Source organism: Pseudomonas sp. 1, assembly GCF_056626735.1.
Window position 1 is genome coordinate 57,672 of the sequence record NZ_JBWXMQ010000011.1, and the last position, 57,671, is coordinate 115,342.

Sequence of the window (57,671 nt, forward strand, 5' to 3'; positions counted from 1 at the left end):
ACGTGGCCGTTGTGGAATTCCACGTCTTCTTCGCTGACCTTGTAGTGCCGCGCCGCAAATTCAACGAGGCGTTGCTTGATGATTTCCGCCGCGTTCTGTGCGGCTTTACCGTTCAGGTCAGCACCGCTGGAGGCCGCCGTAGGCGAGGTGTTCGGCACCTTGTCGGTGTTGGTCGCGGTGATCTGCACGCGATCCATTTCCACCTGGAACACTTCGGCCACGACCTGCGCGACTTTGGTGTTCAGGCCCTGGCCCATTTCCGTGCCGCCGTGGTTCAGGTGGATGCTGCCGTCGGTATAGACGTGCACCAGCGCACCCGCCTGGTTGAGGAAGCTGGCGGTGAAGGAAATGCCGAACTTCACCGGGGTCAGCGCCAGGCCTTTTTTCAGGATCGGGCTATTGGCGTTGTAGCGACGGATCGCTTCGCGGCGTTCGGCATACTGGCTGCTTTCTTCCAGCTCGGCGGTCATCTCTTCGAGCATGTTGTGCTCGACAGTCTGGTAGTAGTGGGTGACGTTGCGCTCGGTCTTGCCGTAGTAGTTGGCCTTGCGCACGGCCAGCGGATCGAGGTTGAGGTGACGGGCGATGGCGTCCATCACTTCTTCGATCGCGACCATCCCTTGCGGGCCGCCGAAACCCCGATACGCGGTGTTCGACGCGGTGTTGGTCTTGCAGCGGTGACCGTTGATGGTCGCATCGCCGAGGTAGTACGAGTTGTCCGAGTGGAACATCGCACGGTCAACGATCGAGGCCGACAGGTCAGGCGAGCAGCCGCAGTTGCCGGCCAGATCCATCGCGATCCCGTGCAGGCGCCCGTTGCTGTCGAAGCCCACGTCGTACTCGACATAGAACGGGTGACGCTTGCCGGTCATCAGCATGTCTTCGACCCGAGGCAGGCGCATCTTGGTCGGCTGGCCGGTGAGGTGCGCGATCACTGCGCACAGGCATGCCGGGCTTGCGGCCTGGGTTTCCTTGCCGCCGAAACCACCGCCCATGCGGCGCATGTCGACCACGATCTTGTTCATCGACACGTCGAGGACTTCGGCCACCAGTTTCTGCACTTCGGTGGGGTTCTGGGTCGAGCAGTAGACGATCATGCCGCCGTCTTCGGTCGGCATTACCGAGGAAATCTGCGTCTCCAGATAGAAGTGTTCCTGACCGCCGATGTGCAGCGTGCCTTGGATGCGGTGCTCGGCCGTGGCCAAGGCGTTGGCCGAATCGCCGCGCTGGTGGGTGTGGCTGTCGAGTACGAAGTGGCGTTTGCGCAGGGCTTCGACCACGTCCAGCACCGGCTCCAGATCTTCGTATTCGATGATCGCGGCCATCGCGGCCTTGCGAGCGGTTTCGAGGTCTTTGGCGGCCACCGCCAGTACCGGTTGACCGACGAACTGCACGTCATCGATGGCCAGCAGCGGATCGCCCGGCATCAACGGGCCGATGTCTTTCAGGCCCGGCACGTCTTCGTGAGTGATGGCGATGCGCACACCTTCGAAGGCGTAGCAGGGTTTGGTATCGATGCTGATGATTTTTGCGTGGGCGCGATCCGACAACCGTGCGTAAACGTGCAACTGGTTAGGGAATTCCAGGCGGTCATCGATGTACTGCGCTTCACCGGACACATGCTTGGCGGCGCTGTCGTGCTTGACGCTGCGGCCGACGCCGGTGGTCAGGTCCCTGGCGAACAGTTCAGCCAGTTCAGCTTGTGTTTTCTCTACGCCGTGATGGTTAGACATAAGCGGTCACCCGAGTCTCGATGTGCGGTGTTTGCAGTTCGATGAAGTATTTGCGCAGCAGGTTCTGCGCGCTGAGCAGGCGGTATTCCTTGCTGGCGCGGAAGTCCGAGAGCGGAGTGAAATCCTCGCCCAGCGCAGTGCAGGCACGTTCGACCACCGCGTTGTTGAACGGCTGGCCGAGCAGCACGGCTTCACAATGAGCGGCGCGTTTCGGGATCGCGGCCATGCCGCCGAAGGCGACGCGGGCGTCGGTGATCACGCCGTTTTCGACGCGCAGGTTGAACGCGGCGCAGACGGCGGAGATGTCATCGTCCAGACGCTTGGAGACTTTGTAGGCGCGGAAACGCTGCTCGGCCGTGGCGCGAGGCACGATGATTTTCTCGATGAATTCGCTTTCCTGGCGCGCGGTGACCCGGTAATCGATGAAGTAATCCTCGAGCGCCAGCGTGCGGCGCGTCTCGCCCTTGCACAACACGATCTGCGCGCCGAGGGCGATCAGCAGGGGCGGCGAGTCACCAATGGGCGAGGCGTTGCCGATGTTGCCGCCGAGGGTGCCCTGGTTGCGGATCTGCAGGGAGGCGAAGCGGTGCAGCAGCTCGCCGAAGTCCGGGTACTCGGCGTTCAACACTTCGTAGCAGTCGGAGAGGGCGGTGGCGGCGCCGATTTCGATGCGATCCTCGAAGTGCTCGATGCGCTTCATTTCGGCGACGTTGCCCACGTAGATCATCACCGGCAGGGTGCGGTGGAACTGCGTGACTTCCAGCGCCAGGTCGGTGCCGCCAGCCAACAGGCGGGCCTGTGGATAAGCATCGTAGAGGTCGGCCAGATCGGCCACGGTCAGCGGCACCAGGCAGCGTTTGTCGCCGCTGTTGAGTTCGCCGATCGATGTCGGGGCAATGGCTTTGAGGCGGGCAATGGTTTGCGCCTCACCGGCGTCGAACTGGTCAGGCTGCTTGCCGCAGCAGGATTGCTCGGCGGCGGCCAGGATCGGCCGGTAGCCGGTGCAGCGGCAGAGATTGCCGGCCAGCGCTTCGTGGGCCTTGGCATGATCCGGCGCATCGCTGTTCTTTTGCAGGGCGAACAGCGACATCACGAAACCGGGGGTGCAGAAACCGCACTGCGAACCATGACACTCGACCATGGCTTTCTGCACGCTGTGCAGTTCGCCCTTGTGCTTGAGGTCTTCGACGCTGATGAGTTGTTTGCCGTGCAGCGACGAAACGAACGTCAGGCACGAGTTGAGGCTGCGATAGCGAATGCGCTCGCGGCCATCGTCATCCGTCTGCAACTCGCCGACCACCACCGTACAGGCGCCGCAGTCACCGCTGGCGCAGCCTTCTTTGGTGCCGGGTTTACCCACGTGTTCGCGCAGGTAGTTGAGCACAGTCAGGTTCGGGTCCAGGGCGTGCTCGCTACGGAGTTCCTGGTTAAGTAAAAACTGGATCACGGAAGGCCTCGCAGACTCATTATTGTTGTTGAGCGACTTGAGCCGAATTTAGCAGGTCTGACTTTTCGGTCAATGGTTTTCTGACTTAAAGGTCAGGAAAAGCCGTTTTGTCGCTCAACCACGTGTCTCTTCAGTATTGACCCTTATGGGATCAAGCGCTTTTTTGCGGGATTCGTGCCAAAAACCGCTGTGCGGGCACTCCGCCATGACCGCGCATTGCGCTACACTGCGCCGCTTGTGCAGATCGAAGAGTTTGAAGGACAACCATGACGTTCAAGGCGCCGGACAGCCTCGCCGAGCAAATCGCTCACCACCTCGCCGAACGGATCATTCGCGGCGAAATGAAGCCGGGAGAGCGCATCCAGGAACAGAAGGTCACGCTGGCGCTGAACGTCAGCCGCGGCTCGGTCCGCGAAGCCTTGCTGATCCTCGAGCGCCGTCACCTGATCGCGATCCTGCCGCGCCGCGGCGCCCACGTCACTGAGCTTACGGCGCACAAGGTGCAGAGCCTGTGCACGTTGATGAGCGAGCTGTACATCCTGCTCGGCAACGCGGTGGCCAATGGCTGGCAAGTCCAGTCCGACATGGCGCCGTTCGTGCAGATCCAGCAGCGCCTGACCGCCAGCTACGAGCGTCAGGACATTCGCACCTTCGTCGACGAAAGCTTCAATGTGATGCGCGCCGCGTACCCGTTCGCCAACAACCCGTACCTGCAGGAAACCGTCGAGAACCTGCAACCGGCCATGAGCCGTGCGTATTTCCTTGCGCTGGAGCAGCGCAAGGCCGAGATGAGCGAATTCCTCGAACTGTTCGAACGCTTGCTCGCCGCCGTCCTCGCCCGTGACCTGCCGCAGATCCGCATCGTGCTGACGGCTTACGCCCAGCGCAGCTGCGATCTGGTGGTGGCCGCCCTGACGGTTGCCTGACCTTGCGGCTCAAGTGCATCAAACTGGCGGGGTTCAAATCCTTCGTCGATCCGACCACGGTGAACTTCCCCAGCAACATGGCGGCGGTCGTCGGGCCGAACGGTTGCGGCAAGTCGAACATCATCGACGCCGTGCGCTGGGTAATGGGCGAAAGCTCGGCCAAGAACCTGCGCGGCGAGTCGATGACCGACGTCATCTTCAACGGCTCGACCAGTCGCAAACCGGTAAGCCAGGCCAGCATCGAACTGGTATTCGACAACTCCGACGGCACCCTGCTGGGCGAGTGGGCGGCGTACGCGGAAATTTCGATCCGCCGCAAAGTGACCCGCGACAGCCAGACCACTTATTACCTGAACGGCGCCAAGTGCCGTCGCCGCGACATCACCGACATCTTCCTCGGCACCGGCCTCGGCCCGCGCAGCTACTCCATCATCGAGCAGGGGATGATCTCCAAGCTGATCGAGTCCAAGCCGGAAGACTTGCGTAACTTCATCGAAGAAGCCGCCGGCATCTCCAAGTACAAGGAGCGCCGGCGCGAGACCGAAAACCGCATCCGCCGTACCCACGAAAACCTTGCCCGTCTGACCGACCTGCGCGAAGAACTCGAGCGCCAGCTCGAACGCCTGCATCGTCAGGCCGAGGCGGCGAAGAAGTATCAGGAATTCAAGGCCGAAGAACGCCAGCTCAAGGCGCAACTGTCGGCCCTGCGCTGGCAGGATCTGAACGATCAGGTCGGCCAGCGCGAATCGATCATCGGCAACCAGGAGATCAGCTTCGAAGCGCTGGTCGCCGAGCAGCGCAACGCCGACGCGGCCATTGAACGCCTGCGCGACGGTCACCATGACCTGTCCGAGCGCTTCAATCTGGTGCAGGGGCGCTTCTATTCGGTCGGCGGCGACATCGCCCGGGTCGAGCAGAGCATCCAGCACGGCCAGCAGCGTTTACGCCAATTGCAGGACGATCTGAAAGAGGCAGAGCGCGCGCGCCTGGAAACCGAATCGCACCTGGGCCACGACCGTACCTTGCTGCTGACCCTCGGCGAAGAGCTCGATCAACTGACCCCCGAGCAGGAAATCACCAACGCCGCCGCCGAAGAGGCCGCCGCGGCGCTGGAAGATTCCGAAGCCGTCATGCACGGCTGGCAGGAGCAGTGGGACGCCTTCAACCTGACCGCCGCCGAACCCCGCCGTCAGGCCGAAGTGCAGCAGTCGCGCATCCAGCAGCTGGAAACCAGCATGGAGCGTCTGGCCGATCGGCAAAAGCGTCTGGGCGAAGAGCGGGCGTTGCTCTCGGCCGATCCGGAAGACGCGGCGATCATGGAGCTCAGCGAACAGCTCGCCGAGTCCGAAGCCACCCTTGAAGATTTGCAGACCAGCGAAGAAGCCCAAGTCGAAAAGCTTGAGCAACTGCGCCAGGAATTGCAGCAGGCGCTCACTGCACAGCAACAGGCGCAGGGCGATTTGCAGCGTTTGAACGGTCGCCTCGCATCCCTCGAAGCCTTACAGCAGGCCGCGCTCGATCCGGGTACTGGCACCGCCGAATGGCTGAAGGAGCACAACCTCGCCGAACGCCCGCGTCTGGCCGAAGGCCTGAAGGTCGAGGCCGGTTGGGAGCTGGCGGTGGAAACCGTGCTCGGCGCCGACCTGCAAGCGGTGCTGGTGGACGATTTCGACGGCTTCGATCTGTCCGGTTTCGCCCAGGGCGATCTGCGTTTGCTCAGCCCCGGCAATGACGGCGTGCGCGTGGCCGGCAGCCTGCTGGACAAGGTCGAGGCACTGGTTGATCTGTCGCCCTGGCTCGCTCAGGTCAAGCCGGTCGACAGTCTTGAGCAGGCGCTGGCCCTGCGCGGCCAGCTGGCTGCCGGGCAGAGCCTGATCAGCCGCGACGGTTACTGGGTCGGCCGGCATTTCCTGCGGGTGCGCCGCGCCAGCGAAGCCGAAAGCGGCATGCTTGCGCGTGGCCAGGAAATCGAAACGCTGCATGCGGAGCGCGAAGAGCGCGAAGCCACGGTCGAGGCCATGGAAACCCGTTTACAGACTCTGCGCGCGCAACAGCGTCAGCAGGAAAACGGTCGCGAGCATTTGCGTCGTTTGCTGCAAGACGAGGCCCGTCAGCAAGGCGAGCTGAAAGCTCAACTGTCCGCCGGCAAAGCCAAGGCCGAGCAGTTGAATCTGCGTCGCACCCGACTCGACGAAGAACTGGTCGAGCTCGCTGAACAGCGCGAACTGGAACACGAAAACATCGGCGAAGCGCGGATCCAGCTGCAGGACGCCCTCGACGCCATGGCCCTGGACACCGAACAGCGCGAATTGCTGCTGGCCCAGCGAGACAGCCTGCGCGAGCGGCTGGATCGGGTGCGTCAGGAAGCGCGCCAACACAAGGATCACGCCCATCAATTGGCCGTGCGCCTGGGCTCGCTGCGCGCGCAGCATGATTCGACCCGCCAGGCCCTTGAACGTCTGGAAATGCAGGCCGAGCGCCTCACCGAAAAACGCGAACAGCTCAGCCTGAATCTGGAGGAGGGCGAGGCGCCGCTGGAAGAGTTGCGCCTCAAACTCGAAGAGTTGCTCGACAAGCGCATGAGCGTCGACGATGAACTCAAGACCGCCCAGATCGCGCTGGAAGACGCCGACCGCGAACTGCGCGACGCGGAAAAACGCCGGACCCAGGCCGAGCAGCAATCGCAAATGATCCGTGGCCAGCTCGAACAGCAACGCATGGAATGGCAGGCCCTGACCGTGCGCCGCAAGGCTCTGCAGGATCAACTGCTGGAAGACGGCTACGATCTGCACGGCGTGCTCAACACCCTGACCGCCGAGGCCAGCGAGAAGGGCGCCGAAGAAGAACTCGAGCGCATCGCCGCGCGCATTCAGCGCCTGGGCGCGATCAACCTCGCGGCGATCGACGAATACCAGCAACAATCCGAGCGTAAACGTTATCTGGATGCTCAGGACGCCGATCTGGTCGAAGCCCTCGAGACGCTGGAAAACGTCATCCGCAAGATCGACAAGGAAACCCGTAACCGTTTCAAAGATACCTTTGATCAGATCAATGGCGGTTTACAGGCGCTTTTCCCGAAAGTTTTCGGTGGTGGACGCGCGTATTTGGAACTGACGGGCGAAGATCTACTCGATACAGGGGTGACGATCATGGCGCAACCGCCCGGCAAGAAGAACAGCACCATCCATTTGCTCTCCGGTGGCGAGAAAGCCCTGACGGCACTGGCACTGGTTTTTGCGATCTTCAAGTTGAATCCGGCGCCGTTCTGCATGCTCGATGAAGTTGACGCACCGCTGGATGACGCTAACGTTGGACGCTACGCACGATTGGTCAAGGAGATGTCGCAGACTGTGCAGTTCATCTATATCACCCACAACAAGATCGCCATGGAAATGGCTGACCAGTTGATGGGCGTGACGATGCACGAGCCGGGTTGTTCGCGACTGGTAGCCGTGGATGTCGAGGAGGCGATGGCGATGGTGGATGCCTGAGCCGGCGCTGTCGGAAAAGGTATTTGTAGTCTGTAGGACGTATTTACCGGTTTCGAATGGCTGGCCAATCGACATAATCGCGCAAGCCAATGAGACAGACGGTGTAAAGTTGTCTTTGGTCGTGCTAGTTTAATGTCAATTTTTCGTATACGTGGGCAAAACGCCTGTCAGAACATAGAGTTGGCGCCACGTTTTAAAGCGGTTTGCACAGTGTAAACCCCTTATTTTTCAGCATTTTTTATAGAGGCACGGGATTACATGGAAATCGGTCTGCGCGAGTGGCTGATCGTCATCGGCATCATTGTGATAGCCGGTATTCTTTTCGATGGCTGGCGCCGTATGCGCGGCGGCAAGGGAAAACTGAAATTCCGTCTTGACCGAAGTCTGTCCAACCTGCCGGACGAGGACACCAGCGCCGAGCTGTTGGGCCCGGCCCGTGTGCTGGACACCCATAAAGAGCCGCAACTGGACGAACACGATCTGCCATCGGTGAGCATGCCGGCCCGCGAAGCACGCGAGCCTCGCGAATCCGGTTCCAAGCGCGGCAAGCGTGGCAGCAACGGTCCGGCCCAGGGCGACCTGAACCTCGATCTGGATCTGGACGGCGGTCCGAGCTTCAGCAGCCGCGACGATGATTTCGTCGAGCCTGCCGCCAAGTCGTCGCCGGCAGTGGCCGATAAAGATCAGCCGCAAGCCGAAGAAGTGCTGGTGATCAGCGTGATCTGCCGCGACCCGGCCGGCTTCAAGGGCCCGGCACTGCTGCAGAACATTCTGGAAAGCGGTCTGCGTTTCGGCGAGATGGATATCTTCCACCGTCACGAAAGCATGGCCGGCAACGGTGAAGTGCTGTTCTCCATGGCTAACGCGGTCAAGCCGGGCATCTTCGATCTGGACGACATCGACCACTTCAGCACCCCGGCGGTGAGCTTCTTCCTCGGCCTGCCAGGCCCGCGTCATCCGAAGCAGGCCTTCGACGTGATGGTGGCGGCAGCCCGCAAGCTGTCCCAGGAACTGAACGGCGAGTTGAAAGATGACCAGCGCAGCGTCCTGACCGCGCAGACCATCGAGCACTACCGTCAGCGCATCGTCGAATTCGAACGCCGCGCCCTGACCCAGAAGCGTTGATTGAAAAGGTTGCCTCGCAATAAAGGGGCAATCGGCAAAATAGATTGAGCAGCCTCGGCTGCTCTTTTGCTTTATGAGAGAACACCCATGACTGCCGCCAAAGACCGCATTCTAGAGCTGCGCGCTGAGCTCGATCAGCACAACTACCGTTACCACGTCCTCGATGAGCCGAGCATTCCGGATGCCGAGTACGACCGGTTGTTCCACGAGCTCAAGGCGCTGGAAGCGGCCAATCCGGAACTGATCACCAGCGACTCGCCTACCCAGCGTGTCGGTAGCGTGGCCCTGACCGCGTTCACCCAGGTGCGTCACGAGGTGCCGATGCTCAGCCTCGGCAACGCCTTCGAAGAAACCGACATGCGCGAGTTCGACCGCCGGGTGACCGAAGGTCTGGATCTGCCGGCCGGTGACCTGTTCGGCGGTGGCGCGGCGGTGGAATACAGTTGCGAACCGAAACTCGATGGCCTGGCGGTCAGCCTGCTGTATCAGGACGGTGTGCTGGTGCGTGGCGCCACACGCGGCGACGGCACCACCGGTGAAGACATCAGCGTCAACGTGCGCACCGTGCGCAACATCCCGCTGAAGCTGCACGGCACGGGCTGGCCGGCGACGTTGGAAGTGCGCGGCGAAGTGTTCATGTCCAAGGCCGGTTTCGAGCGCCTCAACGCCTCGCAACTGGAAATCGGCGGCAAGACCTTCGCCAACCCGCGCAACGCCGCCGCCGGCAGCCTGCGTCAGCTGGATTCGAAGATCACCGCCAACCGTCCGCTGGAATTCTGCTGCTACGGCATCGGCCAGGTCTCTCACGATATTTCCGACACTCACATCGGCAACCTCAAGCAGCTGCAAGCCTGGGGGCTGCCGATCAGCCATGAATTGAAACTGGCCAAAGGCATCGGCGAATGCCTGGATTACTACCGCGATATCGGCGAGCGCCGTAATTCGCTGGCTTACGAAATCGACGGTGTGGTGTTCAAGGTCAACAGCATTGCCGACCAGCGCGAACTGGGCTTCCGCGCCCGCGAACCGCGCTGGGCCATCGCCCACAAATTCCCGGCCATGGAAGAGCTCACCGAACTGCTCGACGTGGAATTCCAGGTCGGCCGCACCGGCGCCGTCACGCCTGTGGCGCGCTTGAAACCGGTCAAGGTCGCCGGTGTGACCGTGGCCAATGCCACGCTGCACAACATGGACGAAGTCGCCCGGCTGGGCCTGATGATCGGCGACACGGTGATCATTCGCCGCGCCGGTGATGTGATTCCGCAAGTGGTGCAAGTCGTTGCCGAGCGTCGCCCGGAAGACGCGCGGCCGGTGCAGATTCCCGAGAATTGTCCGGTGTGCGGCTCGCACGTCGAGCGCACGCAACTGGTCAAGCGCAGCAAGGGCAAGGAAACCATCAGTGAGGGCGCGGTGTATCGTTGCGTCGGCCGACTGGCCTGCGGTGCGCAACTCAAGCAGGCGATCATTCACTTCGTATCGCGCCGGGCGATGGACATCGAAGGCCTTGGCGACAAGAGTGTCGAGCAACTGGTGGACGAAGGTCTGGTCAGTTCGCCGGCTGATCTTTACGCGCTGAAGTTCGAGGACATCGTCGACCTCGAAGGCTTCGCCGAAGTGTCGAGCAACAAGTTGCTGGCTGCTATCGAAGACAGCAAGAAGCCGGGTCTGGCGCGCTTCATCTATGCGCTGGGCATTCCGGATGTCGGCGAGGAGACGGCCAAAGTGCTGGCGCGTTCGCTGGGATCGCTGGAGCGTGTCCAGCAAGCCTTGCCGCAAGTGCTGACGTACCTGCCGGACATCGGCCTGGAAGTGGCGCACGAGATTCACAGCTTCTTCGAGGATGCGCACAACCGGCAGGTGATCAGCGAACTGCTGGGCCACGGTTTGCAGATTCAGGACCAGGGCGAGTTGGGCGCCGAGTTTGCCGCGAGTACCACGCTGGGCGGCTTCCTCGACAAGCTGCATATTCCTTCGGTGGGCCCGGGCGGGGCGCAGAAACTGGCGGACAAGTTCGAAACGCTGGAAGGGGTGATGAACGCTGACTGGCTGGACATGCGTCAGGCATTGCCGGAGAAACAGGCCAACTCGGTTCGCGGGTTCTTCGCCTTGCCCGAGCATCGTCAACTGGCCGAAGACGCCGAGAAGCAGCTGCGCGATTTCGGCATGCACTGGCAGAGCGAAAGGAAAGTCGTCGAAGGCCTGCCGCTGGCCGGCGAAACCTGGGTGCTGACCGGCAAGGTCGAGCTGATGAGTCGCGATGTCGCCAAGGAACACCTGGAAAGCCTCGGCGCCAAGGTTGCGGGTTCCGTGTCGGCCAAGACTCATTGCGTGGTGGCCGGACCGGGCGCCGGGTCGAAACTGACCAAGGCCAACGAGCTGGGCGTGAAAGTGATGGATGAAGAGGCGTTTATCGGGTTCCTGAAAGGGCACGGTATCACTGCCTGATTGATCGACAGATGCGCTCCGCGTGGGAATGCCGCCCGGACGCTCCGCGTCCGCTGTGACGCAGAGCGTCACGGTATGCATTCCCACGCAGAGCGCGGGAACGATCTGCGCGCGGGAATGATCTAGTCTTGGCAAGCCCCAGGGAGAGATCGCCATGTACCGCTTTTTCGAGCAGCTCAGTTCCCGCATCGTCGCGCCGTTCATGGGCGAATCCTCGCGCAACAGCAAGGTCTGGCCGTGCCGCTGCGGCCAGTCGCTGTTCTTTCGCAACAGCCAGTGCCTGGCCTGCAACGCGGCGCTGGGTTATCAACCGGAACACAGTCGGCTGACCTCGCTGCAACCGGGGCCGCAAGAGGGCACCTGGGCGCTGGACGTCGATCCCGAGGCCGGGCTGTTCCGGCGTTGCGCCAATCTCGACACTCCGGCCGGCTGCAACTGGCTGCTGCCCGCCAACGATCACGACACCCTGTGCGCGGCCTGCGCTCTGAATCGCACCATTCCCGACCTGTCCGCCCCGGAAAACCCCGAGCGCTGGCGCAAAGTGGAAATCGCCAAGCGGCGACTGGTGGCGCAACTGATTGGCCTCGGCCTGCCGGTCATCCCGAAAACCGTCGACGAAGAAACCGGCCTGGCCTTCGATTTCATCGGCGTCGATCTGCAAGGCAATGCGCCGATGACCGGCCACGCCAATGGCCTGATCACCCTCGACATCGCAGAAGCCGACGACGCCCACCGCGAGCAGGTCCGGGCGCAGATGCACGAACCCTATCGCACGCTGCTCGGGCATTTTCGCCATGAGGTCGGGCATTACTACTGGGATCGGTTGATCGCCAACAGCCCTTGGCTGGGTTCATTCCGCAACCTGTTCGGCGACGAACGCGCCAGTTATGCCGAGGCACTTGAGCGCCATTATCAGCAGGGCGCACCGGCCGACTGGTCGCAGCATTACGTCAGCGCCTACGCCACCATGCACCCATGGGAAGACTGGGCGGAAACCTGGGCGCATTACCTGCACATGATGGACGCGGTGGATACCGCGCTGGGCTTTGGCATGAGCGCCCGGGAGATGGACCTGGATTACCAGCCGTTCCCGTCCAGCACGTTGTACGACCCCGAGCATCCCGGCGGCGCGGCGTTCCTGTCGTTCGTCAATGCGTGGATCGAACTGGCCGGCATGCTCAACGAACTGTCGCGCAGCATGGGCCAGCCGGATTTCTATCCATTCGTCCTGCCGCCTGCGGCGATCGCCAAGCTGCACTTCATTCATCTGGTGATCCAGCAAGAGGGCGGCCGCGCGGACGAGGTGCTTCAGGCGCAATAGCAAGTGCTTGAAGCCCTTCATGTTTTTTATCTGCAACGAGCGGTTGTAACTTCGTCTCAGATAGGTACAATGGCGCGGCTCGCCGACAGGCGAGTGTCGTTATGGTGACCCTATCGGTCCCCCCGCAACGATTACCCGTGAACCTGGTCAGAGCCGGAAGGCAGCAGCCACAGCGGGAACATTGTGTGCCGGGGTGTGGCTGGTAGGGTTACCACCTTAACGAACATCGAACGAGTCAGACAGAACTGCATGGGTTTCGCCCACTGCGGTTTTTTTATGCCTGCGATTCGTCGTTCGAGTCAGCACACCTTGCTCGCGATGGCGTCGACACGGGGTAATCATTTCTCCTGCAATCGCGCATACTCGCCACAACCGAAATGAATGAAGAGTCTGACCGGGATCGACCTCAGGGGTTGTGCCCAGGTCGCGAGGTTTTATGCTCCCGGAACATTCCGATTTATCCAGCCCTGTGTTCTTGCCCGTCACGGATGAAACCTGCGCGAACCTGTTGCAGGCGGAGGGCGCAACAGCGCTCGAGAGCCTGACCGATCCGGAATTGGCGGCGGTGCTGGTTATTCAGAATCTCGTGCAGACGAAAGAGCAGGATCTCGGCGCAATTGCGGCAGAAAAGATTCTGGCCAAACTCTTGGCCTGGGCTGTCGAAAAACGTCAGTCAGCGACGGCTGGTCTGTTGTCAGAAGCCCGGCGGCTGTTCGACCCGCGCAAATTGTATTTCGGCCTGAAGGTTCTTAATCCTCTGAACCTGCGTTTTCTGTTGGCTGAAGAAATATCGGCGCGCGACTACTTGTTGCCCGATGGTCAGTGGGATTTCGAATACAAAGTCCGGCGTCATCGCCGCCATGACCCGTTCAGCCAGCCGATAGTGACGCCCCGTTACCGCGAGCGCTGGTTGAGCCCGGCCCAGGACAAACTGGTCAGAACCTTCCGCGCCAACCTGGACGAAGATCTGCACGTTCAAGGTTACGCAGGGATCGGCAAAAGCCATCTGCTGGTGGCCTTGCTGGAACATCTGCGCCCGGAAAAGACCCTGTTGCTGGCGCGCACCCCGGCCAAACTGGAGGTGCTTCGCCAGCGGATGGCGGGGCCGAGCGAGAAGAAGGCCGGCAAGACCTTCCTGGCGTTTGCGCAGTCGCTGATGCTCGGGCGCAGGCCGCAGGCGGAGGGAGGGCGAATCCCGACCCGGCAGGCGCTGGCGCAGGAACTGAATATCTTCGGTTTTCGCCACCACGACGGGCAGGCGACCCTTGAACTCTGCCTCAAAGTGATCGAACGCTACTGCCGCTTCCGCGATCACACCTTTTCGGCGAAGCATCTGCCGCATTTCAACCAGCCGCTCTCCAGCGTCGACGCTCAGGTGTTGCTGGAATATTCGAGCCGGGTGTGGGGCTACCTCGAACTCAATCCGGCGTGGGGCAGCCAGACCGGCTTCGAAGCGCTACTGATGATCAAGCGGGCCTGCATCGCTGGTTGCGTGGTGCCGGCGCGCTACACGCATGTGCTGATCGACGAGAGTCAGGACATTCCCGGGTCGCTGTTGCAGATCATCGAGCGCGGGCGTCAGGTGCTGATCACCCTCGGCGACGAGTATCAGCAGGCCAGCGGCGTGCCGGTCAAACGGCACCGTGAGGTTCGCCAGAGCGATATCAGCTATTCCGTGCGTTCGGGGCGCAATGTCGAACGGCTGGTCAATCCGCTGATCGCCCGACACTCGCAGAAGGGCAAGATTCCATTCGAGGGTGCCAGTGATGCTGACGTCGTCATCAAGGAATACCCGGAAGGCTTCGTGCCGTCCGAAGGTTGCGTGGTGCTGACGGCATCGCCATGGGACAGCATGATCTGGGCGATCCATCTGCACGATTCCAATCGCAAGTTCAGATTCCCGGACAAGCGAACCCAGGATGATCTGAAGCATTTCATGGCCACCGCCATCGAACTGTTCAAACCGGATTTCTACCGTTCCGAATTCAGCGAAAACGGCGTGCATCCGTATTTCAGCGACCTGCCTGACTGGCAAGCGGTGTGCGACGCAAACCGGTTCGACGAATCGTTTCTGCGGGTCAAGGACAAGCTGGAAAACGGCTTCATGATTGCCGACCTGACGCGCCTGAACCGAATGATCGACAACGCCGGCAACGGCTGCCTGTTGATGCTCGCGCAAGAGGCGGGGGGCATGGAGTTCGACAAGGTCCTGCTGACGCCGGGGTTGCTGACCAACGAGAAATTCAAGGATGCCTACGCGTTCGATCAGCGGATCTGCGCCGTGTACATCGCCATCTCCCGCGCCAGGCTGAAGCTTTATGTGCCGTACGATGTGGTGACGTGGGTCGAGTATCACGAGTACCAGCAATTTCGCGATACGGCGGGGCATTGAAGGCCCGGCTCACGGTTCACTGGCCGATCCTCCGGTATACAACCGGATAATGTCATCAATCTCCCCCGACATTTTCATCCGCAGCAATGTCCTCAATATCCGCTGCACCGGCACGTCCGGGTCGTTGCGCACATAGCAGCCGATCTTCTGTTCCTGCAACACCGCCACCGCTTGCAGTTGCTGCTGCGGCATCAGGCGCTGATTGAACCAGTCCAGGGTCCATTGATTGCTCACGGCGTAGCGGTAGCGGCCGGCCATTAGTTTGTCGAGTACCTGCGCCTGGTTGCGCGCGTCTTCGCGCCATAGCCGGTCGGTGTCGAATGTCGGTTGCAGCGTGGGGTAGCTGTAGCCGAGCACGGTGCCGATCGACTGGCGGGGCAGGAGGGCCGGATCGACGCTGGGCGGCTGGTCCTGGCGGCTGATCAGCAGATCACGCTGAAAGAACAGCGGAATGCTCCAGATGTAATCCCCGGACAGATTCGGCAGCCAGGATTGTGCGGCATAGCAGCGCACATCGACTTCGCCGTGTTCCATGGCGTTCTGCACGCGGTTGCGGGGCAGGACGTGAAATTGCGCCGGCACGCCAACCTGAGTCGCCAGGCTGAGCATGATGTCGTAAAGGATGCCCTGGGTCGGGCGGCCGCGTTCGATCTGCACCATCGGCATCGCCCAGCTGTCGGCAACGACGAAGCGCAGCGGCGGTTGCGACGCCATCGCGCTCAGGCTCAATCCCAGTAATGCCCCCACGGCCCACCGCATAAATGCTCCGGTAATTCCCGATCCCGAGCCGACAAAAGCCCTCGCTCATGCAGCTTAGCCAGAATAGACGAGCACATCGGATGCAATTTTGCCCTTGCTCCGCTAGCATTAGCCGCTTCTGCTTCCTTTGCCGCGACGGTTTTCGATGAGTTATCAGGTTCTTGCACGTAAATGGCGTCCGCGCTCGTTCCGCGAAATGGTCGGCCAGACCCATGTGCTCAAGGCTCTGATCAATGCCTTGGACAGCCAGCGCCTGCACCACGCCTACCTCTTCACCGGTACGCGGGGCGTTGGCAAGACCACGATTGCGCGGATCATCGCCAAATGCCTGAACTGTGAAACAGGTATCACTTCAAGCCCGTGCGGCGAGTGTTCGGTGTGCCGCGAGATCGATGAAGGTCGTTTCGTCGACCTGATCGAGATCGACGCCGCGAGCCGGACCAAGGTCGAGGACACCCGCGAGCTGCTCGACAACGTGCAATACGCCCCGAGCCGCGGGCGCTTCAAGGTCTACCTGATCGACGAAGTGCACATGCTCTCCAGCCATTCCTTCAATGCGCTGCTGAAAACCCTCGAAGAGCCACCGCCCTACGTCAAGTTCATCCTGGCGACCACCGACCCGCAGAAACTTCCGGCAACGATTTTGTCGCGATGCCTGCAGTTCTCCCTGAAGAACATGACACCTGAGCGTGTGGTCGAGCATTTGACTCACGTCCTGACCGCCGAAAACGTACCGTTCGAAGACGATGCCCTGTGGCTGCTCGGCCGCGCCGCCGACGGTTCGATGCGTGACGCCATGAGCCTGACCGACCAGGCCATCGCCTTCGGTGAAGGCAAGGTGCTGGCCGCCGATGTGCGGGCAATGCTCGGTACGCTGGATCATGGCCAGGTTTACGACGTGCTGCACGCGCTGATCGAAGGTGATGCCAAGGCGTTGCTCGAAGCCGTGCGTCACCTGGCCGAACAGGGTCCGGACTGGAACGGCGTGCTCTCGGAAATTCTCAACGTGCTGCACCGCGTCGCCATCGCCCAGGCCTTGCCGGAAGGTGTCGATAACGGCCACGGCGACCGTGACCGGGTGCTGGCGCTGGCCCAGGCCCTGCCGGCCGAAGACGTCCAGTTCTATTACCAGATGGGCCTGATCGGCCGCCGCGACTTGCCGCTGGCGCCGGACCCGCGAGGCGGTTTCGAAATGGTGCTGCTGCGGATGCTGGCCTTCCGGCCGGCAGACACGGCGGATGCCCCGAGGCAACCGCTAAAGCCAGTGGGGATCAGCCAGGCCACAGTTGATTCCGCAAACTCAGTGGCTGCCGCGCCGAAACCTGCGCCGGTAGTGGCTGCCGCTGTTGCGCCGGCTCCGGTGGTTGCACCGGCACCTGCGCCTGTTCCCGAGCCTGTACCGGTTGCCGCGGTGATTGCGCCTGAACCCGTTCCTGAGCCAGAACCCGAGCCGGTCGTGGCCGAAGAAGTCGTCGACCTGCCGTGGAATGACCCGGTAGAACCTGCGCCTGGGCAGCAGCCAGCGGTCGAGCCCGTGCTGGAAACCACCGCCGAACAGCCGGATCTGCCGCCTATGCCGCTGCCGACCCCGGACAGCGTCGTGCCGGACGCCCCGGAGTGGGCCGCCGCGCCGATCCCCGAGCCGTCAGTGGCCGAAGTCGATGCCGCCACACCGGGCATGGACATGGACGACGAGCCGCCGCTCGACGAGGACTACATCGAGCCGGACATGGATTCGGCCTACAGTTACCTCGACGATCTGGCCAGCGAACACGCCGCAGAACCGGCTCCCGAACCCGAGCCGGAACCTGCCGCCGCGCCGGCCACCGGTCTGGCCCTGCAGTGGCTGGAGCTGTTCCCGCAACTGCCGATCTCCGGCATGACCGGCAGCATCGCCGCCAACTGCACGCTGATCGCGGTCGATGGCGACCACTGGCTGATGCACCTGGACCCGGCCCACAGTGCCTTGTTCAACGCCACCCAGCAGCGTCGTCTGAACAATGCGCTGAACCAGTTCCACGGACGCACGCTGACCCTGACCATCGAGCTGATCAAGCCCGAGCAGGAAACCCCGGCCCAGGCCGCGTCCCGGCGCCGTGCCAACCGTCAGCGCGAGGCGGAGGAGTCGATCCACGGCGATCCGTTCATCCAGCAGATGGTCCAGCAGTTCGGTGCGGTCGTGCGACACGATACTATTGAACCTGTCGACGCCCTGGTCAGTCAGGGCTAATAACTGAGGGCGTCCGGCCTGTGTGGCCGGGCGCTGTTTTGATCCAAGTACTTTTGAGGTGATTCCCATGATGAAAGGTGGCATGGCCGGCCTGATGAAGCAGGCGCAGCAAATGCAGGAAAAAATGGCCAAGATGCAGGAAGAACTGGCCAACGCCGAAGTCACCGGCAAAGCCGGTGGCGATCTGGTCACCGTGGTGATGACCGGTCGTCATGACGTGAAGAAGGTCAGCATCGACCCGAGCGTACTGCCAGGCCTGGACGAAGACGACCGTGAAGTGGTCGAGGATCTGGTGGCTGCAGCCGTCAACGCCGCCGTGCGTCAGATCGAAGCCAACAGCCAGGCGAAAATGGGCAGCATGACCGCTGGCATGAACCTGCCGGCCGGTATGAAACTGCCGTTCTGATTCGCCTTGGCGGGTTGGATGAGCGACAAAAAATGCCAGGCATCGTGCCTGGCATTTTTTTTGGCCTGTTGATCGTTCCCACGCTCTGGACTGACCCCGACAAAGTGGACGATTCGATACCTCGACGATCGCTTATCAAACGGAACGCACCATCCCCACCAAGGTCTGCTCCCTATACCACCGAATTCATCATTCAAAGGAGACGCTGACATGTCCGACCCTCTGACCCTCAATCAACGCTTCGTGCTGGCCTCGCGACCGGTGGGCGCGCCAACGCCCGAGAACTTCCGTCTGGAGCGCGAGGCGCTGCCGGACCTTGAAGACGGCCAGGTGTTGCTCAAGACCCTGTACCTGTCACTTGATCCCTACATGCGCGGGCGCATGAGTGATGCGCCGTCCTATGCAGCGCCGGTACAGATCGGCGAGGTGATGACCGGCGGTGCTGTCAGCCGTGTAGAACAGTCACGTCATCCGAAATTCCACCCCGGCGATCTGGTGGTGGGTGCCACTGGCTGGCAAAGCCACAGCATCAGCGACGGCCGCAACATCATCCCGATCCCGTCCGGCCTGCCGAGCCCATCGATGGCCCTCGGCGTGCTGGGCATGCCCGGCATGACCGCCTACATGGGCCTGATGGACATCGGCCAGCCAAAAGAAGGGGAGACTCTGGTGGTCGCCGCCGCTTCCGGTGCAGTGGGCTCGGTGGTCGGCCAGGTGGCGAAGATCAAAGGCCTGCGCGCCGTCGGCGTGGCCGGTGGTGCCGAGAAGTGCAAATACGTGGTCGAGCAATTGGGCTTCGACGCCTGCATCGATCACAAGGCACCGGACTTTGCCGAGCAACTGGCCAAGGCCTGTCCCAATGGCATCGACATCTATTACGAAAACGTTGGCGGCCATGTTTTCGATGCGGTCGTCCCTCTGCTCAATCCCAAGGCGCGGATCCCGCTGTGCGGCCTGATCGCCGGCTACAACGCCTCGGAAGCGCCGAAAGGCCCGGATCGCTTGCCTGCCTTGCAACGCACCTTGCTGACCAAACGCGTACGGATTCAGGGCTTCATCGTGTTTGACGACTATGGCGACCGTCAGCCGGAATTCATCAGCGCCATGGTGCCGTGGGTGCGCGATGGCAAGGTGAAATTCCGCGAGGACGTGGTCGAGGGCCTGGAGCAGGCACCGCAGGCGTTTATCGGGCTGCTGGAGGGGCGTAACTTCGGCAAACTGGTGGTGAAGGTTGCACAGGACTGAGGATTTGACGCTGGCCGGAGGCGCGGGTATAAACCGCGTCTCGTTGTTTTGTCGGACTTTTTCCCCATGAGCTTCAGCCCTTTGATTCGCCAACTGATCGACGCCCTGCGAACTTTGCCGGGCGTGGGTCAGAAAACTGCCCAGCGTATGGCGTTGCAGTTGCTCGAGCGTGACCGCAGCGGCGGCACGCGCCTGGCCCAGGCCCTGAGCCAGGCCATGGAGGGGGTCGGACACTGCCGTCAGTGCCGCACGCTGACCGAAGACGATCTGTGCCCGCAATGCGCCGACACCCGCCGCGACGACACGCTGTTGTGCGTGGTGGAAGGGCCGATGGATGTCTACGCGGTCGAGCAGACCGGGTTCCGCGGTCGCTACTTCGTGCTCAAGGGGCACCTGTCGCCGCTGGACGGCCTGGGCCCGGAGGCCATCGGCATTCCACAATTGATGGCGCGGATCGAAGAGGCGGGCACCTTCACCGAAGTCATCCTCGCCACCAACCCGACCGTTGAAGGTGAAGCAACCGCCCACTACATTGCTCAGTTGCTGCAGAGCAAAGGCCTGATCGCCTCGCGCATCGCTCACGGCGTACCGTTGGGTGGCGAACTGGAACTGGTGGACGGCGGCACGCTGGCTCACTCGTTTGCAGGGCGCAAGCCGATTTCCCTCTGAGCCACACAATCCTGTTGAAAACCAAGCAAGCGCTCGGTTAAGTTCGGCGAACCCTTCCATGGAGTTCGCCGATGCCCGCCTTCCAGGAATACTTCGACCCCAGCCACCAATTGGTCCGCGACAGCGTCAGACGTTTCGTCGAGCGCGAGATCCTGCCGGACATCGATACGTGGGAAGAAGCCGAAAGCTTCCCCCGTGAGCTTTACCTCAAGGCCGGTGCGGCCGGCATCCTCGGCATCGGTTACCCCGAAGCGCTGGGTGGCAGTCACGAAGGAGATCTGTTCGCCAAGATCGCCGCCAGCGAAGAACTGATGCGTTGTGGTTCCGGCGGGCTTGTAGCCGGGCTCGGTTCGCTTGATATCGGTTTGCCGCCGATCGTCAAATGGGCCCGGCCCGAAGTCCGTGACCGCGTCGTCCCTCAAGTGCTCAGCGGCGAGAAGATCAGCGCCCTGGCAGTGACCGAGCCGGGCGGCGGCTCCGACGTCGCCAACCTGCAGACCCGCGCCGTGCGCGATGGCGATCATTACCGGGTCAGCGGCAGCAAAACCTTTATCACCAGTGGCGTGCGCGCCGATTACTACACCGTCGCGGTGCGTACCGGTGCGCCCGGTTTTGCCGGCATCAGCCTGCTACTGATCGAGAAGGGCACACCCGGTTTCACCGTTGGCCGGCAACTGAAGAAAATGGGCTGGTGGGCGTCGGACACCGCTGAATTGTTCTTCGACGATTGTCCGGTGCCGGTGGGCAATCTGATCGGCGCGCAGAACATGGGGTTTGCCTGCATCATGGGCAACTTTCAGAGCGAGCGTCTGGCGTTGGCCTTGATGGCCAACATGACCGCGCAACTGGCGCTGGAAGAGAGCCTGAAATGGGCGAAGGAGCGGCAGGCGTTCGGCAAGCCCATCGGCAAGTTCCAGGTGATCAAGCATCGCCTTGCGGAAATGGCCACGGCGCTGGAAGTCTCGCGGGAGTTCACCTACCGGCAGGCGGCGAAGATGGCGGCGGGGCAGAGCGTGATCAAGGAAATCTCCATGGCCAAGAACTTTGCCACGGACACTTCGGATCGCATTACCAACGAGGCGGTGCAGATTCTTGGCGGGCTGGGTTATATGCGCGAAAGCCTGGTGGAGCGGCTGTACCGGGATAACCGCATTCTGTCGATTGGCGGCGGGACGCGGGAAGTGATGAACGAGATCATCAGCAAGCAGATGGGACTGTAATCCTCGGTGTTGATCGTTCCCACGCTCTGCGTGGGAATGCAGCCCGGGACGCTCCGCGTCCCTTCCAAAGCCGAACGCGGAGCGTCCGTTGAGGCATTCCCACGCAGAGCGTGGGAACGATCGGGCGCGGGGTTTTACTTGTCAGTCAGGGCAAACTGCGTCAGGCAGAACGTCGCAATCCCCATGTCCTCAAGACGCTGCGAACCACCCAGCTCCGGCAGATCAATGATCGCCGCCGCTTCGTGAACACGGGCGCCCATGCGGCGGATCAGGTTGGCCGCTGCGATCAGCGTGCCACCGGTGGCGATCAGGTCATCGAACATCACCACCGAATCGCCTTCACACAGGCTGTCGGCGTGCACTTCGAGGAACGCTTCGCCGTACTCGGTTGCGTAGCCTTCGGCCAGCACATCCGCCGGCAGTTTGCCTTGCTTGCGAAACAGCACCAGCGGCTTGTTCAGCTGATAGGCCAGCACCGACCCGATCAGGAAACCGCGAGCGTCCATCGCGCCGATGTGGGTGAAGTCGGCTTCCACATAGCGGTGGGCGAAGCTGTCCATCACCAGGCGAAGGGCCTTGGGCGACTGGAACAGCGGGGTGATGTCGCGAAAGATCACACCCGGTTTCGGGAAGTCGATCACGGGGCGGATCAGGGATTTGATGTCGAAGGAGTCGAAGACCATCGTCGAGGTGTCCTGGCAGGGCTGCAAACGGCGCAGTATACCCGCGGCTGAAACGATACGCTCGGCCGCGGGTCGAGATCAGACTTCGAGCGAGCCGCCGGCCAGGGCGCAGAGCTGGATCGGGTCGAGGATATGGATTTCCTTGCCCTCGGCTGCGATCAGTTCGTTCTGCTGGAAGCGGGTGAAAACTCGGGACACGGTTTCCACCGCCAGCCCCAGGTAGTTGCCGATTTCATTGCGGGACATGCTCAGGCGGAACTGGTTGGCCGAGAAGCCGCGAGCGCGAAAACGCGCCGACAGGTTGACCAGGAACGTGGCGATGCGCTCGTCGGCGGTTTTCTTCGACAGCAGCAACATCATTTGCTGGTCATCGCGGATTTCGCGGCTCATCACGCGCATCAACTGACGGCGCAGCTGCGGCAGTTGCAGGGCCAGTTCGTCGAGGCGCTCGAAGGGAATTTCGCAAACCGAAGTGGTTTCCAGCGCCTGGGCGGAAACCGGGTGTTTCTCGGTGTCCATGCCGGACAGCCCGACCAGTTCGCTCGGCAGGTGGAAACCGGTCAGTTGTTCTTCGCCGGTGTCGCTCAGGCTGAAGGTCTTCAGGGCGCCGGAGCGTACTGCATAAACGGAATCGAAGGTGTCGCCCTGGCGGAACAGGAACTCACCCTTTTTCAACGGGCGGCCACGTTTAACGATTTCGTCCAGCGCATCCATGTCTTCCAGATTCAGCGAAAGTGGCAGGCAGAGAGGGGCCAGGCTGCAATCCTTGCAATTAGCCTGGTTGTGAGCGCGCAGTTTAACTGGCTCGGACATTTCTTAAATCCTTGTGGGAAAACACACATAAGGCGTAAGGGTAACCCAGCGGAGGACATTCAGGCCAGCCTGTGGCGAGATTGCCCCCAAGGCATGAAGCCGCAGGGATGACGGCCGATAAACGTGTCTCGGACGGCGTGCAAGGCACCGTTTCGATGACCGTGATACCCGGACAACCCCTGCGTTGTGCTTGAAAAAGCTAGATCACCCGCGAGAAACGCTGGCGGTTTTGCTGTTCCAGGTAGGCGTCGAACACCATGCACACCGAACGTACCAGCAGGCGACCGGCCGGCAGCACGGTGATGCGCTCGCGATCCAGTTCGATCAGCCCGTCCTGCGCCATGCCCTGCAATTGCGGCCAGAGCGCGCCGAAATAACCCTGAAAATCGATGTTGAAGCTGCGTTCGATCTCGGCGAAATCCAGGCTGAAATTGCAGATCAGTTGCTGGATCACTGCACGACGCAGGCGATCGTCAGCGTTACACACCAGACCACGACTGGTGGCCAGTTGCGCGCCGGCGAGGGTGTTCTGGTAGTGATTGAGGTCGCTGCTGTTCTGGCAGTACAGGTCGCCGATCTGGCTGATGGCCGACACGCCCAGCCCGATCAGGTCGCAATGACCGTGGGTGGTGTAGCCCTGGAAGTTGCGCTGCAGGGTCGATTCTTCCTGAGCAATCGCCAGTTCATCGTCGGGCAGGGCGAAGTGGTCCATGCCGATGTAGCGATAGCCGGCGGCGGTCAGTTGTTCGATGGTGCGTTGCAGCATTTCCAGTTTCTGCGCCGGGCTTGGCAGTTCGTTGCCGTTGATCCGCCGCTGTGGCATGAAGCGTTCCGGCAGGTGCGCGTAGTTGAACACCGAGAGTCGGTCCGGTTGCAGGCTGATGACTTCCTCGACGGTGCGGGCGAAATTGTCCGGGGTCTGTTTGGGCAGGCCGTAGATCAGGTCGATGTTGATCGAGCGAAATTGCAGAGTCCGCGCTGCGTCGATCACCGCGCGGGTTTCTTCCAGGCTTTGCAGGCGATTGACCGCCCGTTGTACCGCCGGGTCGAGGTCTTGCAGGCCGATACTGACCCGGTTGAAGCCTAATTCGCGCAGCAGGCCCATGGTCGACCAGTCGGCTTCGCGCGGGTCAATCTCGATGCCGTAGTCGCCGGAATCATCGTCCAGCAGATTGAAGTGCTTGCGCAGGTGCGCCATCAACTGGCGCAGTTCGTCGTGGCTGAGAAAGGTCGGCGTGCCGCCGCCGAAGTGCAGTTGCTCGACTTTCTGTGCGGGGTCGAGGTGGCAGGCGATCAGCTGGATTTCCTGCTCGAGCCGTTGCAGATACGGCAGCGCGCGGCCGCGATCTTTGGTGATGACCTTGTTGCAGGCGCAGTAGTAGCAAATATTCGCGCAGAACGGCACGTGCACGTACAGCGACAACGGGCGCAGGGCCTTGCGGCTGTCGCGCAGGGCGTGGAACAGGTCGAAGGTGCCGACCTGACTGTGAAATTGTACGGCCGTCGGGTACGAGGTGTAGCGCGGCCCCGCCAGGTCGTAGCGGCGGATCAAATCGGTGTCCCAACGAATGGCGTCGAGCATGCGGGCATTCCCCCGGATAGGCTGGCAGTGTGCCGAGTCTAGGGGAGGGCGCGAAAAGGCATCTTGATTTGCATCAACGGGATCAGTGGCCCATCAGCCAGTGCTGGTGCGGGCCCGGCAGAGTCCAGATGCCGAACAGGATCACCAGCAGACCGCCGGCCATGCGTACGCTGCGTTTGCGCAACAGCGCCGTGACCCGCTCGGCCGCGAGGCCGGTTGCCAGCAGCACCGGCCAGGTGCCGAGCCCGAAAGCGAGCATCAGCAATGCACTGTCGAGAGCATTGCCCTGACTGGCCGACCACAGCAACGTGCTGTAAACCAGCCCGCACGGCAGCCAGCCCCACAGAGCGCCCAGCAGCAAGGCCCGGGGCAGGCTCGACACCGGCAGCAGGCGATTGGCGACAGGCTGAATGTAGCGCCACAGTCCGCGACCGAGGCTTTCGATGCGAGTCAGGCCGCTCCACCAGCCTGCCAGATACAGGCCCATGGCGATCAGCAGCAAACCCGCAAGCACGCGCATGAACAGCGCAGCAGGACTGTTCGCCACGGCCCATCCCGCCAGTCCGATCAGCAATCCCGCCGTGGCATAGCTGAGAATCCGCCCGAGGTTATAGGCCAGCAGCAATCGAAAGCGTCGGCTGCGTTGTTCCTTGGGAATCGCCAGGGTCAGCGCGCCCATCAGACCACCGCACATGCCCAGGCAATGCCCGCCGCCGAGCAGGCCGAGAATCAACGCAGACACCAGCAGCGGCGCCAGTTCAAGCATGGGGTGGCGCCTTGTCGTCCGGTTTCGCGGGGTTGGCTTCGTCCACAGCGGCGGTATGGTTCGGATCCTGATCGTCGAACAGGATGCTGTGGGCCGGGCCGTCGAGGTCGTCGTACTGGCCGCTGTCCACCGCCCAGAAAAAGATGTAGACGGCGATGGCCACGATCAGCAGCGCGGCCGGAATCATCACGTAGAGAGCTGGCATCTGTACTCCATGCCCGCGCGGCTCAGGCCGGCAGCGGGCGGGTTTCTGACGTGGCGTTGACGGCCGGCGCGCTCGGCAGGCGAGTCAGGCGCAGGGCGTTGAGCACCACGGTCAGCGAACTGATCGACATGCCGACGGCGGCCCACACCGGAGTGATCCAGCCGAGGGCGGCGAACGGCAACATGAGGCCATTGTACAGTGCGGCCCACAACAGGTTCTCGATGATCACCCGGCGGGTGCGGCGGGCCAGCGTGAAGGCTTGTACCAGTGCGTCGAGACGGTTGGACAGCAACACTGCGTCGGCGCTGGTTTTCGCAAGATCGGTGGCCGAGCCCATGGCCACGCTGATGTCGGCGGCGGCCAGTACCGGCACATCGTTGACCCCGTCACCGAGCATCAACACCTTGCGGCCGTCCTTGTGCAGTTGTTGCAGCACTTGCAACTTGTCGTCCGGGCGCAGACCGCCGCGCGCCTCATCGATGCCCAGTTCGGCGGCGACGCTGGCGACCATCGGCGAACTGTCGCCCGACAGCAGCAGCGTGCGCCAGCCGCGCGCCTTGCATGCGGCGAGCAGGGCCGGGGCGTCATCGCGCAGACGGTCGTCGAGGGCGAACCAGGCCAGCGGCCCCTGACGGTCACCGAGCAGTAGCCATTGACCCGGTTCCTTCGGCATCGAAGGCACCGGCGCGCCGCTGAGATCACACACAAACGCCGCTTGACCGATGCGCAAACGCTGCTCATCGACCGACCCTTCAAGCCCCAGGCCAGGCGTGCTGTGGACGTCTTCGGCAGCCAGTGGCGCGCGACCGAAGGCGCGGGCGATCGGGTGTTCCGAACGGTTTTCCAGGGCGGCGGCGAGGCTCAGGCATTGATCGCTGTCGAGGGCGCCAAGCGGTCGGATCGAATGCAGCACCAGTCGGCCTTCGGTGAGGGTACCGGTCTTGTCGAAAATCACCGTGTCGATCTGGTTCAGCCCTTCCAGCACATGGCCGCGCGTCAGTAGCAGGCCGAGTTTGTGCAGGGTACCGGTGGCAGCGGTGAGGGCGGTTGGCGTCGCCAGCGACAGCGCGCACGGGCAGGTCGCCACCAGCATGGCGAGGACGATCCAGAATGCTCGCGACGAATCCAGCTCCCACCACAGCAGGCCAATGGCGGCCGCCGCGATCAGCGACAACAACAAAAACCACTGCGCAGCGCGGTCGGCGATTTCCGCCAGCCGTGGTTTTTCTGCCTGGGCGCGATCCAGCAGGCGGACGATGGCCGACAGTCGTGTTTCCTGGCCCAGCGCCTGCACCTCGACGGTCAGCGCGCCTTCCACGTTCAGCGTGCCGGCGGTGACAGCATCGCCTATGGCGCGCGGCTGCGGCAGGTATTCGCCGGTCAGCACCGATTCGTCGATGCTCGACTGGCCATCGAGGATCTTGCCGTCCGCCGGCAGCACCGAGCCGGGCTGCACCAGCACCCGATCACCGAGGCGCAGTTCGCTGAGCAGGATGCGTTCACTCTGGCCGGCATCGTCGAGACGCAGACACGAGGCGGGCAACAGATTGACCAGTTGCGCGGTGGCAGCGGCGGTGCGCTCGCGGGCGCGGCGTTCGAGGTAGCGCCCGGCAAGCAGGAACAGCGCAAACATGCCCACCGCGTCGAAATACAGTTCGCCGATCCCGGTGATCGAGGTCCAGATCCCGGCGAGATAGGCCGCGCCGATCGCCAGCGACACCGAGACGTCCATGGTCAGGTGACGGGTGCGCAGGTCACGCATGGCGCCCTTGAAAAACGGCGCGCAGCTGTAGAACACAATCGGCGTGGTGAGGAACAGCGCGACCCAGCGCAGGATGGTGTGCAGCTCCGGGCTGAGATCGATGTTGAATTCCGGCCAGGTGGCCATGGTCGCCATCATCGCCTGGAACCACAGCAGGCCGGCGACGCCGAGTTGGCGCAGGGCGAGGCGGTTTTCGCTGGCCAGTTGTTCGCTGGCGCGGTCGGCCTGATACGGGTGTGCGGCATAGCCAATGTGGCGCAGTTCGCTGAGGATCTGGCTCAGCGGCAACTGAGCGTCAGCCCAGCGCACATGCAGGCGATGATTGGACAGGTTCAACCGCGCCTCGGCCACGGCGGGCAGCGTGCGCAGGTGTTTCTCGATCAGCCAGCCGCACGCGGCGCAACTGATGCCTTCCATCAGCAGCGTGGTTTCGGCCAGTTCACCTTCGTGGCGCACGAAGGGTTGTTGCACGTCGGCGCGGTCGTACAACTCAAGCTCATCGACCAGTTGCACCGGCAGCGCTTCGGGGTTGGCCGAGGCTTCGCTGCGATGCTGGTAATAGCTTTCCAGGCCACCGGCGACGATGGCTTCGGCCACCGCCTGACAGCCGGGGCAGCAGAACTCGCGGGATTCCCCGAGCACGACGGCGGTGAAGCGGCTGCCGGACGGGACGGGCAGGGCGCAGTGGTAGCAGGGGACTGGAATGGTCATGAGGCGTTCCGATGATCGTTCCCACGTTCCGCGTGGGACGGCCTCCACGGACGCTCCGCGTCCGCTTCGGCCGGGACGCGGAGCGTCCGTGGCTGCGTGCCCACGCAGAGCGTGGGTGCGATCAGAGTAAGGCTTACTGCTTCAGGTCTTCAGCGCCCTGCAACGGCTCATCACCGAGCAACAAATCCTTGTCATGGCTGACCAGCTCTTCCTCGAACATCCGCCACACGTGATCGTCCTGGGTGCCCAGCAATTCAACAAAACGCCGGCCTTCGATCTTGTCGCTCAACTGGCCGATGTACCGGCCCTGTTCGGTCTCGCTGCGAGCCAAAACAATCTTGCGATCCTTCTCCGGTTGAGTCGGCGAGATCAGGTTCAGTTCCAGGGTTTTCGGCTGGCTGTCGCCGCTCAGGCGCAGATCGACTTCGCCGGTGACATCATCCAGATGCACGGCAGCGCGCATCTTCAGGGTCTGCGCCAGCAGTTCGCGATCCAGTGAACGGTTGATGCCTTTGCCGGCCTCGTAGTAGTTATCGTTGACCAGGTTGTCCGGGTTGTTCACCGCAATGGTCACCATGGACAGCGTCAGGGTCACCGAACAGGCCAGAATCCCGATGATGATCCATGGCCAAAGGTGCTTGTACCAGGGACTTGCGGTGTTTGCTGCGGGCATGTTCAGTTCTCTCAACGATTTTGTGGGCCGATGAAACGGCTCTTGGCTTCTACGTGGACGCTGTCGTCATCGGCATCCTTGAGGATGAATTTCACCTCGTTGGTGCTCGATGGCAATTGTTCAGGTGCGCTCGACAGTTCGACCGGCATGCTGAAGATTTCCCCGGCCGGCACCTTGATCTCGCGTTTGCCTTGCAGGCGCAGATCCGGCAAGCCGGCAGCTTCCAGCACATAAGTGTGGTCGCGCTGATCCTTGTTCATGATCTTCAGGCTGTAGACGTTTTCGATCCGGCCTTCGGCGTTTTCACGGTAAAGCACGCGGTCTTTGCTGACGTCGAAGCCCACCAGCGAACGCATGAAGAATGCGGTCACCAACAGGCTGATCATCGCCAGCAGCACCACGGCGTAGCCGATCAGGCGCGGGCGCAGTTTATGGGTCTTCTGCCCGGACAAGTTGTGTTCGGTGGTGTAGCTGATCAGTCCGCGCGGGTAATCCATCTTGTCCATGATGCTGTCGCAGGCGTCGATGCATGCGGCGCAACCGATGCACTCGATCTGCAGGCCGTCGCGGATGTCGATGCCGGTCGGGCAGACCTGAACGCACATGGTGCAGTCGATGCAGTCGCCCAGGCCCAGGGCCTTGTAGTCGACGCCTTTCTTGCGCGGGCCACGGCTTTCGCCGCGACGCGGGTCGTAGGAAACAATCAGGGTGTCCTTGTCGAACATCACGCTCTGGAAGCGCGCATACGGACACATGTAGATGCACACCTGCTCCCGCAACCAGCCGGCGTTGCCGTACGTGGCGAGGGTGAAGAAGCCGACCCAGAAATACGACCAGCCATCGGCTTGCCCGGTGAAGAAGTCAAAGACCAGTTCACGGATCGGCGAGAAGTAGCCGACGAAGGTCATGCCGGTGACGAAACCGATCAGCAACCACATGGCGTGCTTGGCGAACTTGCGCAGGAACTTGTTGGCACTCATCGGCGCCTTGTCCAGCTTGATGCGCTGGTTGCGGTCGCCTTCGGTGACCTTTTCGCACCACATGAAAATCCACGTCCACACGCTTTGTGGGCAGGTATAACCGCACCAGACCCGCCCGGCATACACCGTGATGAAGAACAGGCCGAATGCGGCAATGATCAGCAGGCCCGAAAGCAGGATGAAATCCTGGGGCCAGAAGGTGGCGCCGAAAATGAAGAACTTGCGTTCCGGCAGGTTCCACCACACGGCCTGATGGCCGCCCCAGTTCAGCCACACCGTACCGAAATACAACAGGAACAGCGCCGTGCCGCCCATCATCCGCAGATTGCGGAACAGGCCAGTGAAAGCTCTTGTGTAGATTTTTTCTCGAGCGGCATAAAGATCGACGCTGTTGTTCGCGTTCTTGTCGGGCGGCGTGACGTCGTGTACCGGAATCTGGTTGCTCATCATTGCATCCCACGGCAGTGGAAAAATGCCTCGGTCGATACGTGCCGACCGGGGTCAAAAAGGGGTGTTGCAGTGGCCCAATGATACGCCTGTACCACCGACGAACGGGTGCGACCTTTGGTCGCGTTGGGGAAAAAATCTGAATGGTGTAGCGAATGCAGCAAAGCATGATGCAGATCAATTGACTATAGACGACAGGCACTGCTGACATCGAAGCGGCTGCGCTGCACAAGAGCAGACGCAGCCGCTTTCATCGGTCGTTCACAGTATCCGGCCGCCGCCAAGGCTATCCATTCCACCGGTGCCTTTTTTTCTGTCAGCTGCGGCATTGCCTTTCGTGGAGCGCTTTTGTCGTTTCAGGCTGTCGCTATCGGTCACATCGTTTTGTGGCGTCTGTTCATCCGTTTGAATCGGCTCATCACCGTCCTGATTCTGATGTTGTTCGTTCATCGTATGCCTTCCTTGCAAGATGAGTGGTGAGGTCGCAGCGCATCGGCTGCCGAAGGACGTTATCGCTTGCCAGCCAATGTGCCCAACGAATTTCGGTTGCGAGATGTGAAGCTGCGATGTGGTTCTTTTAGCCCCACAGATTGATCTGCGTACTCGAAAAATGTCGGAGAGGTTCGTTTCTCAGCGGCGCAGCGTCCCAGCAGACGTACCTGACAGCTAGCTTTTCGGATGATCGCAAGCAACTGCATGTCAATCTGATCGAGAACAATGATTGGCAAAAACCGCAATTCGCGGACACGGTTCCGCTGAAATCCATCTGGGCCAGTCGGCCATAAGCAACGGCCCCGCCAATTCTCATTGGCGGGGCCGTTTTTTTTGCTACAAACGTTGGCCTTACTGGGCCTCGGCTTCCGCTGGTTTTTCACCGTGGGACAGGCTGTAAACATAAGCCGCCAGCAGGTGAACCTTGTCGTTGCCTTGCAGTTGTTCCTGGGCAGGCATCTGGCCCTGACGGCCGTAACGGATGGTCTGCTGCAGCTGCGCGAAGCTCGAGCCGTAGATGAACGCGGCCGGGTGGGTCAGGTTCGGGGCGCCCATTGCCGGGGTGCCTTTGCCTTCCGGACCGTGGCACGCCACGCAGTTGGCAGCGAACAGTTTCTGGCCGTTGGCCGGATCCGCCTTGGTGCCTTCCGGCAGCTTGCGGCCATCCAGATTGGTCAGCACGAACGCGGCCACGTCGGCCACGCCTTGCTCACCGATCACTTCCGCCCAGGCCGGCATCACCGCGTGACGACCGCCCATGATGGTGGTCTTGATGGTTTCCGGTTCGCCGCCCCAGCGCCAGTCGGCGTCGGTCAGGTTAGGGAAACCATAAGCGCCCTTGGCGTCGGAACCGTGGCAGACCGAGCAGTTGGAGGCGAACAGACGGCCACCCATCTTCAGGGCTTGCGGATCCTTCGCGACTTCCTCGATCGGCATCGCCGCGAACTTGGCGAAGATCGGACCGAACTTGGCGTCCGAGCGAGCCATTTCCTTTTCCCACTCGTGAACGCCGGTCCAGCCGGTCTGGCCGTTGGCGAACGGGGTCTGCTTCTCGGTATCGAGGTAGTTGTAGCCCGGCAGCAGACCTTTCCAGCTGCCCAGGCCCGGGTACAGCACCAGATAACCCAACGCGAACACGATGGTGCCCACGAACAGCATGAACCACCATTTCGGCAGCGGGTTGTCGTACTCCTCGATCCCGTCGAAGGAGTGGCCGACCGTCTCGTCGGTCTGCTCGGCGCGCTGACCCTTGCGGGTCGACAGCAACAGCCAGGTCAGGGAAAAGATCGTACCGAGACTGAGGACTGTGACGTACAGACTCCAGAATGTAGTCATTCTTTGTTACTCCTAGAAGCTTGCTCGACGTGCTTGATGGCTTCGGGATCATCCGCGAAGGGCAGCAAGGTCGCGTCTTCAAACTCCGACTTGCGCTTGGGGCTGAACACCCACAACGCCAGGCCGATGAAGGCGACCATCACGACAACGGTGCCCAGGCCTCGAATCATCCCGATATCCATCAAGAATCACCGTTTGCTTTTGATGATGGTGCCCAGGCCTTGCAGATAGGCCACCAGCGCGTCCATTTCGGTTTTGCCCTTCACGGCATCCCTGGCACCGGCGATGTCTTCGTCGGTGTAAGGGACGCCGAGCGTGCGCAACACTTCCATTTTCTTGGCCGTGTCTTTGCCATCGAGCTTGTTTTCTACGAGGAACGGGTAGGCCGGCATTTTCGACTCAGGCACTACGTTGCGCGGGTTGTACAAGTGCGCACGCTGCCAGTCATCGGAGTAACGACCGCCGACGCGGGCCAGGTCCGGGCCGGTACGCTTGGAACCCCACAGGAACGGGTGATCCCAGACGCTTTCACCGGCGACCGAGTAATGGCCGTAGCGTTCGGTTTCGGCACGGAACGGACGGATCATCTGCGAGTGGCAGCCGACACAGCCGTTGGCGATGTAAACGTCGCGGCCTTCCAGTTCAAGGGCGGTGCGCGGCTTCATGCCTTCGACCGGCTTGTTGGTGACGTCCTGGAAGAACAGCGGAACGATTTGGGTCAGGCCACCGACGCTGACGGCGATGACCATGAAGAAGGCCAGCAGGCCAATATTCTTCTCGACAGCTTCATGCTTCATCAGTGAGCTCCAACTACGGCGATCTTGGCGGCGGCTTCAGCTTCAGCCGGGTCCGAGGCGCGAACGGTGCGCCACACGTTGTAGGCCATCAACAGCATGCCGCTGGCGAAGAACGCACCGCCCAGGGCACGGACGATGTAGCCAGGATGGCTGGCCTGCAGCGCTTCGACGAACGAGTAGGTGAGGGTGCCGTCGTCGTTGATTGCACGCCACATCAGGCCTTGGGTGATGCCGTTGACCCACATCGAAGCGATGTACAGCACGGTACCGATGGTCGCGAGCCAGAAGTGCGCGTTGATCAGACCGACGCTGTGCATCTGCGCGCGGCCGAACAGTTTCGGGATCATGTGGTAGATCGCGCCGATCGAGATCATCGCTACCCAGCCGAGTGCACCGGCGTGTACGTGGCCGATGGTCCAGTCGGTGTAGTGCGAGAGCGAGTTGACGGTCTTGATCGCCATCATCGGACCTTCGAAGGTCGACATGCCGTAGAACGCCAGCGATACCACGAGGAAACGCAGGATCGGGTCGGTGCGCAGCTTATGCCAGGCGCCCGACAGGGTCATCATGCCGTTGATCATGCCGCCCCAGCTCGGCGCCAGCAGGATGATCGACATTGCCATGCCCAGCGATTGTGCCCAGTCCGGCAGAGCGGTGTAGTGCAGGTGGTGCGGGCCGGCCCAGATGTACAGGGTGATCAGCGCCCAGAAGTGCACGATCGACAGACGATAGGAGTAGATCGGACGTTCGGCCTGTTTCGGCACGAAGTAGTACATCATCCCCAGGAAACCGGTGGTCAGGAAGAAGCCCACGGCGTTGTGGCCGTACCACCACTGGATCATCGCGTCGGTGGCGCCCGAGTAAGCCGAGTAGGACTTGAACAGGCTGACCGGCAGCGACATGTGGTTGACGATGTGCAGCATCGCGGTCACCACGATGAACGCACCGTAGAACCAGTTACCGACATAGATGTGCTTGGTCTTGCGCTTGGTGATGGTGCCGAAGAACACCAGACCGTAGGTGACCCAGACAATGGCCAGCAGAATGGCGAGAGGCCATTCCAGTTCCGCGTATTCCTTGGTGGTGGTGTAACCCAGCGGCAAGGTAATGATCGCGCCGACAATGACCGCTTGCCATCCCCAGAAGGTGAAGGCCGCGAGGCTGTCGGAAATCAGTCGCGTCTGGCAGGTTCGCTGCACGACATAGTAGGAAGTGGCAAACAGTGCACAACCACCGAAGGCGAAAATCACCAGGTTTGTGTGCAACGGGCGCAGGCGTCCAAAGCTCGTCCACGGCAGACCGAAATTCAGCTCCGGCCAGACCAGTTGCGAGGCGATGAAGACACCGAGCCCCATGCCAAGGATCCCCCAGACCACCGTCATGATGGCGAACTGGCGGACTACCTTATAGTTATAAGCAGTCGGACTGATTGCTGTGCTCATTCTAAGGTTCCACGGTTTGGGTGTTTTATTAGGATTAAAATCGGCCGCAAGTATGTAGAAAGCAGGGGGTCAATGCAACGCGCCATGACCTGGGTCAATGCTTTCCAACGCTGATTCTGCGGCCTTTCCATGCGCCGCGTAAGGACAAAATTGCCCTCGGGCAAAATGTCGCAGCGGACGAAAAAAGCGAGGGGTCCCGGTCGGATGTAACGGGGTGTGTTCGAGCGCTCGGTTCGGGTGACGGACGGTAATCGGCACGACAGCCGGTATCTACCGGCCTTTGCGGCCATGTCAGTCAGCCGATTCGTTCAACGCCTCGCTCAGGGTCGACCTGGAACCGGCACGGGCCAGTCCGCATCGAGCAAGCGTAGACCCGAATCCGGGTAACCGAAAGGAGAGGGGCTGAAGGGGTGCGACAATGCGTCGCAAAGGGGCTGGAAACTGCCGCACTGGAAACGTGCGGCAGTGTTGTACGCAATGATTACTTTTTGTTGTCTTCAGTAATCAGTTTTTCTGTATTCAATCCATTGCTAAGGCTGTACACATAAGCGGCCAGCAATTGCACTTTATCGTTGCCCAACAGCTCGTTCTGAGCTGGCATGTGGCCTTGACGGCCATGGCGAATGGTCTGCTCGAGTTGGGTCAGGCTGGTGCCGTAGATGAAACCGGCCGGGTGCGTCAGATTCGGCGCGCCCATGGCTGCAGTGCCCTGGCCGTTTGCCCCGTGGCAGGCGATGCAGGTGGTGCTGAACGCCCGCTGACCGGCTTGCAGATCCGCCTTGTTGTCCGCCGGCAATGGCAGCCCCGCCAGTTCATGACGCACATAGGCGGCAACGTTTTTCACGCCAGCCTCGCCCAGCACTTCACCCCACGCCGGCATCGCCGCCATCCGGCCACCCATGATGGTGGTCTTGATGGTTTCGGCGCTGCCGCCCCAACGCCAGTCCTTGTCGGCGAGGTTAGGGAAGCCGAACGCGCCTTTGGCATCCGAGCCATGGCACACCGAGCAGTTGGAGGCGAACAGACGGCCACCCATTTTCAGCGCCTGCGGATCCTTCGCCACTTCTTCCACCGGCATCGCGGCGAACTTGGCGAAGATCGGCCCGAATTTGGCGTCGGCCTTGCTCATTTCCTTTTCCCACTCGTGGACGCCGGTCCAGCCGTCCTCGTAGCCGGGCAGGATGCCTTTCCAGTTGCCGAGGCCCGGATAAAGGATCAGATAGCCCACGGAAAACACCAGCGTGCCGGCAAACAGCATGAACCACCACTGCGGCAGCGGGTTGTCGTACTCCTCGATGCCGTCGAAGCTGTGGCCCATGGTCTGGTCGACGCTGCCCTTGGTTTCGCCCCGACGGGTGCCGACCAGCAGCCAGGTCAGGCCGATCAGGCTGCCGATGGTCAGTACGCATATCCACGTACTCCAGAAGGTGGTCATGACCGGGTACTCCTTGTTTCAGTTGCAGGGGTTGGGTCGGGTTGCGGCTCGTCGGCAAACGGCAGCAGGCGCGCTTCGGCAAATTCCGGCGTGCGTTTGCGGTTGAACACCCACAGGGTCAGGCCGACGAAGGCCACGAACACCACGACCGTGCCGAGGCCGCGAATCAGCCCCGCGCTCATTTCAAAGGCCATCTCAATCACCTCTTGCTCTTGATCGCAGTGCCAAGCACTTGCAGGTAGGAGACGAGGGCGTCCATTTCAGTCTTGCCCTTGAGGCTGGCCACCGCGCCGCTGATGTCGTCGTCGGTGTATGGCACGCCGAGGGTGCGCATGACCTTGAGCTTGGTTTCGGTGTGGCTGCTGTCGACCGGTTGAGTGACCAGCCATGGGTAGGCCGGCATTTTCGATTCCGGTACGACGTTGCGCGGGTTGTACAAGTGCGCACGGTGCCAGTCATCCGAGTAGCGCGCGCCAACGCGGGCCAGGTCCGGACCGGTACGCTTGGAACCCCACAGGAACGGGTGATCCCAGACGCTTTCACCGGCCACCGAGTAGTGGCCGTAGCGTTCGGTTTCGGCGCGGAACGGACGGATCATCTGCGAGTGGCAACCGACGCAGCCTTCGCGGATGTAGATGTCGCGGCCTTCCAGTTGCAGCGCGGTGTAGGGCTTCATGCCTTCCACCGGTTTGTTGGTCACGTCCTGGAAGAACAGCGGGACGATCTGGGTCAGGCCGCCGATGCTCACGGCGAATACCATCAGCAGCATCAGCAGGCCGACGTTCTTTTCAATCGTTTCGTGTTTCATGGCGGACTCCTCAGGCCATCTGCGCGGCAGCAACGACGTCAGCAGGCTGCGAGGCCCGCACGGTGCGCCAGGTGTTGTAAGCCATCAGGAACATGCCGCTGAGGAAGATCGCCCCGCCAATCAGCCGCACGACGAAGCCTGGGTGGCTGGCCACCAGGGTTTCGACGAAGGAATAGGTCAGCGTGCCGTCCTCGTTCACTGCACGCCACATCAGGCCCTGGGCGATGCCGTTGACCCACATCGAGGCGATGTAGAGCACGGTGCCGATGGTCGCGAGCCAGAAGTGCGCGTTGATCAGGCCGATGCTGTGCATCTGCTCTTTGCCGAACACTTTCGGGATCATGTGGTACAGCGCGCCGATCGAGATCATCGCCACCCAGCCGAGCGCGCCGGCGTGTACGTGGCCGATGGTCCAGTCGGTGTAGTGGGAGAGGGCGTTCACGGTCTTGATCGCCATCATCGGACCTTCGAAGGTCGACATGCCGTAGAACGCCAGCGACACCACCAGGAAGCGCAGGATCGGGTCGCTGCGCAACTTATGCCAGGCGCCCGAAAGGGTCATCATGCCGTTGATCATGCCGCCCCAGCTCGGCGCCAGCAGAATCAGCGACATCACCATGCCCAGCGACTGCGCCCAGTCCGGCAGCGCGGTGTAGTGCAAGTGGTGGGGACCGGCCCAGATGTACAGGGTGATCAGCGCCCAGAAGTGCACGATCGACAGGCGATACGAATACACTGGACGTTCGGCCTGTTTCGGCACGAAGTAATACATCATCCCGAGGAAACCGGCGGTGAGGAAAAAGCCTACGGCGTTGTGGCCGTACCACCATTGCACCATCGCATCGGTTGCACCGGCGTATACCGAGTAGGACTTGGTGAAGCTCACCGGCAACTCAAGGTTGTTGACGATGTGCAGGATCGCCACGGTGATGATGAACGCGCCGAAAAACCAGTTGCCCACATAAATGTGCTTGGTCTTGCGCTGCATGATCGTGCCGAAGAACACGATCGCGTAGGCGACCCAGACGATGGTGATCAGAATGTCGATCGGCCATTCCAGCTCGGCGTATTCCTTGGAACTGGTGTAACCCAGTGGCAGGCTGATGGCCGCCAGCAGGATCACAAGCTGCCAGCCCCAGAAGCAGAAGGCGGCGATTTGCGGCGCGAACAGTTGCGTCTGGCAGGTGCGCTGCACCGAGTAGAACGAACTGGCGAACAAGGCACAGCCACCGAACGCGAAGATCACCGCGTTGGTGTGCAGCGGGCGCAGGCGTCCGAAGCTGGTCCACGGCAGGTTGAAGTTGAGTTCGGGCCAGACCAATTGAGCCGCGAGAAAAACCCCGAGCCCCATGCCGACGATGCCCCACACCACCGTCATAATGGCGAATTGGCGGACCACCTTGTAGTTGTAGGCGGTACTGATAGAAGTGTTCATGGTTCCCCATCCACGGTTCAGCCGAAGTGAGTGCGCGCAGAAAACGCCGCGAACCCTTCGCCTGGAGTTATAGGCAGACTAAAAGCGAGGCAAGCATGGACAAACAGCACAAGGCCAGTATTGACGGGGATCAATGGGCGCAGTGCCTGCGGGATCACGGGTGGCTTTGGGATGCCGCTGTTGGCGAGGCTTCGGCGACGCTCATTCTTGCCCATGGTGCCGGGGCGCCGATGGACAGCGACTGGATGAACGATATGGCTGGGCGCCTTGCCGGGCTTGGTATCAACGTGTTGCGGTTTGAGTTTCCTTATATGGCGCAGCGGCGGGTTGATGGCAGCAAACGCCCGCCGAATCCGGCGCCGAAGTTGCTCGAATGTTGGCGTGAGGTGTATGGCTTGGTGCGACTTCATGTCGCTGGGGTTTTGGCGGTTGGCGGCAAGTCGATGGGGGGGCGGATGGCCAGTCTTCTTGCCGATGAGCTTGGCGCGGATGCTTTGGTTTGTCTGGGGTATCCGTTTTATGCGGTTGGGAAACCTGAGAAACCGCGGGTTGAGCATTTGGCTTCTTTGCGGACTCGGACGCTGATTGTTCAGGGGGAGCGGGATGCGCTTGGCAATCGGGACGCTGTTGAGGCTTACGATTTATCACCGAGTATTGAGGTTTTTTGGTTGGCCTCTGGGGATCATGATTTGAAGCCGCTGAAGGTTTCCGGGTTTACGCAGGAGCAGCATTTGGCTTCGGCGGCGGAGAGGGTTGCCGGGTTTCTTTGTTGAGGCTTTTTTTGGGGGCATATCCGTTGCTGCGGTTATGGCTGCTTAGGGTTCCGCCCTTACGGCGGGTCACTTTTGGCAAACGCCCCAAAAGTAACCAAAAGGTCTTGCTCCTACGTTCGGCCCGCTCGCTGAGGCTCGGGGTTCCTTCGCTCCGGGATTCATCCGGGGGCATCGCCTACGGTTTGCTTCGCTGCACCTCCTCTCGATGTGTTTGGCTTCGCCAAACGGTCGCTGCGCTCCCACCCCCGGATGAATCCCTCCACTCAGCCTTCCGACGTCGCCCGTGGATCAAGATCAAAAGCGGTACTCGAGCTAACGCTCATCGTGTTGAGTGGTGAGAAGCCATGCGGATTGCAGCAGGGAAGTATCTGCTTGTTTTCTGTGCGTAAACGTAATTCCGAAACGGCGTTTAAAGTACACGAACCGTTACGCCATAAGGGCTACAACACCTTGCGTCGTTACCTACGCGTACGCCAGAATCCGCCGGCTTACGCGGCTATGGGGTGGGCTATATCGTTTCCCTGTCACTGAAAAACAGTGATCGGGTTTGGTAGCCCGTCTGTAATAGCTGTGTGGCAACACCGTATGCAGTCCTTTTCTTGGGGCTCGGTTTTATGGTGGTCATGCGTGGGGCTCATTCGTGAGCGCCGGGTTCCTATTGCAGCCGGTCTACCAACCCGCGTATGGCCGCCACCCATCGTTTGGTAGCGTGGGTGATGGCTCCTTGAAGTCTGCGATAGGAGTTACATCTATGTTCAAAGCCACACCAAACCCGCCAGAAACCGATCCAACCTCCAACGACCCCGAGCTTGAGTCCCAAAAGACAAAAGCAGCCGCCGACCGCGCACTCGACTATTACCTCGGCCCCGAAATCCCGAAGTACTTCCCGCCCAAGGCCCGCCCCATCTACATGGTCGATCCCACGCTCGATGACGAAACACTGCTGGTCGAAGCCTGCGAATCACTGTCGTCAGCCAACGCCATGGCCGGCAATATCGCCAACTCGGTGAAAGGCCCGGAGCGCAAACCGCTGCTGGCGCTGCAACAGCTGATCATGTTGAACGAGCTGCTGGTGAATCGTCTGCTGGACAAGCTTCGTTTGCCGCAGTAGTCGTCAATCGCCGTAAATAACAAACAAAAAACCCCGGAAGCTTTCGCTGTCCGGGGTTTTTATTGCCAGAACAATCAGCGGTTAAACCGCTCCACCAACGAGTATTGCGTGTTGGCAGTCTTCGTCAGCTCTTCACTCAACAACGCCGAGTTATGCGCCTGTTCCGAGGTCTGGTCCGCCAGTTCCGAAATGTTGCTGATGTTGCGGCTGATTTCTTCAGCCACGGCACTTTGCTCTTCGGTCGCGGCGGCGATCTGGGTGGTCATGTCGGTGATGTTGGCCACCGCTTCGCTGATGCCGACCAGGGCCTGATCCGCTTCCAGTACCCGCGCCACACCTTCTTCCGCCTGGCGATGGCCGGCTTCCATGGTTTGTACGGCGCTGGATGCAGTCTGTTGCAGCTTGGCGATCAGGGCGTGGATCTGGCCGGTGGATTCGCTGGTGCGTTGCGCCAGTTGGCGGACTTCGTCGGCGACTACGGCAAAACCACGGCCCATTTCACCGGCACGCGCTGCTTCAATCGCGGCGTTGAGTGCGAGCAGGTTGGTCTGGTCGGCGATGCCTTTGATCACGTCGACCACACCGCCGATTTCGTCGCTGTCCTTGGCCAGTTGGGTCACGGTCAGGCCGGTCTCACCGACGACGACCGACAGGCGCTGGATAGCTTCGCGGGTTTCCCCGGCGATATCGCGGCCGCGACCGGTCAGGCGGTTGGCTTCCTGGGTGGCGTCGGCGGTGCGCTGGACGTGGCTCGCCACTTCTTGCGTGGTGGCGGCCATCTGGTTGACGGCGGTGGCGACCTGTTCGGTTTCCACGCGCTGACGTTCCAGACCGCTGGAGCTGTTGTGCGCCAGGGCGTCGGACTGTTTGGCCTGATCGGTCAGGTGCTCGGCGGTGTCCTGCAGACGGGTCAGGCAGGTTTTCAGACGGGCTTCCTGGCTCAGGATCGACATTTCCAGACGCGCCTGAGGGCCACGGCTGTCGGTGTACATCTGCGCGATCAACGGGTCGGAGGTGGTTTGCTCGGCCAGACGCAGCAGGCGCTTGAGCCCGCGTTGTTGCCATTGCAGACCCAGCAGGCCCAGCGGCACCGACAGACCGGCGGCGAGGGCGAAGCCCCACTGCGAGTTCAGGGTGGCGCCGATCATGAAGCTCAACTGGCTGACCAGAATGAACGGCAGCCAGTCCTGCAGCACCGGCAGCCACTTGTCTGTTTGTGGAATCGCCGACTTGCCCTGGTTGATGCGTTGGTAGAGCGCTTCGGCACGACGGATCTGTTCGGCGGTGGGTTTGACCCGCACCGACTCGTAACCGACCACCTGATTGCCGTCGAACACCGGCGTTACATAGGCGTTCACCCAGTAATGATCACCGGTCTTGCAGCGATTCTTGACAATGCCCATCCATGGCAAGCCTTGTTTCAGTGTGCCCCACATATGCGCAAACACCGCCGCCGGGACGTCGGGGTGACGAACCAGGTTGTGCGGCGCACGGATCAGTTCCTCACGCGAAAACCCGCTGATTTCGACGAACGCGTCGTTGCAGTAGGTGATCACGCCCTTGGCATCGGTTGTGGAAATCAACCGCTGCTGAGCCGGGAAAGTCCGTTCGCGTTGTGTAATGGGCTGGTTATTACGCATGGTTTTTCAATCCGCAAGGCTTTGAAGGGTTGTCGGCGGGGTCGGCGATTTATTGAAGTTTTTTTTCATTTATAAGTACGGCGTCGCAAAACGGCCCTTGCTTCAACCCGCGAGCATCGGATAGGTGAACAGACCGAAATGCAGCAGGTTCAGGCCAAAGTGCGTGGCGATTGCCGCACCAAGCCCGCCGAAACGATAGGCCAGACCATAGCCGACACCTGCCAGGCTCGCCAGCAACACCCATTGCCAGCCAGCGCCCACATGCACCAGGCCGAACAGCAGGGACGCAAGCAGCAGCGCGAGGTTTTCGCCGTAAGGCAGGTGCTTGAAACGCCGGCTGAGGCCGCCCTGTATATAGCCGCGAAACAGCGCTTCTTCGACCAGCGTCACCAGCAGCAGATTATTCAGCACCCACAGCCACGCTTGGTCGGGCCATTTCGGCGCCCAGGTGATCATGCCCAGCAACACCGCGCCGCCCAACGCCAGAATCACGCTCAGCGTCAGTGCCAGCGCGGTCGCGTAGACGGTCAGGCGCAACGAGCGCCGCGCGACGATCCATGGGCAGACCAGCAGCAGCCAGAAGCCAATCAGTGGTTTGTCGAGATTCAGGTACATCGAGAACGGCACCGCGTTGTCGGTGAAGCGCTGCGGTGCGATGACCCGACCGTTGTAGAAGCCCGGAAGCCAGTGCAGGGCCAGCGCCAGCGCCAGCACGATAAACAGGCCATGGCCGAGATATCGCCCGACCGGCACGGTTTGCTGGCGCACGGCGTAACCGGCGAAAACCAGCAGTGCAATGGAGATCAGCGCCAGCCAGCCGAGCTGGCCAAAACTCAGCGCTAATCCGTAACCAAGGCTGAGAAGCCCGAGATAGAGCCATGGCAGAGCGGTCATGGAAAGTCCTTGTGCACGATTTGTGGACAGGCTTTCTACACGTCCGGGGGCGAGGGGACAAGTGAAGGTGTACGGGAAATCAGGGACAGCACCACTCCCTGTATGAGACGTGAAGGAGGGCAAGGCCCCCCTGCGGGAGCGAGCTTGCTCGCGATGGCGGTGGGTCAGTGGCACAAAGGTCAACTGACACGCCCTCATCGCGAGCAAGCTCGCTCCCACAGGGCTTTGTGTCTGGCTGAAAGATCAGCGCAGGTTCAATTTCGCCGCAGCGCGCTCGGTGATTTCCCGGCGCAGTTTCAGCGAAGGTGCCGCACGCTTGCGCGCCTCATCGACAATCCCGCTCGGCGCAGTGTCCGGGCTGCCCGCATCAAACGGCGGCGCCGGCGCATATTCCAGCTGCAACTGCACTAGCTGCGCGGTGTCGACGCCGACCAGTTCCTGCGCCAGGGTCAGGGCAAAATCGATCCCGGCCGTGATGCCGCCCCCGGTAAACAGATTGCCGTCGCGCACCACCCGATCCTTCACCGCGATCGCGCCCAGTGTCGGCAGCAGATCGTGATAAGCCCAATGCGTGGTCGCCCGTTTGCCCTGCAACAGACCCGCCGCCCCGAGCACCAGCGAACCGGTGCACACCGACGTCACGTAACGCGCCTGCGCCGCTTGCGTCTTGATGAACGCCAGCGTCTGCTCATCCTCCATCAACGACCCGACCCCGGCGCCGCCGGGTACGCAGATCACGTCCAGATCCGGGCAATCCCCGAAGGTGGTGGTCGGTTTCAGCAGCAACCCGGTGCTGGAAGTCACCGGCACCAGATCCTTCCAGACCAGATGCACCTGCACGTCCGGCAACGAGGCCAGCACGTCATACGGGCCGGTCAGGTCGAGTTGCTGCACTTGGGGAAACAACAGAAAACCGATCTGCAACGCCATGGTTCTTCTCCGTGAAAAGGGGGTAGACGGCTTCACTGTAGGCGCGTAGGTTTTGGCGCATACGCCAATCAGCCCTCGAATTACGCCAAATGCCGAAAACCATCCACGTACTCGCCTTCGCCAATGTGCAATTGCTCGATGTCACCGGGCCGTTGCAGGTTTTCGCCTCGGCCAACGATATCGCCCGCCAGCAGGGTTTGCCTGCGCCTTACGCGCCATTGGTCATCGCCAGCGGCGGCGGGGCGGTGAACTCCTCCGCCGGGCTGGCGATGCTGGCCGAACCGTTGCCGGAGCAGCCCAGCGATACGCTGATCATCGCTGGCGGCTGGGGCGTTTACGCCGCTGCCGAAGACGCCGAATTGGTGAGTTGGGTGCGCGAACATGCCAATGGCTGCCGACGCGTGGCTTCGGTCTGTACGGGGGCGTTTTTGCTGGCCGCCAGCGGCTGGCTCGACGGTCGCCGGGTCGTCACCCACTGGACCCGTTGCGAGCAACTGGCGCAGCAACATCCACGCTTGCAGGTCGAGCCCAATCCGATCTTCATCAACGACGGCCCGGTCTGGACCTCGGCAGGCGTTACCGCCGGCATTGACCTGGCGCTGGCCATGGTCGAAGACGATCTCGGCCGCGAAATGGCCCTGGACGTCGCCCGGCAACTGGTGGTTTTCCTCAAGCGACCGGGCGGGCAGTCGCAATTCAGCGTGACGCTGTCACTGCAAAAACAGGGCAACCGCTTCGACGACCTGCACGCGTGGATCGCCGAACACCTGACTTGCGATCTGGGCATCCCGACCCTCGCCGAACAGGCCGGCATGAGCGAACGCAGTTTCGTGCGCCACTACCGCGCCGACACCGGCCAGACCCCGGCCCGGGCCATTGAACTGATCCGCGTCGAAACCGCGCGCCGGTTGTTGAGCGATACCGGGTTGCCGATCAAGCGGGTCGCGGCCAATTGTGGTTTTGGCAGTGAAGAGACGTTAAGACGCAGTTTCCTGCGGGCCATGGGCGTGACGCCGCAGGCGTATCGGGAGCGGTTTTCGGTCAGCGCTGGAGCAGATCCAGTAATGCCTTGAGCGTTTCGCCCGGCGCTTCTTCGGGAATGTTGTGCCCGACACCCGCCAGCACCCGCCGCTCGTAAACCCCGGTGAAGTGCTGCGCATCTTCATCGTCTTCCGGAGCCGGGCCGACGCCATCATCCGCACCGCACAGCGAAATCGTCGGAACGCTGATCGCCGGTTGTTTCTCCAGCGCCTGCTCCATGCCTTCCAGCGCCGGATCACCCGGCGCGTACATGAACCGATGGCGGTAGGAGTGAATCACCACCTCGACGAAATCCGGGTTGTCGAACGCCGGCGCACTCAGTGGATAACGCTCGGCGTTCCGCGCCCAGGTCGGTGACCACAATTGCCACAGCAACTCGCACAGCGCCCGACGATTCTGCGTCAGCCCTGCAACGCCACGGGGCGTGTGGAAGTAGTACTGATACCAATAACGGTGCTCGCTCTGCGGATCCAGCGGCTGCACCGAATTCGGAATGTCTTGCAGGTTGTAGCCATCGCCCGTCACCAACCCACGCACCCGCTCGGGATACAACGCCGCCACAATGCAAGCCGCCCGACCGCCCCAGTCGTAACCGCACAACGTCGCTTGCTCGATACCCAGCGCATCCATCAGATCCAGCAGATCCTGAGCCAGCGCCGCTTGCTGGCCGGAACGCAACGTGTCCGCGCTGTTGAAACGGGTCGGGCCGTAACCGCGCAAGTACGGCACGATCACTCGATAACCCTCGGCGGCGAGGAACGGGGCGATTTCGTCGTAGGCGCGGGGGGAGTAGGGGAAGCCGTGAAGCAGGATGACCGGCATGCCGTCTTCAGGGCCGTGATGCTCATAGGCGATGGTCAGACTTTCAGTCTTGCAAAACGGCATCACGGCTTGGGTCATACGGGATTCCTCAAGTTTCAGCTTCCGCCACCTGATTGAAATACTTGCTGCGATCCGGCGTAAACGTCACCACCATTTTCGTCCGCGAGCAGGTCATGACCCGTTCGGCACCCAAATCAATATCCAGATCCTCGCCACGCAACCCCTGCCACTGGGCCAGGTATTTCAGTGATCCGTACTTTTCATTCTTCTTCAGGCTGCGGCTGACCCCGCCTTTCCAGCCCAGCACCGGCAGTTCGTCGGCGCTGCAGCGTTGGGCGAGGTCGGGGAAGCGGATGGCGCGCTGGCGGCCGATTTCCCAGCATTTGATCAGGCCCTTGTCGGCGGCTTCCCACAGTTCGTCGCGGGTCAGGCCCGTACGCAGAGGGGAATCGATGGGGCGGTGGATGCGTTGGCTCATTCTGGTTCCTTGAATCGGGTTTTTATTGGACAGCTCCGCTGTGCCCGTTGCGGTGGATGGTAGGGGTGGATGTAACAGCTGGCAACAAGGTATTTCGGGGTGTAAGTGCGAGTTGCGGGCCAAGCGTTACACGGGGTTGGCAGGTTTTTGCGGGCCGTGCCATCAACCAGTTGTATCGAAAGGAATAGATTGTGTAGGCCGGCCCGCCAAGGGCAAGGCTCGGGGTTGTTTGCCGTTCGTCGGTGGCCTTCCTACAAACGGCAATTGGAGTTGAGATTTTTCTTACAGGCTCTGGCGAAGAAATATGACTACGGCTGCCAGTAATTCTTCTCCCCACTCAACTTGCGATCCAGAAAACTCGCCGCGCTGATCAGCGCCAGGTGGGTCAATGCCTGTGGCGTATTACCCAGATGCCGGCCACGGTTATCGAATTCCTCCGCGTACAACCCAAGTGGATTGGCATAACGCAGCAGTTGCTCGAACTCCAGATGGGCCTTTTCCACTTGCCCGGCGCGGGCCAGGCATTCGACGTACCAGAACGAGCACGCGGCAAAGGCGCCCTCAGTGCCGGACAAGCCATCGATGCCGGCATCGTCATTGCGATAGCGGTAAACCATGCCGTCACGTACCAGGTGCTGCTCGATCGCTTCCAGCGTCGCCAGCCATTTCGGATCCTTGGCGCTGACAAAACGCACCAGCGGCATCAGCAGCATCGAGCCATCGAGCGCCGTGCCGCCCTGGTATTGCACGAAATGCCCACGCTCCTCGTTCCAGAAGTTGTCCCAGATGTCGGCGTGGATTGCCTGGCGGGTCTGGTCCCAGCGGGCGAAGGGCGCCGGCAGCGAGCGTTTCGAGGCCAGGCGGATCGCCCGGTCCAGCGCCACCCAGCACATCAGTCGTGAATGAAGGAAGTGATGTTGCTCACCGCGCATTTCCCAGATGCCTACATCCTTGGTCTGCCAGGTCTCACAGACCTGATCGATGACTTCCATCACATGTTTCCAGCCTTCGTGGGAAATCGCGTCGCCGTACTTGTTGACCAGATAAACGGCGTCCATCAGTTCGCCGAAGATATCCAGCTGGATCTGGTCGTAGGCGCCATTGCCGATGCGCACCGGTTTTGCGCCGCCGTGTCCGGATAAATGCGTGAGTTCGGTTTCCGGGAGTTCCTGGCGACCGTCGATGGCGTAGAGGATGTTCAGCTTCATCCGATGGCCGCTGCAATCGCTGACCCGCCCGCGCAACCAGCGCATGTAGTCGTTGGCTTCGTCGACAAAACCCAGGCGCATGAAGGCGTAGACGGTGAACGAGGCGTCGCGGATCCAGGTGTAGCGATAGTCCCAGTTGCGTTCGCCGCCGGGGGTTTCCGGCAGGCCGAAGGTGGCGGCGGCGAGGATCGCGCCGTGCTGGCGCGAGGTCAGCAACTTCAGGGCCAGGGCCGAGCGGTTGACCATTTCCCGCCAGCGACCGCGATAGTTGGACTGGCCGATCCAGTCGCGCCAGAACTTCAGCGTGCGCTCGATACACAACTGCGCGGCGCCTTCGGCAAAGCGCGGATCATCGCTGGCGCCGAGCATGAACGCGGCGGTCTGATCCTGCTTGAGGGTGAATTGCGCGACGGCGGCGTCCTGACCGACGCTCAAGGGCTGGTCCGAGGCCAGCCGCAGTGTTGGCTGCCCGCTGGCGCTGAACAGCACATCCTTTTGATCGATAACGGCGCGGGTTTGCGCGCGGGCATAGTCGTGCCGAACGGCGCAGCGCAGGTGAAACGTCGCCTGCCCGCTGACCACCCGCACCCGGCGCATCAACAGCGGCAGTGCATCGTCGTTGTCGCCGATGGGCAGCAGATCGGTGATTTCCACCACGGCGTGATCGCTGAGCCAACGGGTCTGCAAAACGTTGGTGTCCGGCAGGTAAATCTGCTCGCGCCGGGCGTCGGGCAGGTCCGGGGCCAACTGGAAAATCCCCGCATCGGGGGTATCGAGCAGCGAGCAGAAGATCGACGGGCTGTCGAACTCCGGCCAGCAGAAAAAATCCACGCTGCCCTTGTCATTGATCAGCGCGGCGCTGCGCAGGTCGCCAATGATGCCGTGGGCGTCGATGGGGCTTTGTCGTTCGGATTGATGCTCAACCATTGCCACGGAACTCCGGATAGAGGCTCATGCCGCCGTCGATGAACAGGGTGGTGCCGACGATGTAGTCGGAGGCATCGGAGGCGAGGAACACCGCCGCGTTGGCCACGTCCTCGACATCGCCGATGCGCCCGTAAGGGATGAGTTTGAGCAGGGCCTGGCCCGCGTCGCCTTCGGTGGCGTCCTTATTGATCGCCGTGCGGATCGCCCCCGGCGCGATGCCGTTGATGCGGATTCGCTGGTGACTGACCTCCTGGGCCAGAGTCTGCATCAACTGATCGACGCCGCCCTTGGACGCTGCGTAATTGACGTGCCCGGCCCAGGGAATGCGCTGGTGCACCGAGCTTATGTGGATGATCTTGCCGGCAGCCCGGGACACGCCTTCGCGCACGCCCTGGCGGTTGAAGATCTGCAGCGCGGCGCGAGCGCAGAGGAACTGGCCGGTGAGGTTGACGCCGATTACCGTGTTCCAGTCGTCCAGCGACATATCCACAGCCGCCGCGTCTTTTTGCAGGCCGGAATTGGCCACCAGAATGTCCAGTGTTCCGAAGGTATCGAGGGTCTGTTGGAACAGCCGCTCTACATCTTCTTCCTTCGATACATCCGCGCCTATGGCGATGGCCTGACCGCCGTCGGCGACGATCTGCCGGGCCAGCGCTTCGGCCGGCTCGGCCTGGCGGTTGTAGTTGATGACGACGGCAGCACCGGCAGCGGCCAGGGCTTTGGCGGCGCCGTGGCCGATGCCGGAACTGGCGCCGGTGACGAGTGCCACCTGACGGGCGAGGGAAATCTGCATGCAGGGTTGCGCCTTGGGTTGGGGGCTTATTTAGCTGACTGATGGCCGGCGGCGAGAGTTCATCCGCGTACATGAAATGATCGACAGGTTTCTCTTGGGCGTTCCCGAGTCCGCATGGGACACAGAGCGTCCCGGGATGCATTCCCACGCGGACGGTTCGACGCCTCGACGTGGGAACGATCAACCCAGCAGCGATTGGCCCTGCGCGCGTTGGGGACTTCACACTCCACCAACAATTGCGCGCTTCCCCGGCCGTCAGGCTTTGTGGCAACTTGGCCGCCCCTGATGAGGCTGCATCCGATGGCAAATCCTTACCGCGAGTTGTTCAACGCCCCCGGCGCCCGGGCCTTTGTGATGGCCGCGATGATCGCGCGCATGCCGATTTCCATGACCGGTATCGGCGTGATCACGATGCTCTCGCAATTGACCGGCGGCTACGCGTTGGCGGGTGGGGTGGCAGCGACGTTTGCCCTGGCCACGGCGTTTTGCGCGCCGCAGGTGTCACGACTGGTGGATCGCTTCGGTCAGGGGCGAGTGCTGCCGGTGGCGGCGCTGATCGGCGGGGGCGCGCTGCTGATGTTGCTGTTGTGCACCCGTTTGCAGGCGCCGACCTGGACCCTGTTTGTCTGCGCCGCACTGGCCGGATGCATGCCGAGCATGTCGGCGATGGCGCGGGCACGCTGGACCGAAATCTATCGCGGCCAGCCGCAATTGCAGACCGCCTATGCGCTGGAGTCGGTGCTCGACGAGGTCTGTTTCATCGTCGGCCCGCCGTTGTCGGTCGGCCTGTGCGTCGGCGTGTTTCCCGAGGCCGGGCCACTGGCGGCGCTGATCATGCTGGCGATTGGCGTGACGGCGTTTGTTGCCCAGCGCAGCACCGAGCCGCCGGTGCATCCGCGTGAGTCGCAGCATCAGGGTTCGATCATTCGTTCGACCGACGTGCAATGGTTGCTGGCGTTGATGCTCGCCATGGGCGTGATTGTCGGCGTGGTGGATGTGGTCAGCGTCGCGTTCGCCCAGCAGCAGGGCCAGCCGGCGGCGGCCAGCATCGTGTTGTCGGTGTACGCCATCGGTTCCTGTCTGGCCGGCATTGCCTTCGGCGCGATGCGTTCGAAACTGCCGCTGCCGCGCCTGTTTCTCTACGGCGGTCTGGCGACAGCGGTGACCACGCTGCCGTTGCTGCTGGCGAGCAATATTTTCGGCTTGGCTGTCGCGGTGTTCATCGCCGGGCTGTTCTTCTCGCCGACCCTGATCGTGGCGATGGCGTTGATCGAACGCATCGTGCCGCCGGCCAAGCTCACCGAAGGCCTGACCTGGCTGGTCACCGGCCTGAGCATCGGTGTGGCCATCGGCGCTGCCGGTTCCGGCGCATTGGTGGATGCGTTCGGCGCCCGCAGCGGTTTCTGGCTGGCGATTGCCGCCGGGGCGGTGGTGCTGGGCTCCGCGGTGCAGAGTTTCCGCCACTTGAAATGACTGAACAGACGCGCGCGGGCTAATTTCTGCAGGGCTGCCTTCGTTCTTCTATACAGACAACTTTTCGAGGTGAGCCGGGTGACTCAGCTGACATTGCTGTGCCTTCCTTATTCGGGCGCCAGTGCCATGGTCTACAGCCGCTGGCGACGCAAATTGCCGCAGTGGCTGACGCTGCAACCGGTCGAGCTGCCGGGTCGCGGCGCACGTTTTGGCGAAGCGCTGCAAACCGATATGCGCGCGCTGGCCCGTCAATTGGCCAGCGAACTGCAAACGACCCTGCGCGCGCCTTATGCCATTTTCGGCCACAGCCTCGGCGCGCTGCTGGCCTGCGAGCTGGCCCATGCCTTGCGCGCCCTGGGATTGCCGGAACCGGTTGCGCTGTTCGCCTCCGGTACGGCGGCGCCGACGCTGCGCAGTGACTATGACCGCGGTTTCGCCGAACCCAAGAGCGATGCCGAACTGATCGAGCAGTTGCGCACCTTGAATGGCACCAGCGAAGACATTCTCGCCAACGCCGAATTGATGAGCCTGACCCTGCCGGTGCTGCGTGCCGACTTCCTGTTGTGCGGACGTTTTCAGCCGATCCAGCGCCCGCTGCTCAAATGCCCGGTGCATGTGCTGGGCGGTACCACTGATCGCGCGACCACCGAGCAATTGATCGGCTGGAGCAAGGAAACCCTCGGCAGTTTCTCCGTGGACATGCTGGCCGGCGGTCATTTCTTCATCCATGAACACGAGGCCAAAGTGCTGAAGGTCATCAAGGATCAGCTCGACGTACATCACCGCCGGCACTCGATGCCCGCCATTGCCTGAATTTTCAATCGACGACTGCAGGCTGTCTGCCTGCAGTCGTTTCTTCTTTCAGCTCGCAGCTTTGGGCTTGCGGCTGACCTGCTGATACTTCTTCTCATTCGCTAATTTTTCCGGTGTGCATTCGTTTTATAGGGACGACGTGCCTTTGTGCTTCCTGCCTACTGATCCGGATGCTGAGAAATGAATGCTGAAGACTCCTTGAAACTTGCTCGCCGGTTTATCGGGTTGCCCCTGGAAAAGCGCCAGATGTTCCTCGCGGCCCTGCAAAAGGAGGGCGTGGATTTCGCCCGTTTCCCGATTCCCGCCGGGATCGAGGCCGACGATCGCCAGGCGTTGTCTTACGCGCAGCAACGGATGTGGTTTCTCTGGCAACTGGATCCGCACAGCGGCGCCTACAACTTGCCGGGCGCGGTGCGCCTGACCGGACGGCTGAACCTGTCAGCGCTGGAGCAGGCATTTGCTGCGCTGGTGGAGCGACATGAAACCTTGCGCACGGTGTTCCAGCGCCAGGCGGATGACAGCCTGCTGCAAGTGCCGGCCCCGACCACCTTGAACATCCAGCACGAAGATTTCAGTGCGCTGCCGGCCACCGAGCGCGAGCAGGCTGTCGTGCGTGCCGCCGAGCAGCAATCGGTATTGCCGTTCGATCTGGCGGTCGGGCCGTTGCTGCGGGTGACGTTGCTCAAGCTCGCCGAACAGGAGCACGTCTTGCTGCTGACCCTACACCACATCGTTTCCGATGGCTGGTCGATGAATGTGCTGATCGACGAATTCATCCGCTGCTATGACGCCTTTGACGCCGGCCAGTCGCCCGCGCTGGCGGCCCTGCCGGTTCAGTACAGCGATTACGCGCTGTGGCAGCGTCGCTGGCTGGAGGCTGGCGAGCAAGCGCGGCAACTGGAGTACTGGCAGGCGCAGCTGGGCGACGAGCATCCGGTGCTGGAACTGCCGCTGGACCATTCGCGTCCGGCCATGCCGAGCTATCGCGGTACGCGCTACGAGTTTGCCGTCGACGGCCCATTGGCCGACCAGTTGCGCACCACCGCGCAACAGCATCAGGTCACCTTGTTCATGTTGTTGCTCGGCGCGTTCAATGCGCTGCTGCACCGTTACACCGGGCAGACCGATATCCGTGTCGGCGTGCCGATTGCCAACCGCAATCGCGCCGAGATCGAAGGCCTGATCGGTTTCTTCGTCAACACCCAGGTGCTGCGCACCCAGATCGATGGCCAGACCCGCGTCGATGCGTTGTTGCAGGCGATCAAAGAGACGGCGCTCGGCGCCCAGGCGCATCAGGATCTGCCGTTCGAGCAACTGGTCGAAGCGCTGAAACTGGAGCGCAGCCTCAGTCACACGCCGCTGTTCCAGGTGATGTACAACCACCAGTCGCAGGTGGCCGATATCGCCGCCCTCGGCACCGCGTCGGGCCTGGTGCTCGACAGCCTCGACTGGCAAAGCCGCACCACTCAGTTTGACCTGACACTCGACACCTACGAGAAGGGCGGCAAGCTGCACGCCGCCCTGACTTACGCCAGCGATCTGTTCGACGCGCCGACCATCGAGCGTATGGCGCGCCATTGGTTGCGTCTGCTCAAGGCCATGGTCGCTGATCCCGCGCAACGCGTTGGTGAACTGCCATTGCTGGACGCAGATGAGCAGCACAGGCTGGTTCATGCCTGGAACGCGACAACAGCGGTTTATCCGACCGGGCAACCCGTTCATCAATTGATCGAAGCCCAGGTGGCCCGTACCCCGGATGCACCGGCGCTGGTGTTCGGCGAACAAACCCTGAGCTACGCGCAACTGGATGCGCGAGCCAACCAACTGGCTCATCTGTTGCGTGAGCAAGGCGTGCGCGCCGACAGCCTGGTGGGGATCTGCGTCGAGCGTTCGCTGGAAATGGTGATTGGCCTGCTGGCGATTCTCAAGGCTGGCGGCGCCTATGTGCCGCTGGATCCGGAATACCCGCAAGAGCGCCTGGCCTACATGATCGAGGACAGCGGCATCACCTTGCTGCTGACCCAGAGTGCGCTGCTGTCGTCGCTGCCGACTGCCGGGGTGAAAGTGATTACCCTCGATCAGGAAGCCGACTGGCTGGATCGCTACAGCGAAAGCCGTGTCGAGGGCGGCGTCGATCCGCAAAACCTCGCGTACGTGATTTACACCTCCGGTTCCACCGGTAAACCCAAAGGCGCCGGCAACAGTCATGCGGCGCTGGTCAACCGGTTGTGCTGGATGCAGGAGGCTTACGCACTGGATGCCAGCGATTCGGTGCTGCAGAAAACCCCGTTCAGCTTTGACGTGTCGGTCTGGGAGTTTTTCTGGCCGCTGCTGACCGGTGCGCGTCTGGTCGTGGCAGCGCCGGGCGCGCACCGCGATCCGTCGCTGTTGATCGAGACCATCAACCGCTACGGCATCAGCACGCTGCACTTTGTCCCGTCGATGTTGCAGGCGTTCATTCATGAGCCGGGCGTCGAGGCCTGTGTCGGGCTCAAACGGATTGTCTGCAGCGGCGAAGCGCTGCCGCTGGACGCGCAACTGCAAGTGTTCGCCAAACTGCCGAATGCCGGACTCTACAACTTGTACGGCCCGACCGAAGCGGCCATCGACGTCACCCACTGGACCTGTGTCGACGAAGGCGCCGACAGCGTGCCGATCGGGCGGCCCATCGCCAACCTGCGCACCCATGTGCTCGACGCCGAACTGTTGCCGGTGCCGAGCGGCGTGGCGGGTGAGTTGTATTTGGGCGGAGCAGGGCTGGCGCGCAGTTATCACCAGCGTCCGGCGCTGACCGCCGAGCGTTTTGTACCGTGTCCCTTCCACGAAGGCGCGCGCCTGTACCGCACCGGTGACCGGGTCCGCCAGCGTGCCGACGGCGTCATCGAATACCTCGGGCGTCTCGACCATCAGGTGAAACTGCGTGGCTTGCGTATCGAGCTGGGCGAAATCGAAACCCGCCTGATGCAGCATCCGCTGGTGCGCGAAGCCGTGGTGCTGGTGCAGGGCGGTAAACATCTGGTCGGCTACCTGGTGCTGGAAACCGCTCAGGCAGACGAACAGTGGCAGCAGGACGTCAAGGCCTGGCTACTCGGCAGCCTGCCGGAATTCATGGTGCCGACTTACCTGATGACGCTGGCCAGGTTGCCGGTCACCGCCAACGGCAAGCTGGATCGCAAAGCCTTGCCGCAGCCGGATGCCGCGCCGCAGCAAGCTTTTGTCGCGCCGCAGGATGCCATGCAGAAAGCCCTGGCGGCGATCTGGGAAGACGTGCTCGGTTTGCAACGCGTGGGTCTGGAAGACAACTTCTTCGAGCTGGGCGGCGATTCGATCATTTCGATTCAAGTGGTCAGCCGCGCGCGGCAGGCCGGGATCCGTATCAGCCCGCGCGATCTGTTCCAGTATCAGACGGTGCGCAGTCTGGCGCTGGTCGCGATCCTCGACCGTCACAGTCCGGTGGATCAGGCGCCGGCCACGGGCGAAGCCTTGTTGGGGCCGATCCAGCAGCAGTTCTTCAGCCGCGCGATGCCCCGGCGTGAGCACTGGAACCAGTCCCTGCTGCTGACCCCGCGCGAGGCGCTGAATGCTCAGTGGCTCGACGCCGCGTTGACCCATGTGATCAATCATCACGATGCCTTGCGCCTGCGTTTTGTCGAGGGTGCCGAAGGCTGGCAGCAAGCGTACGCCGCACAGCTCGAACGCGCTGACCTGTGGCAGCGCACGGCCGGAACGGCCGAGCAACTGACCGCCCATTGCGACGAAGCCCAACGCAGTCTTGATCTGGCCAACGGGCCGCTGTTGCGTGCCGTGTTGGTGAGCATGGCCGATGGCACTCAGCGCTTGTCGCTGATCCTCCATCACCTGGTGGTCGACGGCGTGTCCTGGCGTGTGTTGCTGGAAGATTTGCAGCAAGCCTACGAACAGCTCGCGGCGGGCGGTGGCGTGCAATTGCCGGCCAAGACCAGCGCGTTCCAGAGCTGGACTGCGCGCCTGAGTACCGAGGCTGCGCGCTTCGACGATCAACTGGCTTACTGGAAAACCCAGCACAACGGCGCACGGGATCTGCCGTGCGAACGTCCTGAGGGCAGCCTGGAAAACCGTTTCGGGGAAAAGATCGAATGGCGTCTGGACGCCGAGCGCACGCGCCAATTATTGCAACAGGCACCGGCGGCGTATCGCACGCAAGTCAACGATCTGTTGCTGACGGCCCTGGCGCGGACCATCAGTGGCTGGAGCGGGCAGCCCGGCACCCTGATTCAACTGGAAGGCCATGGTCGTGAAGACCTGTTCGACGACATCGACCTGACGCGCACCATCGGCTGGTTCACCAGCCTGTTCGCCGTCAATCTGGTGGCGACCGAGGATCTCGACGGTTCGATCAAGGCGATCAAGGAACAACTGCGTGGGGTGCCGGACAAAGGTCTGGGTTATGGCGTGCTGCGTTATCTGGCCGCGCCGTCGGTGCGCGAAGAACTGGCCGCATTGCCTGCGCCGCGCATCACCTTCAACTATCTGGGGCAGTTCGACCGTCAGTTCGATGAGCAGGCGCTGCTGGTGCCATCCGCCGAGTCCGGCGGTGTCGCCCAGGATTCACAGGCGCCTTTGGACAACTGGCTGACCGTCGAAGGCCAGGTCTACGGCGGCCAATTGAGCCTGAGTTGGGGCTTCAGTTCGCAGATGTTCGACCGTGCCACCGTGCAAAGCCTGGCTGATCGCTACGCGGCCGAACTGACGGCGCTGATCGAGCACTGCTGCGCCCTCGACACTGCGCAAGCCACGCCATCGGACTTCCCGCTGGCGCGCATCAGCCAGGCGCAACTGGATGCGTTGCCGGTCGCCGCTGCTGTCATCGAAGATGTCTATCCGCTGTCGCCGATGCAGCAGGGCATGCTGTTCCACACCCTGTATGAGCCGCAGGCCGAGGCGTACATCAGCCAGATGCGTCTGGACATTCAGGGCCTCGATCCGCAGCGTTTTGCCAGCGCCTGGCAAGCGGCGCTGGCGCGTCATGACGTGCTGCGCAGCAGCTTCCACTGGCAAGGCCTGGACAGCGCCCATCAGGTGATCAGCCGTCAGGTGCAACTGCCGCTGCAAGTGCTGGACAACACCGACACCGATGCGCTGGCCGAGACGGAGCGGGCGCAGGGTTTTGAACTCGACTGCGCGCCGTTGCTGCGCCTGAAACTGGTGCGCACCGGCGACGATCACTGGCATTTGATCTACACCAGCCACCACATCCTGATGGACGGCTGGAGTAATGCCCAGTTGCTCGGCGAGGTGATTTCCCACTACGCCGCCGGGCGCTCACTGCCGGCGCCGGTCGGGCATTACCGCGATTACATGGGCTGGTTGCAGCAGCAATCGGCAGACGCCGGCAAGGCGTTCTGGAAGGCTGCGCTGGCGCCGTTGCAGGCGCCGACGCTGCTTGCCGATGCCCTGCGTCCGCCCGTGGGCGGCGATGGCACTGACGAACATCGCGAGGTGATCGACGAATCCGCAACGCGGCGTCTGGGCGAGTTCGCCCGTCAGCAGAAAGTCACCCTCAACACGTTGCTGCAAGCGGCCTGGAGCCTGTTGCTGCAACGCTACACCGGGCAGGATTGCGTAGCGTTCGGCGCCACAGTGGCCGGTCGTTCGGCGCCGCTGCCGGGCATCGAGCAGCAACTGGGGCTGTTCATCAACACCTTGCCGCTGGTGTGCAACCCGCGCCCGGATCACCGCGTCGGCCAGTGGCTGAGTGATCTGCAAGCGCAGAACCTGGCCTTGCGCGAGTTCGAACATGTGCCGCTGTACGACATTCAGGGCTGGGCAGGGCAGCAGGGCTCGGCGCTGTTCGACAGCCTGCTGGTGTTCGAAAACTTCCCGGTCGCCGAGGCGCTGAAACAGGGCGCTCCGGCCGGGTTGACCTTCGGCAACCTGCACAACCACGAACGCACTCACTATCCGCTGACGCTGGGTATCGAACTCGGCGCCACGCTGAGCCTGGAGATGAGCTACGACGCTGCGCGATTCAGCGCCGCCCAGGTGCACAGGCTCTGCGCCAACCTGCGCCACTTGCTTGAGCAACTGATCGCCGACGCCACAGATTGCCTCGGCAACCTGACGCTGCTCGATGAAGCCGCCACACACGCCATGCTCGCCCACTGCCGGCCACCCGCGCTGCTGCTGCAGCACACCGGCCTGGTGCACGAGCGTATTGCCGCGCAAGCCAAAGCCACACCGCAGGCCCTGGCCGTACAGTGCGGTGACCAGCGCCTGAGCTATGACGAACTGAACCGCCAGGCGAATCGCCTGGCCCACCGTCTGCTGGCCAGCGGTGCGGCGCCGGGCAAACGTGTCGGCCTGGCGCTGCGCCGTGGCCCGCAAATGATCGTCAGCCTGCTGGCGGTGCTGAAAACGGGCGCCGCCTACGTGCCGCTTGATGCCAACTACCCGGCCCAGCGTCTGGCCTACATGATCGAAGACAGCCGGGTCGATCTGCTGCTCGACGAATCCGCTCTCCTGCAAGACGTGCCGCTTGCAGTGGGCCTGGAGTATTTGCAGCTGGGCGACCTCATCGAAACGCTGGACGCTTACCCGGACAGCGATCCGCTGAATCACGCCACGGTCGATGACTTGGCCTATGTGATTTACACCTCGGGCTCCACCGGTCAGCCAAAAGGCGTGGCGATTGCTCACGCGGCGCTGCGCGAGTTCTGCCAGACCGGTGCCGAGTATTCGGCGCTGAGTGCCGATGATCGCGTGCTGCAATTTGCCACCTTCAGCTTCGACGGTTTTGTCGAGCAGTGTTACCCGCCGCTGTGTGTCGGCGCAGCGCTGATCATGCGCGGCGACGAACTCTGGGATGTGATCCGGTTGGCGGACGAGATCGTCGGCCACGGCGTGACGCTGGCGGACTTGCCGGCGGCTTACTGGTTCTTGCTGGCGCGTGAATGCGCTGGCGGCAACGTCGCGAGTCTGGGCGCGTTGCGCCAGGTGCATGTCGGTGGCGAAGCC

The 57,671-nt window shown here is 62.0% G+C and carries 44 protein-coding genes, 1 other RNA gene and 1 pseudogene (2 of these 46 cut by a window edge); 19 read left to right on the forward strand and 27 right to left on the reverse strand.

What is annotated here, in order from left to right; all coding sequences use genetic code 11:
- Together xdhB and xdhA are read right to left on the reverse strand one after the other, a co-directional pair.
- Positions 1 to 1,733, reverse strand: partial view of a xanthine dehydrogenase molybdopterin binding subunit gene (xdhB, locus tag AC1MDC_RS17710; protein WP_085700230.1) — the 5' portion only. It extends 661 nt beyond the left edge of the window; only the first 1,733 of its 2,394 coding nucleotides appear in the window; its start codon is at positions 1,731 to 1,733; its stop codon lies beyond the left edge, outside the window.
- Complete coding sequence (gene xdhA, locus AC1MDC_RS17715) at positions 1,726 to 3,180, reverse strand: xanthine dehydrogenase small subunit (protein ID WP_085703541.1); 1,455 nt, start codon at positions 3,178 to 3,180, stop codon at positions 1,726 to 1,728. The genes xdhB and xdhA overlap by 8 nt, the downstream gene beginning before the upstream one ends.
- Before the next feature lie 266 nt (positions 3,181 to 3,446).
- On the opposite strand from xdhA, the gene AC1MDC_RS17720 reads away from it, so the two are divergent.
- The 7 genes from AC1MDC_RS17720 (at position 3,447) to AC1MDC_RS17750 (ending at position 14,880) form a co-directional block, all read left to right on the forward strand.
- Positions 3,447 to 4,106, forward strand: coding sequence for a GntR family transcriptional regulator (locus AC1MDC_RS17720; protein WP_085700228.1), 660 nt, complete (start codon positions 3,447 to 3,449; stop codon positions 4,104 to 4,106).
- A gap of 2 nt (positions 4,107 to 4,108) precedes the next feature.
- Positions 4,109 to 7,597 carry a chromosome segregation protein SMC gene (gene smc / locus AC1MDC_RS17725; RefSeq protein ID WP_480393411.1) on the forward strand — a complete coding sequence of 1,163 codons (3,489 nt, stop codon included), beginning with the start codon at positions 4,109 to 4,111 and terminating at the stop codon, positions 7,595 to 7,597.
- A 258-nt stretch (positions 7,598 to 7,855) separates the two neighbouring features.
- A complete protein-coding gene (gene zipA / locus AC1MDC_RS17730; protein ID WP_064378762.1) occupies positions 7,856 to 8,722 on the forward strand; it encodes a cell division protein ZipA in 867 nt (288 codons plus the stop codon).
- A gap of 87 nt (positions 8,723 to 8,809) precedes the next feature.
- A complete protein-coding gene (ligA, locus tag AC1MDC_RS17735; protein WP_480393412.1) occupies positions 8,810 to 11,167 on the forward strand; it encodes an NAD-dependent DNA ligase LigA in 2,358 nt (785 codons plus the stop codon).
- Positions 11,168 to 11,321: 154 nt separating this feature from the next.
- Positions 11,322 to 12,488 (forward strand): zinc-binding metallopeptidase family protein, encoded by a 1,167-nt coding sequence (locus AC1MDC_RS17740; protein ID WP_480393413.1) that lies wholly within the window; start codon positions 11,322 to 11,324, stop codon positions 12,486 to 12,488.
- 111 nt (positions 12,489 to 12,599) lie between these two features.
- Positions 12,600 to 12,696, forward strand: an RNA gene (gene ffs / locus AC1MDC_RS17745) — signal recognition particle sRNA small type.
- A 228-nt stretch (positions 12,697 to 12,924) separates the two neighbouring features.
- Positions 12,925 to 14,880, forward strand: coding sequence for a hypothetical protein (locus AC1MDC_RS17750; protein WP_480393414.1), 1,956 nt, complete (start codon positions 12,925 to 12,927; stop codon positions 14,878 to 14,880).
- 9 nt (positions 14,881 to 14,889) lie between these two features.
- On the opposite strand, the gene AC1MDC_RS17755 is transcribed toward AC1MDC_RS17750, so the two are convergent.
- Positions 14,890 to 15,639: a substrate-binding periplasmic protein gene (locus AC1MDC_RS17755; RefSeq protein ID WP_480393415.1), complete on the reverse strand. Its 750-nt coding sequence runs from the start codon at positions 15,637 to 15,639 to the stop codon at positions 14,890 to 14,892.
- A 145-nt stretch (positions 15,640 to 15,784) separates the two neighbouring features.
- Here AC1MDC_RS17755 and dnaX point away from each other — a divergent pair, with 145 nt between their 5' ends.
- From dnaX to AC1MDC_RS17780, 5 genes are all read left to right on the forward strand, one after another.
- The gene (gene dnaX, locus AC1MDC_RS17760) at positions 15,785 to 17,869 is read left to right on the forward strand and encodes a DNA polymerase III subunit gamma/tau (protein ID WP_480393416.1); all 2,085 of its coding nucleotides are present in this window, start codon (positions 15,785 to 15,787) and stop codon (positions 17,867 to 17,869) included.
- Between the two features lie 67 nt (positions 17,870 to 17,936).
- Positions 17,937 to 18,275, forward strand: coding sequence for a YbaB/EbfC family nucleoid-associated protein (locus AC1MDC_RS17765; protein WP_007951650.1), 339 nt, complete (start codon positions 17,937 to 17,939; stop codon positions 18,273 to 18,275).
- 210 nt (positions 18,276 to 18,485) lie between these two features.
- Positions 18,486 to 19,520: an NADP-dependent oxidoreductase gene (locus AC1MDC_RS17770; protein ID WP_480393417.1), complete on the forward strand. Its 1,035-nt coding sequence runs from the start codon at positions 18,486 to 18,488 to the stop codon at positions 19,518 to 19,520.
- Between the two features lie 66 nt (positions 19,521 to 19,586).
- Positions 19,587 to 20,189, forward strand: a complete 603-nt coding sequence (recR, locus tag AC1MDC_RS17775; protein ID WP_085700219.1) for a recombination mediator RecR — start codon at positions 19,587 to 19,589, stop codon at positions 20,187 to 20,189.
- Positions 20,190 to 20,260: 71 nt separating this feature from the next.
- Positions 20,261 to 21,409 carry an acyl-CoA dehydrogenase family protein gene (locus tag AC1MDC_RS17780; RefSeq protein ID WP_085700218.1) on the forward strand — a complete coding sequence of 383 codons (1,149 nt, stop codon included), beginning with the start codon at positions 20,261 to 20,263 and terminating at the stop codon, positions 21,407 to 21,409.
- Between the two features lie 134 nt (positions 21,410 to 21,543).
- Here the strand turns inward: AC1MDC_RS17780 and AC1MDC_RS17785 are convergent, their stop codons facing one another.
- From AC1MDC_RS17785 to AC1MDC_RS17825, 9 genes are all read right to left on the reverse strand, one after another.
- A complete protein-coding gene (locus tag AC1MDC_RS17785; protein ID WP_085700217.1) occupies positions 21,544 to 22,092 on the reverse strand; it encodes an adenine phosphoribosyltransferase in 549 nt (182 codons plus the stop codon).
- 78 nt (positions 22,093 to 22,170) lie between these two features.
- Positions 22,171 to 22,905: a fumarate/nitrate reduction transcriptional regulator Fnr gene (gene fnr, locus AC1MDC_RS17790; RefSeq protein ID WP_007951654.1), complete on the reverse strand. Its 735-nt coding sequence runs from the start codon at positions 22,903 to 22,905 to the stop codon at positions 22,171 to 22,173.
- Positions 22,906 to 23,104: 199 nt separating this feature from the next.
- The gene (hemN, locus tag AC1MDC_RS17795; protein WP_011333280.1) at positions 23,105 to 24,487 is read right to left on the reverse strand and encodes an oxygen-independent coproporphyrinogen III oxidase; all 1,383 of its coding nucleotides are present in this window, start codon (positions 24,485 to 24,487) and stop codon (positions 23,105 to 23,107) included.
- An 82-nt stretch (positions 24,488 to 24,569) separates the two neighbouring features.
- Complete coding sequence (locus AC1MDC_RS17800) at positions 24,570 to 25,253, reverse strand: sulfite exporter TauE/SafE family protein (protein WP_039770036.1); 684 nt, start codon at positions 25,251 to 25,253, stop codon at positions 24,570 to 24,572.
- A complete protein-coding gene (gene ccoS / locus AC1MDC_RS17805) occupies positions 25,246 to 25,458 on the reverse strand; it encodes a cbb3-type cytochrome oxidase assembly protein CcoS (RefSeq protein ID WP_007951659.1) in 213 nt (70 codons plus the stop codon). The genes AC1MDC_RS17800 and ccoS overlap by 8 nt, the downstream gene beginning before the upstream one ends.
- A gap of 22 nt (positions 25,459 to 25,480) precedes the next feature.
- Positions 25,481 to 27,931, reverse strand: coding sequence for a heavy metal translocating P-type ATPase (locus AC1MDC_RS17810; RefSeq protein WP_480393418.1), 2,451 nt, complete (start codon positions 27,929 to 27,931; stop codon positions 25,481 to 25,483).
- Positions 27,932 to 28,064: 133 nt separating this feature from the next.
- Complete coding sequence (locus AC1MDC_RS17815; protein ID WP_480393419.1) at positions 28,065 to 28,604, reverse strand: FixH family protein; 540 nt, start codon at positions 28,602 to 28,604, stop codon at positions 28,065 to 28,067.
- An 11-nt stretch (positions 28,605 to 28,615) separates the two neighbouring features.
- Complete coding sequence (ccoG, locus tag AC1MDC_RS17820; protein ID WP_085700214.1) at positions 28,616 to 30,031, reverse strand: cytochrome c oxidase accessory protein CcoG; 1,416 nt, start codon at positions 30,029 to 30,031, stop codon at positions 28,616 to 28,618.
- A 261-nt stretch (positions 30,032 to 30,292) separates the two neighbouring features.
- Positions 30,293 to 30,481 carry a hypothetical protein gene (locus tag AC1MDC_RS17825; RefSeq protein WP_480393420.1) on the reverse strand — a complete coding sequence of 63 codons (189 nt, stop codon included), beginning with the start codon at positions 30,479 to 30,481 and terminating at the stop codon, positions 30,293 to 30,295.
- A 176-nt stretch (positions 30,482 to 30,657) separates the two neighbouring features.
- Here AC1MDC_RS17825 and AC1MDC_RS17830 point away from each other — a divergent pair.
- A pseudogene (locus tag AC1MDC_RS17830) lies at positions 30,658 to 30,816 on the forward strand (phosphoesterase); the annotation flags it as partial.
- 58 nt (positions 30,817 to 30,874) lie between these two features.
- Here AC1MDC_RS17830 and ccoP (AC1MDC_RS17835) read toward each other — a convergent pair.
- From ccoP (AC1MDC_RS17835) to ccoN (AC1MDC_RS17870), 8 genes are all read right to left on the reverse strand, one after another.
- Entirely contained in the window at positions 30,875 to 31,858 is a 984-nt protein-coding gene (gene ccoP, locus AC1MDC_RS17835; protein ID WP_085700211.1) for a cytochrome-c oxidase, cbb3-type subunit III, read from the reverse strand.
- Entirely contained in the window at positions 31,855 to 32,040 is a 186-nt protein-coding gene (locus AC1MDC_RS17840; RefSeq protein ID WP_003175465.1) for a CcoQ/FixQ family Cbb3-type cytochrome c oxidase assembly chaperone, read from the reverse strand. Before AC1MDC_RS17840 ends, ccoP (AC1MDC_RS17835) begins: the two co-directional genes overlap by 4 nt.
- Before the next feature lie 6 nt (positions 32,041 to 32,046).
- Complete coding sequence (ccoO, locus tag AC1MDC_RS17845) at positions 32,047 to 32,655, reverse strand: cytochrome-c oxidase, cbb3-type subunit II (RefSeq protein WP_011333287.1); 609 nt, start codon at positions 32,653 to 32,655, stop codon at positions 32,047 to 32,049.
- Positions 32,655 to 34,097 carry a cytochrome-c oxidase, cbb3-type subunit I gene (gene ccoN / locus AC1MDC_RS17850; RefSeq protein WP_085690137.1) on the reverse strand — a complete coding sequence of 481 codons (1,443 nt, stop codon included), beginning with the start codon at positions 34,095 to 34,097 and terminating at the stop codon, positions 32,655 to 32,657. The genes ccoO (AC1MDC_RS17845) and ccoN (AC1MDC_RS17850) overlap by 1 nt, the downstream gene beginning before the upstream one ends.
- 481 nt (positions 34,098 to 34,578) lie before the next feature.
- On the reverse strand, positions 34,579 to 35,532 hold the full coding sequence (ccoP, locus tag AC1MDC_RS17855; RefSeq protein WP_480393421.1) for a cytochrome-c oxidase, cbb3-type subunit III: 954 nt from the start codon (positions 35,530 to 35,532) through the stop codon (positions 34,579 to 34,581).
- A complete protein-coding gene (locus AC1MDC_RS17860; RefSeq protein WP_085700208.1) occupies positions 35,529 to 35,726 on the reverse strand; it encodes a cbb3-type cytochrome oxidase subunit 3 in 198 nt (65 codons plus the stop codon). Before AC1MDC_RS17860 ends, ccoP (AC1MDC_RS17855) begins: the two co-directional genes overlap by 4 nt.
- 5 nt (positions 35,727 to 35,731) lie before the next feature.
- Entirely contained in the window at positions 35,732 to 36,340 is a 609-nt protein-coding gene (ccoO, locus tag AC1MDC_RS17865; RefSeq protein ID WP_007960355.1) for a cytochrome-c oxidase, cbb3-type subunit II, read from the reverse strand.
- Between the two features lie 10 nt (positions 36,341 to 36,350).
- Complete coding sequence (gene ccoN / locus AC1MDC_RS17870; protein WP_480393422.1) at positions 36,351 to 37,775, reverse strand: cytochrome-c oxidase, cbb3-type subunit I; 1,425 nt, start codon at positions 37,773 to 37,775, stop codon at positions 36,351 to 36,353.
- A 95-nt stretch (positions 37,776 to 37,870) separates the two neighbouring features.
- Between ccoN (AC1MDC_RS17870) and AC1MDC_RS17875 the strand changes: the two genes are divergently transcribed.
- Both AC1MDC_RS17875 and AC1MDC_RS17880 read left to right on the forward strand, forming a co-directional pair.
- A complete protein-coding gene (locus tag AC1MDC_RS17875; RefSeq protein WP_480393423.1) occupies positions 37,871 to 38,548 on the forward strand; it encodes an alpha/beta family hydrolase in 678 nt (225 codons plus the stop codon).
- 751 nt (positions 38,549 to 39,299) lie between these two features.
- Positions 39,300 to 39,659: a DUF6124 family protein gene (locus AC1MDC_RS17880; protein WP_085703528.1), complete on the forward strand. Its 360-nt coding sequence runs from the start codon at positions 39,300 to 39,302 to the stop codon at positions 39,657 to 39,659.
- 74 nt (positions 39,660 to 39,733) lie between these two features.
- Here the strand turns inward: AC1MDC_RS17880 and AC1MDC_RS17885 are convergent, their stop codons facing one another.
- From AC1MDC_RS17885 to inhA, 3 genes are all read right to left on the reverse strand, one after another.
- Positions 39,734 to 41,299: a methyl-accepting chemotaxis protein gene (locus AC1MDC_RS17885; RefSeq protein ID WP_085700204.1), complete on the reverse strand. Its 1,566-nt coding sequence runs from the start codon at positions 41,297 to 41,299 to the stop codon at positions 39,734 to 39,736.
- Positions 41,300 to 41,401: 102 nt separating this feature from the next.
- Positions 41,402 to 42,193, reverse strand: a complete 792-nt coding sequence (locus tag AC1MDC_RS17890) for a CPBP family intramembrane glutamic endopeptidase (protein WP_480393424.1) — start codon at positions 42,191 to 42,193, stop codon at positions 41,402 to 41,404.
- 243 nt (positions 42,194 to 42,436) lie between these two features.
- Positions 42,437 to 43,123 (reverse strand): isonitrile hydratase, encoded by a 687-nt coding sequence (gene inhA / locus AC1MDC_RS17895; RefSeq protein WP_480393425.1) that lies wholly within the window; start codon positions 43,121 to 43,123, stop codon positions 42,437 to 42,439.
- 89 nt (positions 43,124 to 43,212) lie between these two features.
- Here inhA and AC1MDC_RS17900 point away from each other — a divergent pair, with 89 nt between their 5' ends.
- The gene (locus AC1MDC_RS17900; RefSeq protein ID WP_480393426.1) at positions 43,213 to 44,196 is read left to right on the forward strand and encodes a GlxA family transcriptional regulator; all 984 of its coding nucleotides are present in this window, start codon (positions 43,213 to 43,215) and stop codon (positions 44,194 to 44,196) included.
- Here AC1MDC_RS17900 and AC1MDC_RS17905 read toward each other — a convergent pair.
- The 4 genes from AC1MDC_RS17905 to AC1MDC_RS17920 form a co-directional block, all read right to left on the reverse strand.
- Positions 44,165 to 45,064 (reverse strand): alpha/beta fold hydrolase, encoded by a 900-nt coding sequence (locus tag AC1MDC_RS17905; RefSeq protein ID WP_480393427.1) that lies wholly within the window; start codon positions 45,062 to 45,064, stop codon positions 44,165 to 44,167. The two genes, AC1MDC_RS17900 and AC1MDC_RS17905, sit on opposite strands and share 32 nt — an antisense overlap.
- 10 nt (positions 45,065 to 45,074) lie before the next feature.
- The gene (locus AC1MDC_RS17910; protein WP_234204774.1) at positions 45,075 to 45,464 is read right to left on the reverse strand and encodes a hypothetical protein; all 390 of its coding nucleotides are present in this window, start codon (positions 45,462 to 45,464) and stop codon (positions 45,075 to 45,077) included.
- A gap of 308 nt (positions 45,465 to 45,772) precedes the next feature.
- Entirely contained in the window at positions 45,773 to 47,599 is a 1,827-nt protein-coding gene (locus tag AC1MDC_RS17915) for a glycoside hydrolase family 15 protein (RefSeq protein ID WP_480393428.1), read from the reverse strand.
- Positions 47,592 to 48,392 (reverse strand): glucose 1-dehydrogenase, encoded by an 801-nt coding sequence (locus AC1MDC_RS17920; RefSeq protein WP_227235045.1) that lies wholly within the window; start codon positions 48,390 to 48,392, stop codon positions 47,592 to 47,594. Before AC1MDC_RS17920 ends, AC1MDC_RS17915 begins: the two co-directional genes overlap by 8 nt.
- 300 nt (positions 48,393 to 48,692) lie before the next feature.
- Between AC1MDC_RS17920 and AC1MDC_RS17925 the strand changes: the two genes are divergently transcribed.
- The 3 genes from AC1MDC_RS17925 to AC1MDC_RS17935 form a co-directional block, all read left to right on the forward strand.
- The gene (locus AC1MDC_RS17925; RefSeq protein ID WP_085703520.1) at positions 48,693 to 49,865 is read left to right on the forward strand and encodes an MFS transporter; all 1,173 of its coding nucleotides are present in this window, start codon (positions 48,693 to 48,695) and stop codon (positions 49,863 to 49,865) included.
- Between the two features lie 78 nt (positions 49,866 to 49,943).
- Positions 49,944 to 50,678, forward strand: coding sequence for a thioesterase II family protein (locus tag AC1MDC_RS17930; RefSeq protein WP_085700193.1), 735 nt, complete (start codon positions 49,944 to 49,946; stop codon positions 50,676 to 50,678).
- 180 nt (positions 50,679 to 50,858) lie between these two features.
- On the forward strand, positions 50,859 to 57,671 hold the 5' portion of the coding sequence (locus AC1MDC_RS17935; protein ID WP_480393429.1) for a non-ribosomal peptide synthetase. Its footprint extends 8,748 nt past the window's final position; only the first 6,813 of its 15,561 coding nucleotides appear in the window; its start codon is at positions 50,859 to 50,861; its stop codon lies off the right edge, out of view.

Coding starts and splice junctions, on each gene's coding strand:
- AC1MDC_RS17810 (WP_480393418.1), bottom strand. CDS start 27,931: ATGACCATTCCAGTCCCCTGCTACCACTGCGCCCTGCCCGTCCCGTCC.
- ccoN (WP_085690137.1), bottom strand. CDS start 34,097: ATGAGCACAGCAATCAGTCCGACTGCTTATAACTATAAGGTAGTCCGC.
- AC1MDC_RS17900 (WP_480393426.1), top strand. CDS start 43,213: ATGCCGAAAACCATCCACGTACTCGCCTTCGCCAATGTGCAATTGCTC.
- ligA (WP_480393412.1), top strand. CDS start 8,810: ATGACTGCCGCCAAAGACCGCATTCTAGAGCTGCGCGCTGAGCTCGAT.
- AC1MDC_RS17770 (WP_480393417.1), top strand. CDS start 18,486: ATGTCCGACCCTCTGACCCTCAATCAACGCTTCGTGCTGGCCTCGCGA.
- ccoG (WP_085700214.1), bottom strand. CDS start 30,031: ATGAGCAACCAGATTCCGGTACACGACGTCACGCCGCCCGACAAGAAC.
- inhA (WP_480393425.1), bottom strand. CDS start 43,123: ATGGCGTTGCAGATCGGTTTTCTGTTGTTTCCCCAAGTGCAGCAACTC.
- fnr (WP_007951654.1), bottom strand. CDS start 22,905: ATGTCCGAGCCAGTTAAACTGCGCGCTCACAACCAGGCTAATTGCAAG.
- ccoO (WP_007960355.1), bottom strand. CDS start 36,340: ATGAAACACGAAACGATTGAAAAGAACGTCGGCCTGCTGATGCTGCTG.
- hemN (WP_011333280.1), bottom strand. CDS start 24,487: ATGCTCGACGCCATTCGTTGGGACACCGATTTGATCCGCCGCTACGAC.
- ccoP (WP_085700211.1), bottom strand. CDS start 31,858: ATGACTACATTCTGGAGTCTGTACGTCACAGTCCTCAGTCTCGGTACG.
- ccoN (WP_480393422.1), bottom strand. CDS start 37,775: ATGAACACTTCTATCAGTACCGCCTACAACTACAAGGTGGTCCGCCAA.
- AC1MDC_RS17780 (WP_085700218.1), top strand. CDS start 20,261: ATGCCCGCCTTCCAGGAATACTTCGACCCCAGCCACCAATTGGTCCGC.
- AC1MDC_RS17910 (WP_234204774.1), bottom strand. CDS start 45,464: ATGAGCCAACGCATCCACCGCCCCATCGATTCCCCTCTGCGTACGGGC.
- AC1MDC_RS17840 (WP_003175465.1), bottom strand. CDS start 32,040: ATGGATATCGGGATGATTCGAGGCCTGGGCACCGTTGTCGTGATGGTC.
- AC1MDC_RS17890 (WP_480393424.1), bottom strand. CDS start 42,193: ATGACCGCTCTGCCATGGCTCTATCTCGGGCTTCTCAGCCTTGGTTAC.
- AC1MDC_RS17885 (WP_085700204.1), bottom strand. CDS start 41,299: ATGCGTAATAACCAGCCCATTACACAACGCGAACGGACTTTCCCGGCT.
- AC1MDC_RS17800 (WP_039770036.1), bottom strand. CDS start 25,253: ATGCTTGAACTGGCGCCGCTGCTGGTGTCTGCGTTGATTCTCGGCCTG.
- AC1MDC_RS17920 (WP_227235045.1), bottom strand. CDS start 48,392: ATGCAGATTTCCCTCGCCCGTCAGGTGGCACTCGTCACCGGCGCCAGT.
- dnaX (WP_480393416.1), top strand. CDS start 15,785: ATGAGTTATCAGGTTCTTGCACGTAAATGGCGTCCGCGCTCGTTCCGC.
- ccoO (WP_011333287.1), bottom strand. CDS start 32,655: ATGAAGCATGAAGCTGTCGAGAAGAATATTGGCCTGCTGGCCTTCTTC.
- AC1MDC_RS17815 (WP_480393419.1), bottom strand. CDS start 28,604: ATGCCCGCAGCAAACACCGCAAGTCCCTGGTACAAGCACCTTTGGCCA.
- AC1MDC_RS17755 (WP_480393415.1), bottom strand. CDS start 15,639: ATGCGGTGGGCCGTGGGGGCATTACTGGGATTGAGCCTGAGCGCGATG.
- recR (WP_085700219.1), top strand. CDS start 19,587: ATGAGCTTCAGCCCTTTGATTCGCCAACTGATCGACGCCCTGCGAACT.
- AC1MDC_RS17875 (WP_480393423.1), top strand. CDS start 37,871: ATGGACAAACAGCACAAGGCCAGTATTGACGGGGATCAATGGGCGCAG.
- ccoP (WP_480393421.1), bottom strand. CDS start 35,532: ATGACCACCTTCTGGAGTACGTGGATATGCGTACTGACCATCGGCAGC.
- AC1MDC_RS17785 (WP_085700217.1), bottom strand. CDS start 22,092: ATGGTCTTCGACTCCTTCGACATCAAATCCCTGATCCGCCCCGTGATC.
- AC1MDC_RS17720 (WP_085700228.1), top strand. CDS start 3,447: ATGACGTTCAAGGCGCCGGACAGCCTCGCCGAGCAAATCGCTCACCAC.
- AC1MDC_RS17765 (WP_007951650.1), top strand. CDS start 17,937: ATGATGAAAGGTGGCATGGCCGGCCTGATGAAGCAGGCGCAGCAAATG.
- AC1MDC_RS17750 (WP_480393414.1), top strand. CDS start 12,925: ATGCTCCCGGAACATTCCGATTTATCCAGCCCTGTGTTCTTGCCCGTC.
- AC1MDC_RS17915 (WP_480393428.1), bottom strand. CDS start 47,599: ATGGTTGAGCATCAATCCGAACGACAAAGCCCCATCGACGCCCACGGC.
- AC1MDC_RS17825 (WP_480393420.1), bottom strand. CDS start 30,481: ATGAACGAACAACATCAGAATCAGGACGGTGATGAGCCGATTCAAACG.
- AC1MDC_RS17880 (WP_085703528.1), top strand. CDS start 39,300: ATGTTCAAAGCCACACCAAACCCGCCAGAAACCGATCCAACCTCCAAC.
- AC1MDC_RS17740 (WP_480393413.1), top strand. CDS start 11,322: ATGTACCGCTTTTTCGAGCAGCTCAGTTCCCGCATCGTCGCGCCGTTC.
- ccoS (WP_007951659.1), bottom strand. CDS start 25,458: ATGCCAGCTCTCTACGTGATGATTCCGGCCGCGCTGCTGATCGTGGCC.
- AC1MDC_RS17905 (WP_480393427.1), bottom strand. CDS start 45,064: ATGACCCAAGCCGTGATGCCGTTTTGCAAGACTGAAAGTCTGACCATC.
- AC1MDC_RS17860 (WP_085700208.1), bottom strand. CDS start 35,726: ATGGCCTTTGAAATGAGCGCGGGGCTGATTCGCGGCCTCGGCACGGTC.
- zipA (WP_064378762.1), top strand. CDS start 7,856: ATGGAAATCGGTCTGCGCGAGTGGCTGATCGTCATCGGCATCATTGTG.
- AC1MDC_RS17925 (WP_085703520.1), top strand. CDS start 48,693: ATGGCAAATCCTTACCGCGAGTTGTTCAACGCCCCCGGCGCCCGGGCC.